This is a genomic window from Oceanotoga teriensis (assembly GCF_003148465.1).
GTDB lineage: Bacteria > Thermotogota > Thermotogae > Petrotogales > Petrotogaceae > Oceanotoga > Oceanotoga teriensis.
Map to the genome: position 1 here is coordinate 1 of NZ_QGGI01000013.1, position 57,671 is coordinate 57,671.

Annotated in this window: 57 protein-coding genes and 1 CRISPR repeat array (1 of these 58 running past the window's edge); of the genes, 28 read left to right on the forward strand and 29 right to left on the reverse strand. The window is 23.5% G+C overall.

Going from position 1 to position 57,671, the window contains the following annotated elements:
* The 11 genes from C7380_RS13555 to C7380_RS09255 all read left to right on the forward strand — a co-directional run.
* The coding region (locus C7380_RS13555; RefSeq protein WP_109605215.1) for an RAMP superfamily CRISPR-associated protein at nucleotides 1-1,065 on the forward strand (1,065 nt) is incomplete at its 5' end.
* A complete protein-coding gene (locus C7380_RS09210; RefSeq protein WP_109605216.1) occupies nucleotides 1,062-2,933 on the forward strand; it encodes a Cas10/Cmr2 second palm domain-containing protein in 1,872 nt (623 codons plus the stop codon). The genes C7380_RS13555 and C7380_RS09210, both read left to right, overlap by 4 nt.
* Complete coding sequence (locus tag C7380_RS09215) at nucleotides 2,923-4,086, forward strand: type III-B CRISPR module-associated Cmr3 family protein (RefSeq protein ID WP_158274861.1); 1,164 nt, start codon at nucleotides 2,923-2,925, stop codon at nucleotides 4,084-4,086. Before C7380_RS09210 ends, C7380_RS09215 begins: the two co-directional genes overlap by 11 nt.
* Complete coding sequence (locus tag C7380_RS09220) at nucleotides 4,083-5,438, forward strand: PDDEXK family nuclease (protein WP_109605218.1); 1,356 nt, start codon at nucleotides 4,083-4,085, stop codon at nucleotides 5,436-5,438. The genes C7380_RS09215 and C7380_RS09220 overlap by 4 nt, the downstream gene beginning before the upstream one ends.
* A gap of 19 nt (nucleotides 5,439-5,457) precedes the next feature.
* The gene (gene cmr4 / locus C7380_RS09225) at nucleotides 5,458-6,408 is read left to right on the forward strand and encodes a type III-B CRISPR module RAMP protein Cmr4 (RefSeq protein WP_109605219.1); all 951 of its coding nucleotides are present in this window, start codon (nucleotides 5,458-5,460) and stop codon (nucleotides 6,406-6,408) included.
* Nucleotides 6,408-6,959 carry a type III-B CRISPR module-associated protein Cmr5 gene (gene cmr5 / locus C7380_RS09230; protein WP_109605220.1) on the forward strand — a complete coding sequence of 184 codons (552 nt, stop codon included), beginning with the start codon at nucleotides 6,408-6,410 and terminating at the stop codon, nucleotides 6,957-6,959. Before cmr4 ends, cmr5 begins: the two co-directional genes overlap by 1 nt.
* Nucleotide 6,960: 1 nt before the next feature.
* Nucleotides 6,961-7,848 (forward strand): type III-B CRISPR module RAMP protein Cmr6, encoded by an 888-nt coding sequence (cmr6, locus tag C7380_RS09235; protein ID WP_158274862.1) that lies wholly within the window; start codon nucleotides 6,961-6,963, stop codon nucleotides 7,846-7,848.
* 216 nt (nucleotides 7,849-8,064) lie between these two features.
* Nucleotides 8,065-8,560: direct repeats of the CRISPR family, unit length 30 nt; unit sequence CTCTAACAATAACAAGAATTGTATTTAAAT.
* Nucleotides 8,561-8,690: 130 nt separating this feature from the next.
* The gene (cas4, locus tag C7380_RS09240; RefSeq protein WP_109605222.1) at nucleotides 8,691-9,182 is read left to right on the forward strand and encodes a CRISPR-associated protein Cas4; all 492 of its coding nucleotides are present in this window, start codon (nucleotides 8,691-8,693) and stop codon (nucleotides 9,180-9,182) included.
* Nucleotides 9,183-9,193: 11 nt separating this feature from the next.
* Nucleotides 9,194-10,189, forward strand: a complete 996-nt coding sequence (gene cas1b, locus C7380_RS09245) for a type I-B CRISPR-associated endonuclease Cas1b (protein ID WP_109605223.1) — start codon at nucleotides 9,194-9,196, stop codon at nucleotides 10,187-10,189.
* Nucleotides 10,189-10,470: a CRISPR-associated endonuclease Cas2 gene (cas2, locus tag C7380_RS09250; protein ID WP_109605224.1), complete on the forward strand. Its 282-nt coding sequence runs from the start codon at nucleotides 10,189-10,191 to the stop codon at nucleotides 10,468-10,470. The genes cas1b and cas2 overlap by 1 nt, the downstream gene beginning before the upstream one ends.
* Nucleotides 10,471-10,490: 20 nt before the next feature.
* On the forward strand, nucleotides 10,491-11,189 hold the full coding sequence (locus C7380_RS09255; RefSeq protein ID WP_109605225.1) for a CRISPR-associated endoribonuclease Cas6: 699 nt from the start codon (nucleotides 10,491-10,493) through the stop codon (nucleotides 11,187-11,189).
* Nucleotides 11,190-11,195: 6 nt separating this feature from the next.
* Here C7380_RS09255 and C7380_RS09260 read toward each other — a convergent pair whose 3' ends face one another.
* A complete protein-coding gene (locus C7380_RS09260; protein ID WP_109605226.1) occupies nucleotides 11,196-11,876 on the reverse strand; it encodes a class I SAM-dependent methyltransferase in 681 nt (226 codons plus the stop codon).
* A 531-nt stretch (nucleotides 11,877-12,407) separates the two neighbouring features.
* Here C7380_RS09260 and C7380_RS09265 point away from each other — a divergent pair.
* Nucleotides 12,408-12,833 (forward strand): GNAT family N-acetyltransferase, encoded by a 426-nt coding sequence (locus C7380_RS09265; RefSeq protein ID WP_109605227.1) that lies wholly within the window; start codon nucleotides 12,408-12,410, stop codon nucleotides 12,831-12,833.
* A 60-nt stretch (nucleotides 12,834-12,893) separates the two neighbouring features.
* On the opposite strand, the gene C7380_RS09270 is transcribed toward C7380_RS09265, so the two are convergent.
* Genes C7380_RS09270 through C7380_RS09280 form a run of 3 tightly spaced genes read right to left on the reverse strand, consistent with a single transcriptional unit; the run spans nucleotide 12,894 to nucleotide 14,251 of the window.
* On the reverse strand, nucleotides 12,894-13,433 hold the full coding sequence (locus tag C7380_RS09270; RefSeq protein WP_109605228.1) for a CDP-alcohol phosphatidyltransferase family protein: 540 nt from the start codon (nucleotides 13,431-13,433) through the stop codon (nucleotides 12,894-12,896).
* A 4-nt stretch (nucleotides 13,434-13,437) separates the two neighbouring features.
* Complete coding sequence (locus C7380_RS09275; protein ID WP_109605229.1) at nucleotides 13,438-13,650, reverse strand: zinc finger domain-containing protein; 213 nt, start codon at nucleotides 13,648-13,650, stop codon at nucleotides 13,438-13,440.
* Nucleotides 13,651-13,666: 16 nt separating this feature from the next.
* Nucleotides 13,667-14,251 carry an Fpg/Nei family DNA glycosylase gene (locus C7380_RS09280; RefSeq protein ID WP_109605230.1) on the reverse strand — a complete coding sequence of 195 codons (585 nt, stop codon included), beginning with the start codon at nucleotides 14,249-14,251 and terminating at the stop codon, nucleotides 13,667-13,669.
* Nucleotides 14,252-14,346: 95 nt separating this feature from the next.
* Between C7380_RS09280 and C7380_RS09285 the strand changes: the two genes are divergently transcribed.
* Nucleotides 14,347-14,976: an HAD-IA family hydrolase gene (locus C7380_RS09285; protein ID WP_109605231.1), complete on the forward strand. Its 630-nt coding sequence runs from the start codon at nucleotides 14,347-14,349 to the stop codon at nucleotides 14,974-14,976.
* Nucleotides 14,977-15,068: 92 nt separating this feature from the next.
* Here the strand turns inward: C7380_RS09285 and C7380_RS09290 are convergent, their stop codons facing one another.
* The 3 genes from C7380_RS09290 to C7380_RS09300 all read right to left on the reverse strand — a co-directional run bounded on the left by C7380_RS09290 (nucleotide 15,069) and on the right by C7380_RS09300 (nucleotide 18,910).
* Complete coding sequence (locus C7380_RS09290; RefSeq protein ID WP_109605232.1) at nucleotides 15,069-15,878, reverse strand: alpha/beta fold hydrolase; 810 nt, start codon at nucleotides 15,876-15,878, stop codon at nucleotides 15,069-15,071.
* 26 nt (nucleotides 15,879-15,904) lie between these two features.
* The gene (locus tag C7380_RS09295) at nucleotides 15,905-16,693 is read right to left on the reverse strand and encodes an alpha/beta fold hydrolase (protein WP_109605233.1); all 789 of its coding nucleotides are present in this window, start codon (nucleotides 16,691-16,693) and stop codon (nucleotides 15,905-15,907) included.
* Between the two features lie 198 nt (nucleotides 16,694-16,891).
* Nucleotides 16,892-18,910 carry a hypothetical protein gene (locus C7380_RS09300; protein ID WP_109605234.1) on the reverse strand — a complete coding sequence of 673 codons (2,019 nt, stop codon included), beginning with the start codon at nucleotides 18,908-18,910 and terminating at the stop codon, nucleotides 16,892-16,894.
* Between the two features lie 118 nt (nucleotides 18,911-19,028).
* Here C7380_RS09300 and C7380_RS09305 point away from each other — a divergent pair, with 118 nt between their 5' ends.
* Nucleotides 19,029-19,853 carry a MurR/RpiR family transcriptional regulator gene (locus tag C7380_RS09305; protein WP_109605235.1) on the forward strand — a complete coding sequence of 275 codons (825 nt, stop codon included), beginning with the start codon at nucleotides 19,029-19,031 and terminating at the stop codon, nucleotides 19,851-19,853.
* 149 nt (nucleotides 19,854-20,002) lie between these two features.
* On the opposite strand, the gene C7380_RS09310 is transcribed toward C7380_RS09305, so the two are convergent.
* The gene (locus C7380_RS09310) at nucleotides 20,003-20,485 is read right to left on the reverse strand and encodes a hypothetical protein (RefSeq protein WP_109605236.1); all 483 of its coding nucleotides are present in this window, start codon (nucleotides 20,483-20,485) and stop codon (nucleotides 20,003-20,005) included.
* Nucleotides 20,478-20,777: a hypothetical protein gene (locus tag C7380_RS09315; RefSeq protein WP_109605237.1), complete on the reverse strand. Its 300-nt coding sequence runs from the start codon at nucleotides 20,775-20,777 to the stop codon at nucleotides 20,478-20,480. Before C7380_RS09315 ends, C7380_RS09310 begins: the two co-directional genes overlap by 8 nt.
* Before the next feature lie 200 nt (nucleotides 20,778-20,977).
* On the opposite strand from C7380_RS09315, the gene glgX reads away from it, so the two are divergent.
* The 4 genes from glgX to C7380_RS09335 are packed head-to-tail and all read left to right on the forward strand — an operon-like array spanning nucleotide 20,978 to nucleotide 26,679.
* Nucleotides 20,978-23,101 carry a glycogen debranching protein GlgX gene (gene glgX, locus C7380_RS09320; protein ID WP_109605238.1) on the forward strand — a complete coding sequence of 708 codons (2,124 nt, stop codon included), beginning with the start codon at nucleotides 20,978-20,980 and terminating at the stop codon, nucleotides 23,099-23,101.
* 25 nt (nucleotides 23,102-23,126) lie between these two features.
* Nucleotides 23,127-24,800 (forward strand): formate--tetrahydrofolate ligase, encoded by a 1,674-nt coding sequence (locus C7380_RS09325; RefSeq protein WP_109605239.1) that lies wholly within the window; start codon nucleotides 23,127-23,129, stop codon nucleotides 24,798-24,800.
* Between the two features lie 12 nt (nucleotides 24,801-24,812).
* Entirely contained in the window at nucleotides 24,813-25,631 is an 819-nt protein-coding gene (locus tag C7380_RS09330) for a bifunctional 5,10-methylenetetrahydrofolate dehydrogenase/5,10-methenyltetrahydrofolate cyclohydrolase (RefSeq protein WP_109605240.1), read from the forward strand.
* A 22-nt stretch (nucleotides 25,632-25,653) separates the two neighbouring features.
* A complete protein-coding gene (locus C7380_RS09335) occupies nucleotides 25,654-26,679 on the forward strand; it encodes a M42 family metallopeptidase (RefSeq protein WP_109605241.1) in 1,026 nt (341 codons plus the stop codon).
* Between the two features lie 22 nt (nucleotides 26,680-26,701).
* Here C7380_RS09335 and nadE read toward each other — a convergent pair whose 3' ends face one another.
* Together nadE and C7380_RS09345 are read right to left on the reverse strand one after the other, a co-directional pair.
* Nucleotides 26,702-27,559 carry an NAD(+) synthase gene (gene nadE, locus C7380_RS09340; protein WP_109605242.1) on the reverse strand — a complete coding sequence of 286 codons (858 nt, stop codon included), beginning with the start codon at nucleotides 27,557-27,559 and terminating at the stop codon, nucleotides 26,702-26,704.
* A 22-nt stretch (nucleotides 27,560-27,581) separates the two neighbouring features.
* Complete coding sequence (locus C7380_RS09345; protein ID WP_109605243.1) at nucleotides 27,582-28,439, reverse strand: tyrosine-type recombinase/integrase; 858 nt, start codon at nucleotides 28,437-28,439, stop codon at nucleotides 27,582-27,584.
* 150 nt (nucleotides 28,440-28,589) lie between these two features.
* Between C7380_RS09345 and C7380_RS09350 the strand changes: the two genes are divergently transcribed.
* The gene (locus tag C7380_RS09350) at nucleotides 28,590-29,516 is read left to right on the forward strand and encodes a DMT family transporter (RefSeq protein WP_109605244.1); all 927 of its coding nucleotides are present in this window, start codon (nucleotides 28,590-28,592) and stop codon (nucleotides 29,514-29,516) included.
* Nucleotides 29,517-29,524: 8 nt separating this feature from the next.
* On the opposite strand, the gene C7380_RS09355 is transcribed toward C7380_RS09350, so the two are convergent.
* From C7380_RS09355 to C7380_RS09365, 3 genes are all read right to left on the reverse strand, one after another.
* Nucleotides 29,525-30,490, reverse strand: a complete 966-nt coding sequence (locus tag C7380_RS09355; protein ID WP_109605245.1) for an aldo/keto reductase — start codon at nucleotides 30,488-30,490, stop codon at nucleotides 29,525-29,527.
* An 84-nt stretch (nucleotides 30,491-30,574) separates the two neighbouring features.
* Nucleotides 30,575-32,296 (reverse strand): phospho-sugar mutase, encoded by a 1,722-nt coding sequence (locus tag C7380_RS09360; RefSeq protein ID WP_109605317.1) that lies wholly within the window; start codon nucleotides 32,294-32,296, stop codon nucleotides 30,575-30,577.
* Complete coding sequence (locus C7380_RS09365; protein ID WP_109605246.1) at nucleotides 32,296-33,480, reverse strand: MalY/PatB family protein; 1,185 nt, start codon at nucleotides 33,478-33,480, stop codon at nucleotides 32,296-32,298. Before C7380_RS09365 ends, C7380_RS09360 begins: the two co-directional genes overlap by 1 nt.
* 276 nt (nucleotides 33,481-33,756) lie before the next feature.
* On the opposite strand from C7380_RS09365, the gene C7380_RS09370 reads away from it, so the two are divergent.
* The 8 genes from C7380_RS09370 to C7380_RS09405 all read left to right on the forward strand — a co-directional run bounded on the left by C7380_RS09370 (nucleotide 33,757) and on the right by C7380_RS09405 (nucleotide 41,769).
* Entirely contained in the window at nucleotides 33,757-34,725 is a 969-nt protein-coding gene (locus C7380_RS09370; RefSeq protein ID WP_109605247.1) for a carbohydrate kinase family protein, read from the forward strand.
* Nucleotides 34,712-35,638 (forward strand): pseudouridine-5'-phosphate glycosidase, encoded by a 927-nt coding sequence (locus C7380_RS09375; RefSeq protein ID WP_109605248.1) that lies wholly within the window; start codon nucleotides 34,712-34,714, stop codon nucleotides 35,636-35,638. The genes C7380_RS09370 and C7380_RS09375 overlap by 14 nt, the downstream gene beginning before the upstream one ends.
* Nucleotides 35,639-35,753: 115 nt before the next feature.
* Nucleotides 35,754-36,443 carry a cobalamin B12-binding domain-containing protein gene (locus C7380_RS09380; protein ID WP_109605249.1) on the forward strand — a complete coding sequence of 230 codons (690 nt, stop codon included), beginning with the start codon at nucleotides 35,754-35,756 and terminating at the stop codon, nucleotides 36,441-36,443.
* A 1-nt stretch (nucleotide 36,444) separates the two neighbouring features.
* Nucleotides 36,445-37,596 carry an ABC transporter permease gene (locus C7380_RS09385; RefSeq protein ID WP_158274863.1) on the forward strand — a complete coding sequence of 384 codons (1,152 nt, stop codon included), beginning with the start codon at nucleotides 36,445-36,447 and terminating at the stop codon, nucleotides 37,594-37,596.
* Nucleotides 37,589-38,278, forward strand: a complete 690-nt coding sequence (locus C7380_RS09390; RefSeq protein ID WP_109605251.1) for an ABC transporter ATP-binding protein — start codon at nucleotides 37,589-37,591, stop codon at nucleotides 38,276-38,278. Before C7380_RS09385 ends, C7380_RS09390 begins: the two co-directional genes overlap by 8 nt.
* Before the next feature lie 437 nt (nucleotides 38,279-38,715).
* Entirely contained in the window at nucleotides 38,716-39,300 is a 585-nt protein-coding gene (locus C7380_RS09395) for a TetR/AcrR family transcriptional regulator (RefSeq protein ID WP_109605252.1), read from the forward strand.
* A gap of 22 nt (nucleotides 39,301-39,322) precedes the next feature.
* The gene (locus tag C7380_RS09400) at nucleotides 39,323-40,432 is read left to right on the forward strand and encodes a THUMP domain-containing class I SAM-dependent RNA methyltransferase (RefSeq protein WP_109605253.1); all 1,110 of its coding nucleotides are present in this window, start codon (nucleotides 39,323-39,325) and stop codon (nucleotides 40,430-40,432) included.
* Between the two features lie 17 nt (nucleotides 40,433-40,449).
* A complete protein-coding gene (locus tag C7380_RS09405; RefSeq protein WP_158274864.1) occupies nucleotides 40,450-41,769 on the forward strand; it encodes a D-alanyl-D-alanine carboxypeptidase in 1,320 nt (439 codons plus the stop codon).
* A gap of 28 nt (nucleotides 41,770-41,797) precedes the next feature.
* Here C7380_RS09405 and C7380_RS09410 read toward each other — a convergent pair whose 3' ends face one another.
* The 9 genes from C7380_RS09410 to C7380_RS09445 form a co-directional block, all read right to left on the reverse strand.
* Nucleotides 41,798-43,003, reverse strand: coding sequence for a 6-phosphofructokinase (locus tag C7380_RS09410; RefSeq protein WP_109605255.1), 1,206 nt, complete (start codon nucleotides 43,001-43,003; stop codon nucleotides 41,798-41,800).
* 21 nt (nucleotides 43,004-43,024) lie between these two features.
* Nucleotides 43,025-43,813 carry a CRISPR-associated endoribonuclease Cas6 gene (gene cas6 / locus C7380_RS09415; protein ID WP_109605256.1) on the reverse strand — a complete coding sequence of 263 codons (789 nt, stop codon included), beginning with the start codon at nucleotides 43,811-43,813 and terminating at the stop codon, nucleotides 43,025-43,027.
* 311 nt (nucleotides 43,814-44,124) lie between these two features.
* The gene (locus C7380_RS09420; RefSeq protein ID WP_109605257.1) at nucleotides 44,125-45,228 is read right to left on the reverse strand and encodes an ABC transporter ATP-binding protein; all 1,104 of its coding nucleotides are present in this window, start codon (nucleotides 45,226-45,228) and stop codon (nucleotides 44,125-44,127) included.
* A gap of 18 nt (nucleotides 45,229-45,246) precedes the next feature.
* Complete coding sequence (locus C7380_RS09425) at nucleotides 45,247-45,501, reverse strand: type II toxin-antitoxin system Phd/YefM family antitoxin (protein WP_109605258.1); 255 nt, start codon at nucleotides 45,499-45,501, stop codon at nucleotides 45,247-45,249.
* A gap of 85 nt (nucleotides 45,502-45,586) precedes the next feature.
* Nucleotides 45,587-47,494 carry an amylo-alpha-1,6-glucosidase gene (locus C7380_RS09430; RefSeq protein ID WP_109605262.1) on the reverse strand — a complete coding sequence of 636 codons (1,908 nt, stop codon included), beginning with the start codon at nucleotides 47,492-47,494 and terminating at the stop codon, nucleotides 45,587-45,589.
* Between the two features lie 10 nt (nucleotides 47,495-47,504).
* The gene (gene fliT, locus C7380_RS13560; protein ID WP_158274865.1) at nucleotides 47,505-47,840 is read right to left on the reverse strand and encodes a flagellar protein FliT; all 336 of its coding nucleotides are present in this window, start codon (nucleotides 47,838-47,840) and stop codon (nucleotides 47,505-47,507) included.
* Nucleotides 47,833-49,173 (reverse strand): B12-binding domain-containing radical SAM protein, encoded by a 1,341-nt coding sequence (locus tag C7380_RS09435; RefSeq protein ID WP_109605264.1) that lies wholly within the window; start codon nucleotides 49,171-49,173, stop codon nucleotides 47,833-47,835. Before C7380_RS09435 ends, fliT begins: the two co-directional genes overlap by 8 nt.
* A 1-nt stretch (nucleotide 49,174) precedes the next feature.
* Nucleotides 49,175-49,942, reverse strand: coding sequence for a type III pantothenate kinase (locus C7380_RS09440; RefSeq protein ID WP_109605265.1), 768 nt, complete (start codon nucleotides 49,940-49,942; stop codon nucleotides 49,175-49,177).
* A gap of 15 nt (nucleotides 49,943-49,957) precedes the next feature.
* A complete protein-coding gene (locus C7380_RS09445) occupies nucleotides 49,958-50,989 on the reverse strand; it encodes an L-threonylcarbamoyladenylate synthase (RefSeq protein WP_109605267.1) in 1,032 nt (343 codons plus the stop codon).
* A 245-nt stretch (nucleotides 50,990-51,234) separates the two neighbouring features.
* Here C7380_RS09445 and C7380_RS09450 point away from each other — a divergent pair, with 245 nt between their 5' ends.
* Nucleotides 51,235-52,602, forward strand: coding sequence for a glutamine synthetase family protein (locus C7380_RS09450; RefSeq protein WP_240597581.1), 1,368 nt, complete (start codon nucleotides 51,235-51,237; stop codon nucleotides 52,600-52,602).
* Between the two features lie 25 nt (nucleotides 52,603-52,627).
* On the opposite strand, the gene fliJ is transcribed toward C7380_RS09450, so the two are convergent.
* The 6 genes in view from fliJ to C7380_RS09480 are tightly spaced (at most 17 nt apart) and all read right to left on the reverse strand, a layout consistent with a single transcriptional unit that may run on beyond the window.
* Entirely contained in the window at nucleotides 52,628-53,074 is a 447-nt protein-coding gene (gene fliJ / locus C7380_RS09455; RefSeq protein WP_109605269.1) for a flagellar export protein FliJ, read from the reverse strand.
* A gap of 16 nt (nucleotides 53,075-53,090) precedes the next feature.
* On the reverse strand, nucleotides 53,091-54,728 hold the full coding sequence (locus C7380_RS09460; protein WP_109605271.1) for a sigma-54 interaction domain-containing protein: 1,638 nt from the start codon (nucleotides 54,726-54,728) through the stop codon (nucleotides 53,091-53,093).
* Nucleotides 54,729-54,739: 11 nt separating this feature from the next.
* Nucleotides 54,740-55,672: a radical SAM protein gene (locus tag C7380_RS09465; RefSeq protein ID WP_109605273.1), complete on the reverse strand. Its 933-nt coding sequence runs from the start codon at nucleotides 55,670-55,672 to the stop codon at nucleotides 54,740-54,742.
* Between the two features lie 17 nt (nucleotides 55,673-55,689).
* Nucleotides 55,690-56,508: a LipS1 family lipoyl synthase gene (gene lipS1 / locus C7380_RS09470; RefSeq protein ID WP_109605275.1), complete on the reverse strand. Its 819-nt coding sequence runs from the start codon at nucleotides 56,506-56,508 to the stop codon at nucleotides 55,690-55,692.
* A gap of 5 nt (nucleotides 56,509-56,513) precedes the next feature.
* Nucleotides 56,514-57,251, reverse strand: a complete 738-nt coding sequence (gene rnc, locus C7380_RS09475) for a ribonuclease III (RefSeq protein WP_109605277.1) — start codon at nucleotides 57,249-57,251, stop codon at nucleotides 56,514-56,516.
* Nucleotides 57,251-57,671: the 3' portion of a transketolase gene (locus C7380_RS09480; protein WP_109605279.1), read on the reverse strand. The gene runs 1,466 nt beyond the window's last position; only the last 421 of its 1,887 coding nucleotides appear in the window; the start codon falls outside the window, past its right edge; its stop codon occupies nucleotides 57,251-57,253. Before C7380_RS09480 ends, rnc begins: the two co-directional genes overlap by 1 nt.

Below are 57,671 nucleotides of genomic sequence, written 5' to 3' on the forward strand. Positions count from 1 at the left end.
TTAAAATCATTAATGAGAAACACATTTAGAGAATTTTATGATTTTAAAAATTTAAAAGAAATGAAGGAAAAAGAAGCAGAACTTTTTGGAGATTTGAATAAAGCTTCTCCAGTAAAGATAATTTTTAAAAAAACAGATATTAAACCTTTTAAAGAATATTTATTGCCTCATAAAATTACTGAAAAAGAAAAATCACTAATGAAATGTATAAAAGATAGAAGAAAATTTAATATAATTTTTGTTTCAAATGATTATGAAAAATTAATTTGTTATTTAATTATTTTAATTCAATCTTCTATATTAGGAGGATTAGGAAAAAGATCAAGAAAAGGAAATGGAACATTTAAAATTACAAAAATTAATGAAAAGAAAATAAATTATAAAAAAGATAATAATAATAATGATAATAATGAAAAGAAAATGGGGGAAGAAAAAACAATTGAAGAAGATATTATATGTTTTGAAATTGATAAATTTTTAAATATTTCATATGAATATTTGAAAAAATTTTTAAAAGAATTGGGACTTAACGAAGTAGAAGAAAAAAAATTAAATTGTTTATTATTAGAAAATTTTATAAATAATAAATTTAATATTAATGATTTAAAGGATTGTGAATGGGCAAAATTATATGAAGAAGATATAAAAAAGAAAGATGATTATAATTATATAAAAAATGTTTATATTATCGAATTAAAAGAAGATACAGAATATGAAAAATTATTAAATAATATTTCAAAACTAACTCATGAAAGAGTAAGTCTTAAACAAGGAGATGATTTTTTAAAAAAATTAATGAAAAATAAAAAAGATATTGATATAAAAAAAATAAATATAAATGTATTAGGTAATTACAAATCCAGAAACAGATTTGCTGCACCTGTATATGTAACTTTTTGGGAAAATAAAGATAAAAAATATATGATTATAAAAGAGTTAAATTATAATTATATTTTTAAAAAATTAGGGATTGTAATTCCTCAACAGAAAGAAATTCATATAAATTATATAAATAATTTTATAAAGTGTTTAAAAAGCATAGTAAGTAAAAGGGGGAGAAAATGAAATATCTTTTTGGAATAACAATAGGACCCGTTCAATCTTTTATTATAGAATCAAGAAAATTAAAAGATTTGTACAATAGTAGTAAGATAATATCATATTTTTCTAAAGCAATAATAATTGATAAATTAAAAAATAATGAAAAAATAAAAAAAGAAGTAATATATCCATGTATTAAAACAGATAATGTAGATTATGTAGATTATTCTAATTATTTAATAATAGAATTAGAACCCGAAAAGGAAATAAATTTAAAAGAATATATAGAAAATATTATAAATGAAGTTTTTGATGATTTAGCAGAGAAATTAAAAGAAAAAGTATCAAAAGAAAACACATTAAAAGCATTAAAGGAAAACTTTCATGTTTTTTGGGCTGTTGTAGAAATAAAAGAAGAAAATTTATATAAAAATTCATACAATGAATTAAATACTCTTATAAAGAGTTTAAAAAACACTTATGAATTTGATAATAAATTTGAGCAAGAAGAAGGAAAATATAAGTGTAGTATATGTGGTAAAAGAAATGGTGAAAATAAGGATAATGAAGAAATATTATGTGATTTATGCTATTTTAAAAGGAAATTTGATTTTGAAAAAACATCAACAGAAACACCAAAAAATTCATTTCCTTCAGTATATGATATTTCAATACATAATTGGGAAAATACAATACACAAAAATGGTTCAAGTTATGAGAAAATTATAAAAAGTGAGCTTTCAAAAAATCATAATATCCATGATAATCATAATGAGTATTTAAAATATATTAATTTTGAAAATAAAAAATATTATAACCCAGATGAGTTTAAAAAAATTATAAATATTATGGAAAATAAAGATTCAAATAATTTAAAAAAATGCGAAGAATATAAAAAAGAGATAAATAAAAGTATTAATAAATTAAACGAAAAATATTTAAATCTAATTTATAAAAGTTTGATTAATATATATAAAGATAATAAAATACCAAAACCTAACTTTGAATATTGTTTTATTCAATTTGATATAGATAGTTTAGGAAAATGGATGAGTAGTGAAAAGGTAATAAAGTCAAAAGACTTACAAAGAGAATTTTCAGAAGAATTGAGTAATTTTTCTGAAAGAATTTCATGTAAAATAAAAGATGAAGATAAAGCTAAAGATGTTAAAGTAATATATTCTGGTGGAGATGATTTTTTGGCAGTAACTTCATTAGAGAGATTAGAATATATTTTTTATATTATTGATGAATCTTATAAAGAATTATTACCAAAGTTAAAAAAATATTTTGGATATGAAAACAAACTTACTTATTCATTAAGTGTTACCATAGCACAGTGTAAAGATCCTATGAGTTATGCATTGGAAAAAACAAGGTTAGAATTAAATAATGTAAAAGAAAGATATGATAGTAAATATCAAAAAGATGGAGTTGCTATAAATTATATTATAAATAACGGTAAAGAAATAACAGCTTATATGAAAAAAAGTGAATTTAAAGAACTTTTAGAATTAAAAAATTATTATAAAAACTTAAGTTTAGATAAAAATAAAATATCATTTTCATATATAGATAAAATATTTGAAGAATTTAAAGTTTTTGACTATAAAAAAATTACTAATGATGAAAAAAATTCATTGTATGAAATAATGTCAGAAGATATTAAAAGAATTATTTTAAGGAGTATCGATAAAAAAGAATATTCTGAATATATACGTGAATTAAATTATTTTATAAGAGAAACTATAAAAAATAATACACAAGAATATAAAAGTAATTATCTTAATATTGATTTTAAAAATATAATAAATGTTTTAAAGATTCATAAAAAAATTTGTGAAACTAATTTTATTAAATTAAAAGATGGGAATGATAAAAATGGAATATAATTTATTAAAAATCAAACCAACTGATAATACTTTTTTTGGAACAGGAAATCAGTTTAATTATGAAATAAATAATATACTTAAAAGTATGAATATAGCATATCCTTCTACTTTTTTTGGAGGTATATTTACTGCAATTTTATCTAAAAATAAAAGTTTTAGACAAGAATTTTTTCAAAAAAAATATTATGATCATGAAAAAATATTAGAAATTAGACAGATTTATTTATACAATGAAATTGAAAACAAGTTTTATATAAAAGCTCCTTTAGATTTGTTTTTTGATAAAGACAATAAAAATGAAATTAAATTAGGTAAATTTAAAAAATGTGATGATTATACATGTTTGAAATATAATTATTATCTATCTTCTGATAAAAGTTTTGAAAAAGTAAAAGATTGTTTTATAGAATTAGAGTTTGATTTAGAATCTTATGTTAAAAATGAAATCTTTTTAATAGAATTAAAAAATGAAAATGAAATATTTTCAAAAAACAATAAAATTGGTATTTCAATAGATAAAAAAACAAAAAATGTTGAGATGGGTAAACTTTATAAGATTCAACAAACTGAATTTATAAAAGATGAGTGGTCTTTTGTTGTTGAGTACAAAATAAATAAAGAATATTTAAAAAACAAATATGAACTTAAAGGCTTAGATTTAGATTCAGATTTAGATTTAAAAATAGGATTCTTGAAGTTGGGTGGAGAAAATAAAGTTTGTAAATATGAAAATATAGAAAGTAAAGAAATAAAAAATTTTCAAAAATTAATAGAAGATGATCAAAAAATTTTAAAAAAAGGATTTTATAAAATTATTCTAACGAGCGACAGTTATTTTACCAAGGATATAAATCAAATATTTGAAAATAAAAATATAGAATTATTATCGATAGTTAATGACAAACCAATTTATATTGGTGGATATGATATGGAAAAAAGAAATAAAAAGTCAAGTAATGAAAAAGGTATTAGAAAAATGTATAAAGGATATTCGGCTGGAAGTATTTTTTTAGTAGAAACTAAAGAAGATAATATAGATTTAAATGAATGTATAAAGAATTATATAGATTTAAATGAATGTACAAAAAATTGTAAAGGTTTTAATAACTATATAGTAGTTGAGTGCAATAATATTGAGGAGGAAACAATATGAGCGATGGAATTGAAGCAATGGTAATATGTTCTACATTGAATCAAATAACAAATTATTTGATGATAAAAAAATATAAACCTAAAAAAATATACAATATTACATATAAAAATGATGATGATAATAAATTTGATAATGAGAAATGGGATGAGTATTTAAAAGAACAATTAAAAAAAGATAAAGACTTTGAGAATTTTGAGAATAAAGACTGGAATAAAGTCTTAAAATATAAGTTAGAAGAAGATAAAAAATATTTTATAGACATAAAGTTATCTTTGAAAGAAACACTTCAAATAGAAAAAATAAAAAAAAGATTTGAAACCTTAAAAGATAAAGAAGAAGAAATTTATTGGCACATTACAGGGGGTCAAAGATTAATAGCTATGGTTATAAAAAATATTATAAAAGATAGAAAAAAAGATAAAATTTTATATGTAGAAGGAAATACAGAAAAATTAATAAGTTATGATTATGAATTTAATCCAACAGAAGAATCATATAATGATAATAGTTTGAATTTTAATCAAGCTTTGAGTTTAGTTGGTTTTAATTTATCAGAAAAAAATATAAAAAAAGAAGAGTCTAAAAATAAAGATATAAGAGAGTTTATAGAAAAAGAAATTATAAGTAATAAGGAAGAATATAAATTTTATTTAAACTTATATGATTTTTTTATTGATAAAGATATGGGAAAAGACTTTAAAATAAACAAAGAGATCTTAAATGATATTAAAACAGAAAAAGATAACATTAATTTTAATGAAGATTATTGTACAAGTTTTAAAAATGCATTAATATTTTCTAATAGAATAAAAGATAAAGTAAAAAGAAAAGAATTTATAAAAGAGATTTTTGAAAAAATAAAAGAAATAAATAAAGAATTAGATTTTGAGTGTTGTGATTCTCGTTTTGGATATATTTTTGAGAAAATTATACTTTATAAAATAATTTCATTAATACAAGAAGAAGATAATAAAATTTCTGATATTATTGCAAGTATGAAAGCATTATCAAATGATAATACTGTTAAAGGTATTGTTGATGAAATAGATATAGCTTTATTAAAAAATACTGGTAAAATAATAAATTTAGAATGTAAATCTGGAAAAATGGATGGAGATAATGCTAAAAGTAATAAATATACTACTTATAGGCTATCTGGAGTTTTTGGTATGCCGTATTTAGTAACTCCGTTACTTGAAGGGGAAGAAAATGTTAATGAAAAAGAAAATCCAGAAAAAGAAAAGTTTATTTTGAAAAAATCTATTGAAGCTTTTAATTCTGCTAAGAGAGCTGAATTAAAAGTAATAAATTTTAATAAATTAACAAAAGAAATAATTAAAATAATAAAATAAAGATTTAGGGGGAAATAAAATGTACGATAATGCAAAAATGATTTATATAAAAACATTAACTCCAACACATGCAGGAGCAGGACAAACACTTCAAAATGTTGATATGCCTATTCAAAGGGAAACAAATACCAATATTCCAAAGATAGAAGGTTCTAGTTTAAAAGGATCTATAAAGCATAGTATATATAGAAAAATTAAAATTAATGAAAAAGATGTTAATGAAGAAGATGTTAATGAAGAAGAAAAAATGTTAAATAAAATATTTGGTAATGATAATGGAGATTCAGCAAGTAGAATAGGTTTTACAGATGCAAAGTTATTATTTTTTCCAATAAAATCAACTACTGAAATATATAAATTAATTACATGCCCTTATGTATTAAAAAGATGGGTAGAAGATTTAGAATATTGCGAAAAAGAAGATCTTAATTATATAAATTTTGATTCTATAAAAAGTATAAGTATAAGTGAAGGAGAATGTATATCTTTAAATAAAGGCTCACAAGTATTAGAAGAATATATATTTGAAAATAATGAAAATAACAAAAATAAAATTAATGAAATTACAGAAATTTTAAAAAAATTTGATATAGAAATTTCTGAAATAGAAAAAAGAATTGTAATATTAAATGATACAGACTTTATTGATTTAGTTAGTATGTACACTGAAATAATAACAAGAAATAGAATAGATCCAAAAAAGGGTGTTGCTGAAAATAAAGGGTTATTTACAGAAGAATATTTGCCAACAGAAACAATAATGTATTTTATGGCCTTATCTTCACCTGATTTTTTTGAGAAAGTAGATGAAACAAGTATAAATCCTTTTGATTATTTAGAGAAAGAGTTAGATTATGTTTTTCATGTTGGAGGGTATTCTACTATTGGTAAAGGGTTAGTAAAGAGAACAAAAATAACAAAAACAGCTAATAAACCAGATAATTCTGAAAATGAAGATGGTGGGAAATAATGAGCTTAAAAAATATGAATTTAGAAGTATCAAAGTATGCACTTGAATGTGTAGAAAGAGTTATAAAAAATGAAAATGACTATAATGACTATAATAAACCAAATCCAAAGTCTGTCGATAAAAAAAGTTATAAGACTTTAGTAAAAAAAATGTCTACATTAATACAAAAAAATGGTTTCATAAATACAATAGTTTTTTTAATGTCAAAAGCAAATGAAAAAAATTATAAAAATGGAGAAAAAATAGTAAGAAATAATGATGAATTGAAAAAAATACATTCTAAACAACATTATAATTTGATATTACAAGATATACTAAATTGGCATAAAGAAAATCCTAAAATCGAATTAGAATTACAAAATCTATCAGAAAATTATGATTTTAACACTAAAAAAGTTCAAGAATATATAAAATTTTTATATGATTTAAATTCACAGGAATACAGATTAATAACAAAAGAAATGATGACATTATTTGGTTGGATAAAAAGATTTGCCGATGCCATGATAGAAAGTGAAGATAAAACCTCTGAAAATAATGGAGGGGATTAATATGGAAATAGAAAAAACTAATAAAGATATTGTTTTTAAATATGATAATAATAAAAAAGAAATGATATATTATACATATAAAAAAATTCATTTGAATTTAAAAAATAGAAATAATTCAATATCTAATTTAAATTTAAAAATTAATAAATTTACTAAAAAAAATAGATTATTAAAAGAGTATGGTTTAAATATTAATTTAAAAAAATTAAAACCAAATTTAAATGAAATAATTAATACATATAAAAAAAGTTATATTTATATTAAACTTGTAGGAAAAATAGAGAATAAATTAATAATTGGATTAGGAGGACATTCTGTAATCGAAACAGATATTACAATGCATCATACATATGGTATACCGTATATTCCAGGATCAGCTTTAAAAGGTGTATTAAGAAATTACATAATAAAAAAATATTATATTAATGATGAAATTAAAAATTTAAAAGAACTAGAAAAAGAAATAAGTGAAGATAAATTATTTAATGATATATTTGGTGGAGAAGAAAATATGGGAGGATTAATATTTTTAGACAGCTTTCCAGAAGAAAAAGTAAAAATAAAAACAGATATAATGACTCCTCATTATCCTAATTATTTTGGAAGTGAAAATCAATGTCCAAGAGATGATGAAAAAGTTAACCCAGTTAAATTTTTAGTTTTAGAAGGAGATAAAAAAGAAGAATACGATTTTGAATTTAATCTATTTATTGATAAATTAAAAGTTAATAAAAAACTAAGCGATTACAAAAAATCTGAAATTTCAAACTCTGAAAATGAAAATAAAACATTAAAAGAATTTATAGAACTAAATTTAAAAGAAGCATTAGAATTAAATGGAATTGGTGGAAAAACATCTGTTGGATACGGATTTTTTTCATTTGACTAAAAAGAAGATTTAAATCTTCTTTTTGGTTTTTTATAATAAAAAATTTCCAGGTGATGGAAGTTGAAAAACTGATAGAAATAGTATATAATAATAATTAGGAAAGAAAAAAGGAAGAAATTTTAATTGAGATGAAATCGCTGGAACTAAAATCAGTAAATGTATTGATAATAAGTGTTTTAGCATATTGATGATTTCTGGAATCCTTTATTCATGACTCTCTAACAATAACAAGAATTGTATTTAAATGCTACCATCTAAGCTTTCCACAATCTTGTGATTATCCTCTAACAATAACAAGAATTGTATTTAAATAGAAAATCCAACGCATTTATACCCCAGTCCCTCATGCTCTAACAATAACAAGAATTGTATTTAAATTTAGCACTTTTTGTGCTAAATCCGTCGGGGTATCTAACTCTAACAATAACAAGAATTGTATTTAAATAGCTTTTGAAAGACTTGATATTTCTTTTTCTGATAGACTCTAACAATAACAAGAATTGTATTTAAATACAATAGCCTCTTTTAAAGATGTGTTTATTTCTAAACTCTAACAATAACAAGAATTGTATTTAAATATTTCCCTCCTCTGACTTGTTCACTTAGTATGCACATCCTCTAACAATAACAAGGATTGTATTTAAATTCTTCTGAATAAGTTTCCTTTCCGTATGGATTTTTGCTCTAACAATAACAAGAATTGTATTTAAACAGTTCTTCTTTCATGTTTCTTTCCTAATCTTATTTAATCTATTAAGCCTATAAAATTCCAATAAAAATTTATTTTTTAATTTTATTAATATTGTGTTATTTGTGTGTTATAATTAAAAAGAGGTGACATAATGGATATAAATGGTACATTAATTAATTATTATTTCCATTGTAAGAGACAATGCTGGTTACATGCAAATAGAATAAATTTAGAAAATGAATTTGAGTTAGTTGATATTGGAAAAGCTATGCATGAAATAAAATTTAACAATAAAAAAAATTCGGAAATAAAAATTGATAATATTTCTATTGATAAGTTAACTAATGATTATGTTATAGAATATAAAAAATCTGATGCAGATATTGAAGCTGCAAAGTGGCAACTTTTATTTTATTTGAAAGTACTTAAAGAAAAAGGTATTGATAGAACAGGAAAATTAATTTTTGCTGAAAAGAATAAACAAAGCAAAAAGACAATAGTTGTTAAATTAGATAAAGAAAATGAAAATGAATTATTGAATATTATGAAAAACATAAATGAATTAATTAAAGGAGATATACCAGAAGTTAAATTAATCAAAGGTTGTAAAAAGTGTGCTTTTTATGAATATTGTTTTTTATAGGAGATGTTTTTATGAAAACAAAATATTTAATGAGCATGGGAACATTATCGAGAAAAGATAATTCTTTAGATTTTAAAAATGAAAAAGGTCATAATTATATTCCAATAACAGAAATTAGAGAAATATATTTAATGAATGAAATTTCTCTGAATACTAAATTATTATCATTTTTATCTCAAAATAATATTATTGTACACTATTTCGATTATTATGGTTTTTATAGAGGAACTTTCTTTCCTAAAGAACATTATATATCAGGAAAATTATTATTAAAACAAATTAATGCTTATGAAAACAAAGGAATACTTATAGCTAAAAAAATAGTTTTAGCTATAAGTATTAATATATATAATACTCTTTACCATTATTATAGACATGGAAATAACGAAATTTATGATTATTTGAATTATTTAAAAGATGATTGTAAAAATAAAATAGAAAAATCTAAAACTATTAATAATTTGTTAGCTGTTGAAGGAGAAATATGGCAATTATTTTATAAAAATATAAAATATATTATAAATCAAAATATTGATTTTAGTAGAAGAGTTAAAAGACCACCAGATAATCCGATGAATGCTATGATATCTTTTGGTAATTCTTTGCTTTATACTAAAACAATAACTCAAATATATCATACTCATTTAAATCAGTCCATAAGCTACTTACATGAATTATCTAAGAGTAGATTTTCATTAAGTTTGGATTTATCAGAAGCTTTTAAACCAATAATTGTTTTTAAAACTATTTTTGATTTGATAAATAATAAAAAAATAAATTTAAAAGAACATTTTAATAAAAAAGTTAATTATTGTGTTTTAAATGAGAAAGGTAAAGAAATTTTTTTAATAAATTTTGAAAAAAGATTAGATAATAAATTTGATCATAAATCTTTAAAAAGAAAAATTTCTTATAATTCTGCTATAAAATATGATGGATATAAATTAATAAAATTTTTATTAGAAGAAAAAGATTTTATGTTTTTTAATGATAAGGAGAAAAAATAATGTCTAAAAATATAAATTATAATTATGCTATACTGATGTATGATATAAATGAAAAAAGAGTCCAAAAAGTATTCAAAATATGTAAGAAATATTTAGAACATTATCAAAAATCTGTTTTTATTGGAAACATTACTCATTCTAATTTGATTAGATTAAAAAATGAAATCAATAATATTATAGATGAATCAGAAGATTTTGTTTCAATAGTTAAATTGTATAATGAATCAAGTTTTGAAATAGAATCATTTGGCAATAAAGAGAATGATGACTTAATTTTATAAAAATATGAGAAGGTGAAAAATTGAAATATTATGAATTAATAACTACAGTTATGCTAAAAAAAGATTTGTTTTTTGATGAAATAAATTGGAGAATAGGACAATTAATCAATCAATCTATTTATTTTTCTAAAGAATTAAGAACAATACATAAAAAAAATGAATTTAAATATTATGTGTTTTCGGGATTAACTCCAATAGAAAAAGAAAAGGTATATAAAAATGGGAATATATATATTTTTAGAATAAAATCAATAGATGAAAATATATTAAAAGAAATAAAAGAAAATTTTGTAAATGTTAAGAATAACTATTTTCATATAATATCAAAAGAGATAAGTATATATGGTGAAAAATATATAAATAATTTATATACTTTAAATGCAGCTATTTGTACAAAAGAAAATATAAAAGATGGATATTGGAAAAAAGGAGATGATTTAGATTATTTAAGAGAAAGAATAACAAAGAATATAGTTAGAAAATATAAAAATTATTATGGGGAATTAATAGAATTAAAATCAGATTTTATTGAATATATAGAAATACTAAATAGAAAACCAATAGTGTATAAGTATAAAGATACAAAAATATTAGGAAATAAGTTTAATCTAAAAGTATCGACAGAAGAAAATGCACAAAAATTAGCTTTTTTGGCGAGTGCAGTGGGAATATTAGAAAAAGGAACATCTTTAGGTGCGGGATATTGTATAGCAAAATAATTTTACTTAATCTACAAATAATTTTTTGTTTTTTAATAACCAAATTCTATTTTTTTGATTATATTTTTTGAACTCGATATCAAATCTATCTTCTATTTCAAAGTAAGGTGAAATCAATTCATCAAATAAGTAGTCAGATATATTATAAAGATATAATCCACTTGTTTCTTTATAAAAATTCTTTTCTAATTCTTTTTCAAAAGTTTCTTTGTTGTTTAAGATATTTTTATCAGATATAAAATCATTTAATTTAATGAATATTTTAGCATCTTTTTTAAGTATTCTATTTAATTCCTTTAATAATAATTTGGCATCTTTTGGAGATATATTATCTAAAATATTTGATAATATAGCACTATCAAAAGAATTATCTTTTGAATTATATAATGTTTCTATACCGCCATTATTAAAAATAAAATTTTTAGCATTATTTAATTTAGCAGATTTTATACTGGCTTCAATTGCTTTTTTACTTATATCTATTCCCAGACCTGAATTTATACCCAAATAAAAACATCTTAATATTAAAATACCGTTGCCACATCCGAATTCTATAACATTTTTCGAGTCTTTTGATAACCATTCTAATGATTTTTCTATTTCTTTATATGGTAAAGGTTTTTTTAATTGTATTTCTTTTTTATTTTCAAAAATATTATCCCAAAAATTAGAAATTTCTTCATACATAATTTATCCTCCTGTCTTGAATATAAAATGATTATAACATAATTTTTATCAAAAAATATATATGAAAATTCGATTGTTTGAAAAATAATTATAATATTGAATTTTATTTAAAAATTTTACTTCAATATTGACAGAATTAAGAAATGGAGCAACAAATGCAAATGAAACAACATTAAAAATGGCTAATATGATAATATATCAGAACAAATAAAAAAATCAGTACAAGCTATAAATCTCCAAACTGAAGGTGCTCAAAATATATCGGCTAATTCTGAAGAATTAAAAGAACAAGTAGAAAATAAAGCGTCTTCAAAAGTCTCACCTTCATAGTCTGCTCTTAAAATTTTTAATTAAATTATTTTTTATATGTTAACATTTTATTTTTTTGTGTGTTATAATTAAGTAGAATTAATATCAATAATGCAAATGAAATATTAATAATTATATGACTTTAGAGGATGGAGAATTTTTGAACTCATGAGAAAATGAATGGTATTTAAAAAATTTATAATAAGAAAGTGAGGATTTAAAGTGATTAGATTGGAGAATATTAGTGAAGATAATTTTTATAAATGTATTAATTCAAAATTTGCTGAATATTGTGCACCAAATATGTATTCATTAGCACAAGCATATTTATATCCTGTAGCAAAACCTTTTTGCCTTTTTAATGATGATGAATATGTGGGTTTTGTTATGTATCTTAGAGATCCAGATGATAATGAGGTTTGGATTTGGAGATTTAATATAGATGAAAAATTTCAAGGAAAAGGTTATGGAAGAAAGGGTATGGAAGAAGTTTTAAAGAGAATTATTGATGAATATGATGACTTAGATAAGATATATTTGAGTACTGAATCGGAAAATGAAAAGGCTATAAAACTTTATGAAAGTCTTGGCTTTATAAATACAGGAAAAGTTGAAGAAGGAGAAGTTGTTTTTATTAAAAAGATTTAATTTTAAGAATTTCGTTTAATAATAAAAAAGTATTGTAATTATTTTAGTTACAATACTTTTTTATTTATTATCAAAGAATAATCCTTTATAATCAGCATCAGAGATATTTTTTATTGTTAATATTATACTTTCTTCAATAGTAGCAATTAAAGATAAAGATATTAAAGTTAATATAATAATATTATTTGTTTTGAATAGTATTATTAATGGAAAAAATATTCCATAAAGTATTCCTATTGATTTATTTAGATAAGTATGATATATTAAAAATTTTTTATATTTTATATACGCTATTATTATATTTAATAATCTTATAAAAACAATTATTAATATATACAATAAAAAATCAATTATTAAATATGGGTTAAAATAATATATAAAATATAATGTAGATATGTACAGTATTAAATCACCAAATGAATCTAATTTTTGACCTAATTTTGTAATTTTATTAAATTTTCTTGCTATATAACCATCTAATATATCGGTAACGCATGCAATTATATAGAATATCAGAAATAAAAAAATATTTTTTTTGAATAAAAACATTAGTATAACAAATAAAATTCTCATTATTGACAAAGTATTTGGAATGTTCATTTTTTTAAATCTTTTGACATTTTGTACAAAAATATGAAGTTGAACCTAATATGCTTTTGGCTTGTATTAAATTGCCACATTTTATACAAGGTTGATTTTTTGCTCTTTTCCCAGGATAATGAATATATTCGCCTTTATTTCCAAATAGATCGGTTTCATCGATACTACCATTTAATTTTATTGATTTTTGTATTATTTCTTTTGTAAAATAATACATTGATTCATAGTCATTATTATTTAAATTTTCTTTTTGGATTTATCCCACTATGATAAAGTATTTCTGTCCAATAACCATTACCAATTCCAGCTATTTTATATTTAACACCATATAAGTTCATTTGTTTTACTATTTTTCTTTTATCTTCTTTAAAGCAATTTATAATATAATCTACTGTAAATTTTTCATCTAAAGGAGATATACCTGTAGATTTGATTTCTTTTTTTAGGTTTTTTTTATCAAAAGCATATGCAAGACCATATAACGTTGGATTATATGATATTTTTGTATTATCTTCTAATATTATTATGGCTTTTGAATTTTTAGGGTATTGTTCATTTTCTTTATGAAAGAGTATTTTTCCAATCATTTCTCCGAATTTTAATGCAAAGTTATCTAATTCGAGGAATATATGATCACCATTATGAATGATATTGTTTATTTTTTGATTTTTTATATCTATTTTATGTAAATTTAAAAAGCCCCATTGTATAGTTTTTGTTTTGATATCTGGTATTATTACATCTATAATTTTTTTTCTTAATAAGTTTTTTTTCATTTGATTAGCTATGATCATAGCTTCTGTGAATTCTATAGCCATAATTTCCCCCCTTTTTCTTTTTAAAAAAATTAAACCAAAAAATAGAATATTTTAGATGATATAATGAATATATATGATAAAAGGATGGTGTCAAAATGAAGTTTGAAAATTTTATATGGGATTTTGATGGAACTCTTTTTAATACATATCCAGCAACTCTTGATGCTTTTGAAATCACTTTGAAGGACTTTGGAGTTTTTGAATATTCAAGAGATGAAATTTATGATGATACAAGAAAGACTATAACTTTTGCTTTAGAGAATCTTATAAAAAAGTACGATTTAAATAGAATTTTTGTTGATAAATTTTGGGAAAATGCAAATAAAGTTCATCCGAAATATAATGTGCCTTTTGAGAACGCTATTATCTGTTGTAAAAAAATAAAGGATAATAATTTAAATAATTTCATAATAACTCATAGAGACAAAAGATCTACGCATGAAATATTGAGGTATTATGGGGTATTTGATTTATTTAAAGAAATAATCACTGAAGAAAATGGTTTTGAAAATAAACCTAATCCAGAGAGCTTTCTATATGTTATAGATAAATATGATTTAATTTTGTCTAAGACTTTGTGTATAGGAGATAGAGAACTTGATATAAAAGCTGGTAAGAATAGTAATATAAAAACTTGTTTTATGAATTTTGATAATTCTGATAATTTATTGGAAGCTGATTTTGTTTTTAATAGTTTTAATGAATTTATTAATAAGTTTATTTAGTATTCCTATGTATAAGAATATTATACTACAAAAAAATAATGAATCAAAATAATGATAAAAATACCTCCAAAATAATTTGGAGGTATTTTTTTTCAAGTATTTTTAATTATGAATCCAAGAAGAATTGAATTTAATTCTTTATATTTTTCAAATATTGCTACATGTCCACAATCAGGAATTGTAATATATTCTGAATTTGATATATTATCAGAAATTATTTTAGAGAATTTTTTAGGTTTTAATATATCTTCTTCTCCACATATTATAAGTGATGGACATTTTATTTTTGATAGTTCTTTTGTCATTTCAACATCATTTAAGAATGTATTATATAGTTCTATCTGACCTTCGAAATAATCTTTTGATATTTTTTCTAATGCTTCTGCTCTTTTATCAAGAATTTTTAAATTATTTTTTATAAAAGTATTGCTATAAATAGAAGGCATCATACCATAAAAGAAATCTTTTCCATTTTTATTAGCTGCTAATTTTTTCCAACCTTCTAAAAAATATTTTAAAGTTTCATCTAATTCACTTACTGAATCTATTATAGATATACTTTTGACATATTGGGGATAGTCTATTGCAAATCTTAAAGCTACTTCTCCACCATAAGAAGTTCCTATTATGTGAACTTTTTTTATGTCTAATTCGTCCATTAATAGTTTTGATTCATAAGCATGTTCTTTGAATGAATAAGGTCCTTTAGGTTTTTCAGATTTTAATTGACCTTTAAAATCATGTAATAAAATTTTGTAATTCATTTTTTCAAAAATAGGTATTTGATAGTTCCAACTATTTGTTGAAGCCATTACTCCATTAAAAAAAACTATTGTTTCTTTACTTTCAAGATTTCCTTTTAATTCATAATATAAATCAATTCCATTGATATTTTTTATCATAGAATCCCCCTTATATTAAATTGTAATTATTTCATAAATTTATTTATTAAGTCGCAGAACTCTGACATTGTTTCAAAAAATAAAGCATGACCAGTATCTTTTAGTTCTATATATTCAGAATTTTTCATTTTAGAATGCATATCTTTTATATTTTCTGGTGGAGTTATTATATCTTTTTCTCCTGCTATTAATAATATTTTATGATCTATTAAATGAATTTTATTTTTAATATTAAAAGTTTCATTAGAAGAAGCAAGGCGAGTAAAAGATTCAAACCAACTTTTAGTTAAAGAATCTTTAAACATTTTTCTTCTGTTCATTAACCATTCCATATTTTCATTATAGAATTTGGGTGAATATATATAAGGTAAAGATATATCAAAAAATTTTTCTCCATCATTTAAAGAAGCTGCAACTTTCCAAGCATTTCCAATAGAAGATAAATAATTATCTACATGATCTGTTGAATTTGGAAGGATCATTTTTTCTATTCTATTAGGATATTTTAATGCAAATAATTGAGCTACTTGTGAACCATAAGAAACACCAAGTATATTTACTTTTTGTATTTGCAGATGGTCGAGTAATATCTTTAAGTCTTCTACATGAATATCGATATCATAAGTATTGTTTAATTTTGATGATTTACCTTGATCTCTCATATCATATCTAATTATTTTTAAATCTTTATCAAATTTTGGAATTAATTCATTCCAACTTGCAGTACTCATCATTATTCCATTTAAAAATATTAAAGGAGTTCCATCTTTGTTTCCATCAATTTCATAGTATATCCCTGGATTTTCTAAAAACATATGAATCACCTCTCATTTAGTCTTTTATATTTTATCACTTTTAAGATATATTGTTAAATATCAATTTTAATAGTTTTAAGTATTTATAAATAAATATTTATGTTTAAAAGATTAAACCTCGAGCTTATTTAATAACTATATTATATAATACTTGAACGAAAGAGTTATTTTCATATAGAGAAAATAACTCTTGGTGAGCTATAAATACCAAGAGTTAGTCTTGAGTTGTATTTTGTTTTCATTTTTTGATATATTTAGAGTTTCAATTTTATAATTTATTTTTTCTATATTGTTTTTTAAGTTATCTATATCTGAGTTGAATAAATCTATATTTTGATCGAGTCCTATTTTTAAGTTTACGTTTTTTTCTACAATGAATAGGTTTATATCTACTACTCCGAAAGTTTTTGTGGGTAATATTAATCTTAATTTACCATAATCTTTGTTTTGACTATAATTTGTGTCATTCTTTACTTTATTATATGAAAAGTATACAGGATAATTCATTATGTTAAATAAAAAATAATTGTTTTCATTATTAGTTTTTATATTTTCTAAGTTTTTATATGCTGATATTGCTTTTTCTAAATTTTTTGATATTAAAGTGCTTTCTGATTTATTATTTAATAATTCATTGGAGTTTTGTTTTATGACTTTTTCTGAATTTTGTTGAATTTCATCAGATTTATGAAATATTAATTTTAAATTATTTTTTAATATATTTTGTTGATCATTTTTTAATGGAATGTTTTGTTCTTTATTTGTTAAAATAAATTTTATAGTGTTTTTTATAGTTTGATTTGCATTTTGATTTTTTATTAATTGTTTTTGATTAGTTTCGGTATTTTGATTTATATTTTTAAAGTTATTTGTATTTTGGTTTTTTATTTGATTTGGTTTTAAAGTTTTTTGAGGATTTGATAGCAATATTTGTTGGTTTTTATTTATATTTGTATTTGTAGATAAATTTTCTTTTAGAGTTTGTTTAGGGATTTTTATATTTAAATTTTCTTTTGATAATGGAAGTAATAATTTTTTTAATGTTTTATTTTTTATGTTTTCAAAATTGTTTTCGTTTGTCGAAATGTTTTTTTCTGAATTTGTTATTATTGTATTTTTCAATAATGATATTAAATCTTTTTTTGAAATATTTTGTAAGATATTTTTAAATTGGTTTATTGAAATGGATTTTGTTTGATTATTTTTATTTACTTCAACATTTATATTTTTTAATATATTATTCGTTTTTTGCTCTGTTATATTTTGAGTATTTAACTTATTTTTATTTATGTTTGTATTTGTTTGATTATTTTTATTTTGAATATTTTGATTTGTTTTATTTGTATTATTACTGATGAATTTATTTTGATTTTTTATATCATTTTTTTGTAGAGTATTAGAATTGCTATTTTGTATTTTTGATTCATTTGTTTTTTTATTTAAATTGTTTTGTTTTGATAATAATTCTTTTTTTTCTGGATTTAATATTGTTTTTTGTTTTTGATTATTTAAATTGTTTTGATCAGATTGGATATTTTTTTGTGCTTCATTATTTTTATTTTGAAGATTAATATTGCTATTAGTATTATTTTTGTTTTGAGTATTGTTGTTATTTTTAGTGTCATTTTCTTTCATATTGTTTTCTTTTTGTATATAATTTGATATCATTTTTCCCAAATTTTTTGCAAAAGTTATAGGATCTGGATAGGTTATTTTGTTTTGTTTAAATACTTTTGAAAAATCATCCATGATTTTTATGAGGAAATTTTTTATATTATTTTTTGTATTATCAGACATATTTTCTTTTATGTTTTCTGGTATTTCATTGTTTAAAGTTTTTATGAAATCTGAAATCCAATGAAGTATTTTATTTTGGTCTGAAAATTTTATTTGTGATAAATCAAATTCAATAGGTATTTTTTGTCCAAGTTCAAGATTCATTAGCAATTTACCATTAAATAATTCTCCCAATTCTTTTGTTAAGATTGCATCTATATTGTTGGAGCTATTTTTATCGAGTACAAGGTTTATGAACTGGCCTTCTTTTAAGCTAATGTTATTTAAATTGTTTAGTAATATTAATTTTCCTTTTAAATCTACTATTGCTGTATCTTTATTGGCAAATATAACTTTCCCAATATTTTTTTCTTGGTTATTCGTATTTAAATATTTTTTTAGCATATTATCTATATTTTTAAGATTTATACTTATATTCATGTTTTAACTCCTTATTTTATAGTCATTATATTATCGTCTTTTATATTTTGATTTGTAATTATATATTATTTTATTATATAATACTTATAAGAAAAAAATTTTTTTAGGAGAGAATTTTATGATAAAAACTTATATTAAGGGTATATTTAATACTTTGTCTGAAAAAGAGAAAGAAATTGCAAATTTTATATTGAATAACTCTGAAGAGATATTAAATTGTACTATTTCAGAGTTTGCCAAGAAAGCTAAAACCAGTGATTCAACTGTTTATAGGTTTATTAGAAAAATAGGTTTTTTGGGTTATCATGATTTTAAATTATCTTTAGTAAAAGAGTTATCTTCCGAAGTCCCTGACTCAGTTTCAAATGATTTGCCAGAGGAACTTGTTAGTGTTATTAATAAAAATATTCATCTTATAGATGAGACTTTATCTATTATAGATTATAAAAAATTAATGGAAACTGTAGATAAAATTTCCATTGCTGATAGGTTGTTCTTTGTTGGGGTTGGTAGTTCAGCTTTTATTTGTGACTATGCATCAAAAAAATTTAATGTTCTTGGTAAAACAGCAATTTATTATTCTGACTTACATACTTTTAATTCATTAATTCCAATAATTAATGAAGATGATCTTGTTATATTTATAAGTCATACTGGAGTTACTAAAGATGTTGTATCACTTGCAAAAGCTGTTCATGATTATAATGTTACTACTATTTCTATAAGTTCAGGAATTGAATCTGATTTGGCAAAAAATACAGATATACTTTTGAGTACTTCTTTTGCTAAGGATGATTCTAAAATTGAATTCTTGAGTTCAAGAATAAGTGAATTTATGGTAATTGAAATATTAATTAATTCTTATTATAATAAAATAGAGAGAAATTCTCCAAAAGAACTTGAAAAAATTCTTTCTAAAATAAATGCAAAAAGGTTTTTATGAATTAATATAAAAAACTTAATCGTTTTTAAAAAATAACATGTTATTAAAATAAAATTAAAGTAACGATTGTATAATTAATTCAAAGCATGCAAATTCCCCTAACCCCCAATATAGTATAAATTATACTTCCCGGCTAAAGCCGGGATTTTTTATTCTTCATCATCAAAAAGTCCAAGTTTTAAAGATTTTTCAATAGATTTATATCTTTTTATTTTTGAAGTGATTATTTTATCTTCATTTACAATCTTTTCTTTTAGCATCATATACCTTACTTTTTCAGGTTCTGTAAAATACCAATTGTTTTTTGCTGAAAATTCTGGAACATTTACTTTGAATTTTGTTCCTATAACAGCTCTTGATTCTATTTTTTCAATAGCTTTTATTTTTTTAAAATATGATATGGCATTATGAGTTCTACCAACTGAAATATTTAAATTTTTTGCTATTTCTCTAACAGATGTATGAAATACTGTATAATTTTTGCCTATTCCATAACTTAAATTGTATAAGTATAAATATACTTTAGCAAATGATGAAGGAGTTAAATTTAATATATACATCATTACTTTTTCAGGGATTTGAATAAAAGGTCTTACAGGTCTGTAATCTGGTTCTAAATTATCTTTATTCATTTTTCCACTCTTCTTTAGTTATCACTGTTCCATTAATTAATTCAAATGATGTTTCTTTTAGGTTTTCTTTAAATGTAGCTTTTAATTGTATTTTGTTATTACAATTACTTCCTATATATTCTTTTTCTATTTTGAATCCTCCGTTTTCATAGTCTCTTAATAAATCATATGAAAGTCTTAGATGACTTATAAATTTTTCATCACATTTATTACATTTGAAATATAAAATTAAAGCATCTTTTTCTCTATAAAAATTTTTTTTAGTTTTGTTTTTTTTGAAGAAATTAAACATTTTATTTCTCTCCCTTTATTTTTAAATTATTATTTATTCTATTGTATATTTTATCATAAAAAATACAATAGCTTAGATTTGATATTATTTTTGAATTATTTAATAATACTTGAACGATATTTATTTTTTCATATTAAAAAAATAATTTTGAGAATATGAAAGAACATTCGTATATAGTATAATAATATTGAGGTGATAATATGATAGATTTTATTGTAAAAAGAGGGTACCCAACACCTGGGGCTACTGTTGATTCTGAAGGCGTTAATTTTTCTATTTTTACAAGAAATGGGACTAAGGTTACATTAGAATTGTATGAGAATTTTTATGATGAAGAGCCAATTTTTAAATATGATTTACAAAAAATTAAAAATAAAACTGGTGATGTATGGCATATTTATGTTAAAGGTGCAAAACATAATATGTTTTATGGTTGGAGAATAGATGGTGTTTATGATCCTGAAAGTGGACATAGATTTAATTATAATAAGTTACTTATAGATCCTTATGCAAGAGCTATTTCATCTACTTTAGATTTTAGTGATGATTATATTTATGGATATTCTAAAGATTCAAAATATAAAGATTTATCTTTTTCTAAAAAGAATTCTGCTATTTCTAATTGTAAAAGTATTATCATCGATGAATCTATTTATGATTGGGGAGAAGATAGAAAACCAGATATAAAAATGAGAGATACTATAATTTATGAAATGCATGTAAGATTGTTTACTATTAATGCAAATTCTGAGGTTGATAATAGGGGAACTTTTGATGGTATTATTCAAAAACTCAAACATCTCAAAGAACTTGGGATTACATCTATAGAACTTATGCCTGTTTTTGAATTTAGTCCTAATTCTAATACAAATATTAATCCACTTAATGGGGAAGCACTTAAAGATATTTGGGGCTATAATCCTTTAAGTTTTTTTGCGGTTTCTGGTAATTATTCTTATGGTGTTAAACTTGGAGAACAAGTTTTTCAATTTAAAGATTTTGTTAAAATATTGCATAAAAATAATTTTGAGATTATTTTAGATGTTGTTTATAATCATACAGGTGAGGGAAGCGAACTCGGACCTACTTTATCTTTTAGAGGTGTAGACAATTCTATTTATTATATATTAGATAATAATAGAAGATTTTATGCAAATTATTCTGGTACTGGAAATACTTTGAATTGCTCACATTCTGTTGTTAAACAAATGATATTAGATTCTTTAAGATATTGGGTTACAGAAATGCATGTTGATGGTTTTAGATTTGATCTTGCAGCTATACTTGGAAGAGATTCTAAAGGTAATTGGATTGGAGATTTATCTTTGTTAAAAGATATAGCAGATGATCCTATTTTATCTGGAACTAAGCTTATAGCTGAGGGATGGGATGCTGCTGGAGGATATTATGTTGGAGAATTTCCAACTGGTTGGGCAGAATGGAATGGAAAGTTTAGAGATACTGTTAGACGTTTTGTTAGAGGAGATAATGGTCAGGTTGGAGATTTGGCAACAAGAATAGCTGGTAGTCCAGACTTATTTCAAAAATCTGGTAGACATCCATGGAGTTCTGTAAATTTTATAACTGCTCATGATGGGTTTACTTTATGGGATCTTGTTTCTTATAATAGAAAACATAATCATATGAATGGTGAAAATAATATGGATGGTGCTAATGATAATTATTCTTATAATCATGGTGTTGAAGGTTATACAGATGATTTAAATATTATTTCTTTGAGAAAACAACAGATTAAAAATTTTATAGTTATTCTTATGCTTTCTCAAGGAGTTCCTATGATTTTAATGGGAGATGAATTTTGTAGAACTCAATATGGTAATAATAATACATATTGTCAAGATAATAATATAAGTTGGGTAGATTGGTCTTTTAAAGATAAAAATTATGATATTTTTGATTTTTATAGAAAAATGATAAAATTTAGAAAAAATTATAGTTCTTTAAGAAGAAAACATTTTTTTACGGGAAAAGATTTGAAAGGTGATGGTTTTGCAGATATTACTTGGCATGGAATTGAACCTTATAAACCAGATTTTGGTTTTTATTCACATTCTTTAGCTTTTATGATAAATGGTGAAGAATATATTTCAAAAGATGGTAATATTAATGATGATATATATGTTGCTCTTAATTCTTATAATGAGCCTTTAAAATTTACTTTGCCAAGATTAAATAATAAAAATTGGTATTTGATTGTAGATACTTCAAGATCTCATCCGAATGATTTTTTAGTTTCTCCGGAATACATTGAGAATGATTACACATTACAACCCAATAGTTCTGTTATAATGATAGGTAAGTAAATATTTTATTAAAGGGGGATAATAAATGTTAAGTGATATTGAAATTGCAAAAAATGCTAAATTAAAAAATATCTATGAAATATCTGAAAGGTTAGAGATACCTGATGATTATATTAATCCTTATGGAAAGAATATAGCAAAGATCTCACATCAGTATTATGATAAGATAAAAGATAAAAAAGATGGCAAATTAATATTAGTTACAGCAATTACCCCTACTCCAGCTGGAGAAGGTAAAACTACCACAAGTATAGGCTTAACAATGGGATTAAATAAAATAAACAAAAAGTCTATAGTTACTCTAAGGGAACCTTCTCTTGGGCCAGTAATGGGTATAAAAGGTGGAGCTGCTGGAGGAGGATTTGCACAAGTCTTACCTATGGAAGATATAAACTTACATTTTACGGGAGATATACATGCTATTACAACTGCTCATAATTTGATATCAGCAGTACTAGATGCACATATAAAATTTGATAATGAACTTGGAATAGATCCAACAGAAGTATTTTGGAAAAGAGCAATGGATATGAATGATAGATCTTTAAGAGAGATAATAATAGGTACGGGTGGAAAAGCCAATGGAGTTCCAAGAGAAGATGGTTTTATAATAACTGCAGCATCGGAAATAATGGCTGTACTATGTTTATCGAGAAATATAGAAGAATTAAAAGAAAAATTATCTAAAATAGTAATAGCAAGAGGATATGATAAAAAGCCAATAACAGTTGGAGATTTAAAAATAGAAGGTGCTCTCGCATTAATTTTAAAAGATGCGATAAATCCTAATTTAGTACAAACAATAGAAAATACACCTGCCATAATACATGGAGGTCCGTTTGCAAATATTGCACATGGTACAAATTCCATAATAGCAACCAAGATGGGTCTTAAAATGTCAGATTATGTAGTTACAGAAGGTGGATTTGGAGCTGATTTAGGGGCTGAGAAATATCTTGATTTTGTAGCACAAAATTATAATTTGAAACCTTCTACTATAGTTATAGTAGCTACGATAAGAGCTTTAAAATATCATGGTGGAATGAAATTAAATGAATTGAAAAATGAGTCATTAGAAAATCTAAAAAAAGGTATAGAAAATCTTGGAGTTCATATAGAAAATATGAAAAAATTTAATATACCAGTAGTTGTAGCAATTAATAAATTTTATAGTGATACAGATAGTGAAATTGAATTTGTAAAAAATTATGCTGAAGATAAAGATGTTTTTGTTTCTGTAAATGAATCATTTGAAAAGGGATCAGAAGGAGCTGTGGATCTTGCACAGAAAGTTGTAAATTCCTGTAATAAAAACAATGAAGAAAAGATGACGTTTGTATACCAAAATACTGATGAATTGGAAGTTAAAATAGAAAAAATAGCTAGAGAAATTTATAGAGCTGGAAATGTAGAGTTTTCTATTAATGCAAGAAAAAAGATAAAATTTTTAAAAAAATATGGATATGATAAACTTCCTGTAATCATTGCAAAAACACAATCTTCTATTTCTGATGATAAGAGCAAGTTAGGAGCACCGAAAGGATATGAATTTACTGTAAGAGATTTTGAACTTTCTGCTGGTGCTGGATTTGTTGTTGCTTTAGCTGGGGATATAATGCGTATGCCAGGACTCTCAAAAGTTCCAAATGCTGTTAATCTCAATATAGATAATTCTGGTAATATAGAAGGGTTATCTTAAGGAGGAATTGATTTGATAATTAAAATAGATAAAGTTTTAGAAAAATTAGAAGATGAAATAGATATTATTAAATCTAAACTCATTAAAACACCAAAAATGATATCTATATCTGATAATTTAACTTCAGCTACAAGATCTTATTTGAAAAGCCAAAAAAAGATAGCAAATAAGTATGGAATAGATTTTTCTGTTATAGAAACAGATGATATAGTCAAAGATTTGAATAAATATAATAATGATAAAAATATAGATGGAATATTTGTATCAAGACCTTTAAAAAATAAGAATTATCAAGAGATAGATATAGCAAGATTATTGAATCCTAACAAAGATATAGAAGGATTGAGTGTTTATAATATGGGAGAAATGGTTTATGAAAACGAATATTTTGTTCCTTGTACAGCAGAATCTGCTATAAAGATATTAGAGAATTGTATGGATTTAGAAGGTAAAAATATAGTAGTTATTGGAAGATCTATTAATGTAGGAAAAGCAGCAGCTATAATGCTTGAAAGAAAGAATAGAAGTGCTACTGTGACAATAACAAATTCAAGGACTAAGAATTTAAAAGAATTGACAATGAAAGCTGATGCGGTTATTGTTGCTATAGGAAAAGCAGAATATTTAACTAAAGATTTTATAAAAGAAGGTACATATATAATAGATGTTGGAATAAATTTTAAAAATGGAAAGCTTTTTGGAGATGTTTCAAAAGATCTGTATGATAAAAATTATTATATAACACCTGTACCTGGAGGAGTTGGAACTATAACTTCAACTATATTAATGAGAAATGTCTTTAGAGCTGCTATAAAGAATATTAAACAATAATTAATTTTAAGGGGGAAATATCATGGAAAAATACATAGATTATTCTATTGATAAGATTATAGAGCTTTGTAAAACTCCAAGTCCTACTGGATTTACAAAAAAAGCTATAAAAAAATTGGAAAAAATATTTAAAGAAATAGGATATGAATATAATATTACAAATAAAGGGTCTTTAATAGTAGATCTTGGTGGGGAAGGAAATGCAGTAGCTTTTGCAGCACATATTGATACATTAGGTGCAATGGTGAGAAGTATTAAAGATAATGGGAGAATAAGGCTTACACGTTTAGGAGGATTCCCTTTAAATTTTGTTGAAACTGAAAATTGTATAATTCATACAAGAGATTTAAAAGAATACAGCGGAACTATTCAAGTTATTCATCCAGCTGTTCATGTTTATTCAGATGCAGGATCTATGAAAAGAGAAGAACAAAACATGGAATTAATTATAGATGAAAAAGTATTTAATAAAGAAGATGTGCAAAAGTTAGGAATTCAAACCGGAGACTTTGTATCATTTGATTCAAGAAGTGTTTATACAGAATCTGGTTTTATAAAAAGTCGTCACTTGGATGATAAAGCATCTGCTGGTATTCTTATAGGAATTGCAAAATATATAAAAGAAAATAATATAAAATTGAATAGAAAAGTTTATATTATTTTTACAACATATGAAGAAGTTGGGCATGGTGGTTCATTTGTTCCGGCTGATATTAAAGAAATGATATCAGTTGATATGGGGGCTGTGGGAGAAGATCTTGAAACTAATGAATTTAAAGTATCTATATGTTCTAAAGATTCTGGCGGACCTTATGATTATGAAGTTACTACAGATTTGATAAATATAGCAAAAAAACTTGATTTAAATTATGCAATAGATGTATATCCATATTATGGTTCTGATGTTGAAGCTACTTTGAGAGCAGGATATGATATAAAACATGCATTAATAGGACCTGGAGTATTTGCTTCTCATGGTTATGAAAGAACTCATAAAGAAGGAATAGAAAATACTTTTAAATTGATTTTAGATTATATAAGCAAATAATGAGAAAATAAAAGGACTGACCTTATTGATCAGTCCTTTTTAAACTAATATTTTTTATTTTTCTTTTAATATTACTTTGTAATATTTTATCTACTCTTTGAACTTTTTTAGGATCTTCATCATTTAAAGAAATGTTTTTTTCTTTTTTTATGAGTATTCTGTCTAAATCTTTATAACTTATACCCATTGCAAATTCATCTGTTATACCAGGTATAAGATCTGGTGATGGAGATTTATTTATTATTTTATCTGGTATATTCAAAAAATTAGCCATTTCTATTACTTCTGTTTTGTATAAATGAATTAATGGCTCTATATCACTGGAATCGTCACCATATTTGACATAAAAACCACTTTTTTCTTCAGTTTTATTTGTAGTGCCTGCAACACAATATCCTTTTTTTTCTGCTTCAAAGTAGAGAAGATTAAGTCTTACTCTATGTTTTACTCTATAATATGCTAATCCTTCTAAAAAAGATTTATTTCCTTCATCTTTTAAGTCTGATATAAAAGTATCTGGAGATTCATTTGCCCATCTTTTTTTTACATATTTTTCTTGAATTTTTCTCGGTATAAAAAACGAAGGAGGTTGTAATTTATAGACTTTCATTGATTTCAATATAGGTTTTAAATTTATTATTTTATATTTTATATTTAGATGATCACATACTAATTTAGAATCAGATATAGTTTGTTTATCAGAATCTCTTTCGGGAAGTAAAAGACCAAAGACAGACTCTTTTCCAACTGAATCAACACATAATTTTGCACATACAGCAGAATCAATTCCGCCACTTATACCTATAATTATTCCATTATATGAATATTTACTATAAAACGAATATATAAATTCTTTAATTTTTTGTACTTCTTTTTCCATAACTAGTCCCCCCATATTTTATCTATATATTATCTAATAATGATGTGTGATTTTCAGATCTTATATATATACCTGTTGTAGATATATTTGTATGTCCAAGTATATATCTAACTTCTTCGAGATTTTTTCCAGAATTTAATAGTTTTTTAGCACAGGTATGTCTAAGAGCATGAGGTGTTGCATTTATATAATTTATATTTTTACCAGATTGTTTTAAAATATCTATTTTTTGATTTGCCATTAGAACATATTTTTTAAATCTTCTTTGCATAGTTCTTTGTGTTGGCAATGAGTCAGATATTTCAAATACATAATCTTTTCCAGAAGTTTTTATGAGATTTTCTGCATATTCTAAAGTTATTTTTAAGATTCTTTCCTTTGCACCTTTACCTGTTATTATCAATTCAGCATGATCATTATAAAAAATTATATTTTCTTTCTTTAGATTTAAAGCTTCTGAAATTCTTAATCCTACTTTCAATAATAGATTAAAAAATATATAGTCAAATTTGTTTTCTTTTTGTATTATATCAAATAGTATTGTTTCTTGAACATTATTTATGCCTTTAGGAGATTGTTCAGGTATTTTAGCATTAGCGTCTTTCCAATAGTTTAAACCATTAATATAATTATTTTCATATAAATAATTTAGAAAAGATCTCAGAACAACAATACGAAGTTTTATAGTTCTTGGCGAGAGTTGTGAAGAGTCTTCTAAATATTTTAAAAAGGCTATTTTATTTAATCCATATTTTTTCATATACTTATTATAATTATTTAGTATTTTTTTATACTCTTTAATTGTAGAGTCTGCTCTTCTTTTTATAAATTTCAAATGAGACAAAAATTCTTCTATATAATTATCTGTTAATTCATTCATTTTATATACATCTTCCTTATTATAAGTTATAAGATTTAAAATTAAAGATCTTTTATAAATTATATCAAATTTTTTTAAATATAATATTCTTATTTTTATGGTAATATAGTTAAGAATGCTAATTAATATAAATTGTTGGAGGATAAAACTATGAATAATAATAAAATTCTTACAAATAAGTATATGGTTATTTTTCTTGCTTTCATTTGTTGTATTTTATGGGGAAGTGCTTTTCCAGTATTGAAAATATCATATTCTGAGATGAATCTAAACTCTAATGATATTTGGGAAAAAGTAGTTTTTGCAGGTATAAGATTTTTAGGATCAAGTATAATTCTTTTTACATATTTAATTTTTAATAAAAAAGGAATAAATAATCTAAAAATTAAAGATAGAAATATTTTATTTGAACTTTTTTTGTTAGGACTTTTACAAACAACTATTCAATATTTTTTCTTTTATAATGGATTGGCAAATACTTCTGGAATGAAAGGGGCTATTTTACAATCTTCAAGTACTTTTATAACTGTTATATTAGCTCATTTTATATATAATAATGATAAAATAAATTTTAATAAAATTATAGGACTTTTAACAGGCATTTTAGGAATTATATTTTCAAATTGGGGCAAAGACTTTAGTTTTGATTTTAATTTTTTTGGAGAAGGGTTTTTAATTTTTGCTGGTATTATATCTTCTTTTGGTACTTTTCTTGCTAAAAGATTATCTAAAAATATACATCCTTTTTTAGTTTCTGCTTGGCAAATGTTTATGGGATCTATTCTTATGATAATTATTGGTGTTTTTCATATGAAAAAACCACTTGAATTTACTACTTTATCATTAACTCTTTTAATCTATTCTTCTTTTTTATCTGCAATAGCTTTTGGGTTATGGTATTCCTTACTTAAATATAATAAAGCAGGAGAAGTTAGTATTTATAGATTTATGATTCCAGTTTCAGGAAGTATACTTTCTGTTTTGTTTATTCCAGATGAAAAATTTAGTATTCAAATTTTATTTGCACTATTTATGGTTGCAATAGGTATCTTTGCAGTTAATTATAAAAAGAAATAAACCTCCGCTTAAGGCAGAGGTTTATTTCTTGATAATGTATATAGTTTATACCATTCTTTTCTTGTTAATTCTATAGTTTCACAATCTTTAACTAATTTTATCCTTTCTGGATTGCTTGTTCCTATTACAGGATTTATATTTGAGGGATGTTTTAGTATAAAAGATAATACTATGGAATCTGGTGTTGTGTTTTTTTCTTGAGCTAATTTATATATATATTTTTTTGTTTTTGAAATACTTTCTATTGATTCTTTTTCATCGAGAATTTCAAAATTTTTTCCAGTGTATAGACCTCCAGCCATAGGGCTCCAAGCTTGTATTTCTATATTGTTTGTCATCATATATTCCAAAAGACCTGGAGTAAAAGAACTTTTGAATCCTTCATCATTGTTTATACCTATTGTAGAATCTAACCAATCAAGTTTTTTTAAACTTATTTCAAGTTGATTTATTGAAATTTCAGTATTAGTTGATTTTTTTATATATTCTATTTGATATTGATTCATGTTTGAAACTCCAATTTTTTTTACTATTTTATGATCTAAAAGATATTGAAAAGCATTTTTTAAATCTTTTATATTCATTAAGGGATCAGGTCTATGTAATAATAATGTATCTATATAATCTGTATTTAATCTTTTTAATGAATCTTTTACAGAATCTATAATATGTTTTTCAGAAAAATCATATCTTGCTACACCATCGATATTTTTTAAAATAATTCCAACTTTAGTTTGAATTATAATTTCTTTTCTGATATTTGAATTGTTTTTTAAAAAGGCTCCGAATACTTCTTCTGATTTCCCATTTTGATATATATCTGCTAAGTCAAATTTTGTTATTCCTATAGAAAGAGCTGTTTGAAGAGCTTTTTCAGCTTGTTCTATACTTTTTTTTGTTATTTTTGGTTCATCCCATCCTCCACCAAGACCCATAGTGCCATAGTAAATTCTTTTTAATTTAGTTTTTGACATTTGAGTACATCTCCTTTTATAAAAATCGTCTCCAAAATATTTGAATAAATGGAGACGATTTATTTTATTTTAATGGTATAGGATTTATATGTTATTTAATTCTTTTAATATAGATTCTTTAAACAATTTAAGTTTGTTTTCTGATTCTTTTAAAGTTTTTCCTTTTGAATATATATAAACTTTTATTTTAGGTTCTGTTCCAGAAGGTCTTACTGCATACCAAGAGCCGTCTTCAAACCAGAATCTTAAAACATTTGATTTTGGTATATCAACTTCTGAATTTTTATTATTTATTATATCATATTCTTTTTCTTCTTGATAATCAACATATTTTATTAGTTTTATATCATTTACGTTTTTTGGAAAATTTTTTCTATAATTTATCATCATATTAGAAATTTTTTCTTTTCCTTCAAGACCTTCAAGAACTATTGAAAAATTATTTTCTCTATAATATCCATATTTTATATATATCTCTTCTAATACATCTAAAAGAGTTTTGCCTTTTGTTTTATAATAAGCAGCTGCTTCAGAAAGGAACATTGAAGATATTACTCCATCTTTATCTCTTACAAATGTACCTGTTACATATCCAATGCTTTCTTCATATCCAAAATGAAATGTCTTGTTTTGTTTTAAAAGTTCATTTTCTTTTCCACATATATTCTTAAATCCTGTTAATGTTTCATATGTTTTTACACCATAACTTTCTGCAATAACTTTTCCGAGATCTCCAGTGACAATAGATTTAACAATAAAACCATCATTGTTTATCAAATTTTTTTCATTTTTACTTTCAAGAATATAATTTATTAGAATAGCTCCAGTTTGATTACCATTTAATGGAATATATTCTCCATTTCCATCTTTAACTTCAACTGCTAGTCTGTCACAATCTGGATCTGTAGCTATAAGTATTTCAGCATTTTCTTTTTTTCCTAAACTTTCAGAATATTTAAAAGCTTTTGTATCTTCTGGATTTGGATATCCTACAGTTGTAAAGTTTGGATCTGGATTTTCTTGTTCTGGTACAACTATAACATTTTTAAATCCTCTTTCTTTTAATACTCTTCTAACGGGAATATTTCCTGTACCATTTAATGGAGTATATATTATTTTTATATCTTTATCTAATTCTTCATCTCTTATTGCTAATGATTTTACTAATCTTGTATATTCGTCATCTACTTCTTTTCCTATTATTGTTAATAAATTTTCTTCTTTAGCTTTCTCTAAATCTAAATATTTTATTTCTTCAAATGATTTTATATTTTTTATATTGTTGGTTATTCCATCTGCAACTTCTGATAATATTTGAGAACCTTCTTCCCAATAAACTTTATATCCATTGTATTCTTTTGGATTATGACTCGCAGTTATAACTATTCCAGAAGTAGCTTTAAAATATCTTATAGCAAATGAAAGTTCAGGAGTTGGTCTTATATCTTCAAATAAATATACTTTTATTCCATTTGCAGTTAAAACGGATGAAGCTATTTCAGAAAATTCTTTAGAAAAATGCCTAACATCATAAGCTATAGCAACACCCTTCTTAGCATATTCTTTTCCTCTAAAATTTATATAATCGGCTAATCCTTGTGTAGCCTTTGCAACTGTATATATATTCATTCTATTGCTTCCAGCACCCAATATACCTCTTAAACCAGCAGTGCCAAATTCAAGATCAAATATAAATCTGTTTTTAATTTCTTCTTCATCGTCTTTTATAGACAACAATTCTTGTTTTGTTTGCTCATCAATTACAGGACTGTTTAACCATTCCAAATATTTTTCTTTGTAGTTCATCATATTAAACCTCCATTTTTAAAAGATGTTTTTATTTTTTTTAATGATTTTAAAAGGATTTCTTTAGGAGTTGCAATATTCATTCTAAAAAAACCTTTTCCATCTTCTCCAAATATACTACCTTCTTCTAATCCTATATTAGCTTTGTTTATTAAAATATCCTTAATTTCTTCTTCAGAAGCAATATTTTTTAAGTTTATCCATAATAAATAAGTACCTTCTGGAGTTATTATTTTTGAATTAGGTATTTCTTTATTAAAAAAATCGATAGTAATGTTAATGTTTTCTTTTAGATATTTTATTAAGTATTCTAACCATAATTCACCGTGTTTGTATGCTGCAATAAATGCTTCTTGACTTAATGCATTGATCATTGAATTTCCTATTTTTTCTATAGTTTCATCGAATTGTTTTTTTAAATATTCATTTGGAATTATAGCATTGGAAGCTTGTAATCCAGCAATATTAAATGTTTTACTTGGCGAATAAAAAGTTATAGAATTTTCTTTTATATTATTGTTTAAATTTGCTATTGGTTCATGTTTATTATTTTCATATATTAAATCTGAATGTATTTCGTCGGATATCAATAATACATCATTATCAATACATATATTTGAAATTTTTATTAAGTCATCTTTAGACCAGACTTTTCCAATTGGATTGTGAGGGTTACATAATATCATCATTTTTACATCATATTGTTTTATTTTATTTTCAAGATCTTTAAAATCAATACTATAAATATTGTCTGAATATATTAATGGATTTGTGACTATATTTCTGTTTAAATTTTTTATAACATTAAAAAAAGGATAATAGACAGGAGTTTGAATTAATATATTATCTTTTTCTTTGGTATAAGTATATATTGCAAGTTTTAATCCTGGAACAACTCCTGGTACATAACTTATCCAATTTTTATCTATTTTCCATTTGTGTTTTTTATAGATCCAATTTATAAAAACATCATAATATTCATCAGAGGTTTTTGTATATCCAAATATTCCATGCTCTGTGCGTTTTGATAATGCTTTTATTATATCATTACTTGATTTAAAGTCCATATCAGCAACCCACATAGGAGTAATATTTTCTTTTCCAAATATTTGCTCGAGATTGTCCCATTTTATACAATTGGTATTTTTTCTTTCTATTATTTTATCGAAATTTATATTTTCCATTTATTTTTCCCCCTTTATATAAAGTATATCAAAAAAATTTGTATTATTGAATTTTAAGAAAAATAGAGATATTTAAAGATAAAATGATTTTAAATAAACTCTTTCAATCTAAACAATTTATTTAGAATTTAACTTATCTTTATAAAAATGGTAAAATATAAGTGTCTCAGGGTAGATTTCTCTCTTTAAAACATTCATAAAATATAAACAGTGGGATCTGTTAAGTGCTTCTTAAAAAGAAGCACTTTTTTTATAATTATTAATGGAGGTATTTATATGTCTTATGTTTCTGTTATAGGGGGTATTAACATTGATTTAAATGCTAAAACTGATTATAATTATAAATTTAATTCTAATCCTGGAAATATATTTTATTCTGCTGGCGGTGTTGGAAGAAATATTGCGGAAAATATTTCAAAGTTAGGAATTAAAACATATTTATTTGGGGTTGTTGGATTGGATATATTTGGGGAGTATGTTATTGATACTACTAAAAATATTAATTTGGATTTAAGTAGAATTTTGAAAACGAAAAAATATAGTACAGGAATTTATCTTTCTATTTTAAATAATGATAATGATATGAGTTATGCTATTTCTGATATGAAAATAAATTCTTTAATAGATAGGAATTATATAAAAAATAATTTAGAAATTTTATTAAATTCAAAATTATGCATTATAGATACTAATTTAGATTATGAAACTATATTATATATTGTACATTTTTTAAATTGCAATAAAATAAAATATATAATTGAACCTGTATCTATACAAAAAATTAACAAACTTTATAATATAAAAGAAAATATACAATGTATAACACCAAATATAGTAGAATTAAGAAATTTTATTGATGAAGATTTTGTTTTTAATAATGAGAAAGAGGATAATGATAATGATATAAAAAAAATTTTTGATTTGATAAAATATAAAATTAATTTTATTGATGATATTATAGTAACACTTGGTAAAGATGGTGTATTATTTTTTGATATAATTAATGATGAATATTTTTATGAAAAATCTTTTAGTATAGAGGTTATTAATGCAAATGGGGCAGGTGATGCATTTTTAGCTGGATATTCTTATGGGATTTATAATGAATTTGATAAAATAAAAAGTGTTAGATTGGGTATTTGTAATTCTTTAATAAATTTACAATCTGATGATACTGTTAGTAAGTTATTATCTGAAGATCTTCTTAAAAAAACTTATTGGAGGTTTTATAATGAATTTATTTGAAAAGTATATTGATGTTTTACCAGAAATTAAAGATGCACTTGATAATAATAAACCTGTTGTTTCACTGGAATCTACAATCATATCTCACGGGATGCCTTATCCAAAAAATGTTGAGACTGCTACTGAAGTTGAAAATATAGTTAGAAAAAATGGGGCTATTCCTGCAACTATAGCGATAATTGATGGTAGAATTAAGATAGGACTCGATAAAAAACAACTCGAATTTATGGGGAATTCTGAAAATATTTTAAAAGCGAGTAGAAGAGATATACCTTATATTATAGCGAATAAACTTAGTGCTGCTACAACAGTTTCGGCAACTATGATATGTTCCAATTTATCCGGCATTAGAACTTTTGCAACTGGTGGTATTGGAGGTGTCCATAGAAATGCTTCTGAAACTTTTGATATATCAGCAGATTTACAAGAGTTATCAAGTACAAATGTTTGTGTTATTTGTGCAGGAGCTAAGGCTATTTTAGATCTAAAATTAACTTTAGAATATCTTGAAACTTTAGGAGTTCCTGTATTGGGTTATAAAACGGAAGAATTGCCGGCATTTTATTCGAGAGAGAGTGGTTTAAAGGTTAATTATAAAGTTGAAAGTCCTGAAGAAATAGCTTGTATAATGAAATCTAAATGGGATTTGAATATTAATGGAGGAGTTTTGGTAACTAATCCTATTCCCAAAAAAATGTCTATGAATACAAATTTTATAAATAAAGCTATAGATGCTTCGATTGAAGAGGCAGATAGCTTAGGAATAGAAGGTAAAGAATTGACTCCTTTTTTATTGGCAAAGATAAAAGATTTAACAGGTGGAAGTTCTTTGGAATCGAATATTGCATTAGTTTATAATAATGCTGAATTGACTGCTAAAATAGCTTTAGAGTATTCCAATTTATTAAAATGAAAACAAAAATAATTTTTAAATGAGATTTTATATCTCATTTTTTTATTTTTATTATATAATTGTATTGTCAACTATTATTTATGAAAAATTAACTCTTTAAAGGGGGGATCTTTTAATGGAAGATAGTTTTAGTATTGAAAATTTTGTAGGTATTTTAAAAAATAAAAAAAAGGATGAAGCTATACTTTATTGTATAGAATATTTAAAGTCTTTTCCTAACATTAATCCTTTAAATGTTTATGAGAAATTTATACTTCCTTTTTTAAGTAATTATCAATGTTTTTATGAAGAAGAGTTTTGTGTTTGGGAAGAGCATTTTATTAGTTCTACTTTTAATTCTATCATAGGGTCTGTTTATCCTTATCTAATAAGTTATAGAAAAGTTTTATTAGATAAAAATGAAGTGACTTTGAAAAATAAAACGATTTTATTTGCTTGTCCAAGTGAAGAATATCATGAGTTAGGGATTAAAATTGTTAGTGATTATTTTTATATGGAAGGATTTAATGTTTATTATTTGGGTGCGAATACTCCACAAGAAGAAATTTTTAGAGGGGCTAAAATTTTAAATGTAGATTTTATAGCTCTTAGTGTTAGTAATCCGTATAATATTTTAACTTTGAAAAGAACTATAAAATATTTAAAAAGAAATATTAATGAAATGAATTTGAATATGAAAATAATAGTTGGTGGAGGAGCTTTTAAGAATAATAAAACTCTTGTTGATGAAGTTGATGCAGATTTTTTTGTAGATGATATATCAAATATTAATGAATTTTCTGATAGAATGTTTAAGGAGGGGTGATATGAGACTTTCTTTTGATATTGCATGGAGATTTTTGAAAAAAAGTGGAGGACAAACTTTTTTAATAGTAGCTGGAATTTCTATTGGTGTTGCTATACAAATATTTATTGGACTGCTAATACAAAGTTTACAGATTAATTTGATAGAAGATCTTATAGGAAATTCACCTCATATTATTTTAAAGGCAAAAGATAATTATATTAAAGATTATAAAAATATTATTGAAGAATTTAGAATTTATGATGATATTACTTTTATTAATGAGAGTAATGTAGAACCTTTAACATTGGTTGTAAATGATGAAAATTTTAATATGATAATGAAAGGAATAAATTTTGAAGAAGGTTATGAAATTTATGATTTAAAGGAAAAAATAGATACTGATTTGAATGAAGAAGGTATATATTTGGGAGCAAATTTTAAAGATGATTATGGTTTAAAAGTTGGAGATGATGTAGAGTTTTTTGTAGTTAAATTTAGAAAATTATTTAAAGCTAAAATTGTTGGTTTTTTTGATTTTGATAATTCTAATTTAAATAGTTCTTGGATGATCGCATCAAATAAATATATGAGTAGTTTATTTGATTATGATAATAATTTTTCTATAATAGAAATGCAAATTGATAAGCCTCTTGATGTTGAATTGATCTATAATTCATTGATTAATGATAATAATATAAATTATTCTGATTTAGAATTAACTAATTGGAAATTAGAAAATGAAAGTTTTGTTGGAGGTCTTAATGGCCAAAGCGCTTCAAGTTTGATTATACAAATTTTTGTAATTGTTTCTGTAGCTTTAGCTATTTCAAGTGTTTTGACTATAAGCGTGTTGCAAAAATCTAAAGAAATAGGTATTTTAAAGGCAATGGGTATAAACAATAACAGTGCAAGTTTTATTTTTATTTATCAAGGATTTCTTTTAGGGGTTATAGGAGCTATAGTAGGATTAATTTTTGCTTTCTTACTTTTATGGATGTTTTCAACTTTTGCTATTAATTCTGATGGAAGTCCCGTAGTTAAAATAACTATTAATTATTTTTATATTTCTTTATCTGTTTTAATTGCAATTTTTTCATCTACAATTGCCTCAGTAATTGCAGCAAGAAAATCTTCAAAATTAAGTCCAATTGAGGTGATAAAGAATGGATAATGTAATAATTTTAAGTAAAATAAATAAAGAATATGGATCAAAAATTAAAACTAAGGTATTATATGATATAGATCTTGAAATAGAAGAAAAAAGTTTTAATTCTATTGTTGGACAATCGGGGTCTGGAAAATCAACATTATTGAATATAATGGGAACGCTTGATAACCCTACATCAGGGGATGTTATTATAAATGGAAATAATGTCAAAGACTTTGGTAAAAAAGATTTGTCTATATTGAGAAATAGAAATATTGGTTTTATATTTCAATTTCATTATCTTATAAATGAATTTACAGTGCTTGAAAATATTTTGATCCCTTATAGGATGTATAATAGAAAAATAGATGATATAATAATAAACAAGGCTTATGAGTTGATGGATTATGTTGGCATTTATAAGTATAAAAATAATTATGCAAATCAAATTTCAGGTGGTCAACAACAAAGAACAGCAATAGCGAGATCTTTAATTAATTCTCCTGAAATTGTTCTTGCAGATGAACCAACGGGAAATTTAGATTCTGTTACTACTGAAGAAGTTTATAAACTTTTTAGAACTATATATAATGATTTTGGAACTTCTTTTGTTATAATAACTCATGATAAAAAAGTTGCAGAGAGAACAGATAGAATTATAGAAATTACAGATGGGAAAATTTCTTCTGATATCAAAATTATATAATGTATATTTTTTATACAAAGTATATCTTTTTATATAAAGATATACTTTGTTTTTAATGTATAAATAGAAAAAATAATATATATCATATATATATTGTAAATTAAATAAAAAATAAAATTTTGATTATATAAAATAATTTATCATAAGCGAACCATCTATTCAAACTAATTTCTTAAGATTCCAGTCGGAAAACCTAAGTTTTCCGACAAAGATTTATAGATTTTATGAAATTTTTTTAATTTTATAAAAATAACCTCCCTTTATATTGCTTTTAGAAAGCTTTTTTTGGTAAAATATGTATAATCTATTTAAAAAGAGGGTGTTTTTGATTTAAAAGCATTTTAAGGCGTTGTTTTGGTTTTTAAAGATTTTATTATATTGATCAATATTTATGTATTGTATAGTTTTTTGTACAATACATAATTGGAGGTTTTTTGATGAAAAAACATTATTCAAAAAAAAGTACTGAAAAAAAAATAGAAAAATTGTATAATTTTTCTAGATCAGAATTAATTGAAAATGGAATTCAAAAATATAATTTTGAAAAGGTCATAAAATATGCCGGACTAAGTAAAGCAACTGTTTATAAAAAATTTAAAAATAGAAAAAATTTTATAATAGAAACTATAAAATTTTTGATTGATGATTACATAGAACCTTTTAAAAAATTATTAGACGATGTTGAGTCTTTTGATGAAGTTTTTGATTTTCTTTATGGTTTAAATATAGATTTTAAAGAAATTTTAGATATTTATCCTATTGAAGATCTTTTTTCTGATTTTGAAATTTTAGATTTTATAAACAATTATTATTATGAAAAATTTGGTATTATTATTAAAAATAAAATTGAAGAATTTAAAATTAAAGGTGAAATTCGTAATGATATAAAAACAGATTTTATTTTTGAATATATTACTTCTGTTACAAAAAGTATTGGAAATCTTTTGTCTAAATATGAGTATAAAGAAGTTATTGAAAGTTTTTCTATTTTAATAAATTCTTCTTTAAAAAATGATTTTTAATTTATAAGGATGTGATTTTTGAATGAAATTAGTGGCCTTGTTTAATGCGGGTTTAGAAAAATTAGTTAAAAATGAATTGAAGAGTAATGGTATCAATTCTATGGAAAATTCAAGAGGTATGATTTTTTTTGACGGTGATTTAGATTTAATTTATAAACTAAATTTGAATTCAAGATTAATAGAAAAAATTTTAATATGTGTTGGAGAGTTTAAAGCAGAGACTTATGATGAACTTTTTGATAATATATATTCTTTAAATTGGTATGATTTTATAAAAAAAGATGATGGTGTTATTATTAACAAAATTTCATCTAAAAGATCTAAATTATTCTCTGAAAAAACTATTCAATCTATAGTTCAAAAGGCTATTTATAAAAAACTTATGGATAAATACTCTTTAAATTATATACAAGAAAATAGTAAAATAAATATTAGAATTTATTCTTTTAAAGATAACTTTATGATTTTACTTGATACAACAGGTATACCTTTAAGTAAAAGAGGTTATAGAAAGTTAATTTCTCAAGCTCCATTGAAAGAAACTTTAGCTGCTTCTTTATTATTTTTTTCTCATTGGAAAAGGAAATATCCATTATATGATCCGTTTTGTGGCAGTGGAACTATACCAATTGAAGCTGCTTCTTATGCTTTTAATATTCCTCCAGGAATAAATAGAAATTTTGATTTTTCTTTATTAAAAAATTTTGATGTAGATCTTTTTAATATCATAAAAAAAGATCTTAAAGGTAAAATAAATACTTCTTATGAAATAAATATTTTTGGAAGTGATAAAGAACAGCATATGATTGAAACTTCTTTTAAAAATTCTGAATATTATGAAATAAATGATAAAATTAATTTCTATAAATGTTCAATGGAAGAAATCAGAAATAAAGGATTTGATTTTGGTTATGTTATTTCTAATCCTCCTTATGGTGAAAGATATAGAGATTCTAATTATGCAATAAAGATATATGAACAAATGAGATTTTTTCATAAGGAATTTAAAAATTGGAATTATTGTTTTATAACTTCTAGAGATGATTTTGAAAAACACTTTAATTTGAAAGCTACTTTTAAAAAAGGAATTTCAAATGGTAAAATGAATAACATTATTTATTATTTTAAATAATGATGGGAGTGATTTTTGTGAAATATTTTAAAAAAATATTTTTAATTACAATCTTATTATTGATTTCTTTACAAGCTTTTTCTGCCTATATTGAAAAATATAAAAGATATGATGAATATAATGATATTTTAACAGATTCCTTAAAAAAAAATAACTATGAAGAAAATAAAAAAGAGGTTGAAAAAAAATTGGAAGATTTTGATAATAATTTGAAGGTTATTAATAATGATGATATTATAATTGATGAGATTCTTTTAAATAAGTTAAAAAATTTTGAAGGTTTTTCTTCTTTAGAAATCAGAAATATGGATAATGATATTATTTTTGGATATAATAATTATAAATATTTTATACCGGCTTCTTTAACTAAATTATTTACTTCTTACGTAACCCTTGAAAAACATTCTAAAGATTTTTATTTTAAAACTTTTTTATATTCTGATTATAATATAAGTAGTAATTTTACGGGAAATCTTTATATTAAAGGAATGGGTGATCCAGTTTTAAAACTTGAAGATGTTGAAAATATGATAAAAAGTATAAAATCAGCAGGTATTAAAAAAATTTATGGTGATTTTATAATAGATTTTAGTTTATTTAATGATGAAGGTTTTGGAAGAGGTTGGATGTGGGATGATCCTCAACCACAAATTGCTTCTTTTAATATACATTTAAGTTCTCACGAAGTATTTAAATATAAAACTAATATGGAAATTAAAGATTATATTTTATTTGTTATTTCTAATTTATTTGATAAATATGATATTAAATTTTATGGGGAATTTAAATTTGAAAATTTTGATGAAAAAAATTTAAATATTTTATATGAAAATAATTCGGATAATCTTTTAAATATAATAAAAGAAATGCTTGAAAAAAGTGATAATCAAATAGCTGAAATGCTTTTTAGATATAATGGAATTAATAATGGTATTTCTAATATAGAATCATCCATAAAAAATAATTCGAAGATTTTATCAAAAGTTATTGATGATGATTTTATTATTTATGATGGTTGTGGACTTTCTATGTATAATTTAGTAACTCCTAATATGGTTAATGAAATTAATGTTTTACTTCATAAAAATTTTAAAGATGATTATTTAAAGATTCTTGCTTCTCCTTATGAGAATAGTACTATTGAAAATAGGTTTAATTATTCTATATGGGCAAAAACAGGAACTTTATATTCAGATTCTGGAATTAGTGGAATTATAAAAACAAAAAAGAATAATTATTTTTATTTTACAATGATTGAAAATAACTATGTTTTTGATAAGTATGAAGTTAAAAAATTCGAAAATGATATTTTAAATTATATTTATAATAATTATTAAAAAAGAAGAGACTAAAGTCTCTTCTTTTTTAGAGTTTGTAATATAAAGGAATACCATTTTTATATTCCGGATAACTTTCACCTTTTATTAAAGGTTTTGCATATTCTATAAATTTTTCATTTACATCCATACCATCTTCTGTTATATATTCATCAGGTATAAATTTAGTTTGATTTGCTATCATATTTAGATCTATGTAATCGAAAGTTATTTCATATGGTTTATTTGAAATTCTTTTAAAGGTTACCATTTTTCCATTAATGCCTTTTAAAGCATATTCTACCGCGTATTCTCCAGCTTTTATAGCTTCTTTTACATCGCATAAACTTGATATATGTCTTCCAGATCTTTGAAGATAATCAGGTATTGCAACATGAGATTTTTCACCTAATTCTTTCATTAGTATTGTAGATAATGTCTTTCCTACAAAGCCTAATTGAGTATTTCCAAAATTATCATTATAACCTAAATCAGATAAAAAATTGTTTTGTTCATCTTTAATTCCTTCTGAAACAGCTATACTACAATAACCATATTCAGATAATGTTTTTTTTACTTTCATTAAAAATCTTTCTTTGTTAAAGGCTCTTTCAGGTATAAGGATTATATGAGGACCAAAATCGGAATTTAATCTTGCTAAAGCTGTGGAAGCTGTTAACCATCCCGCATGTCTACCCATTGTTTCTAAAATGAAAATTCTTGTTGAATCATAACACATACTTTTTACATCGATACTGCCTTCTAATGCAGATATTGCTAAGTATTTTGCAGTGGACCCATAACCTGGTGTGTGATCAGTAAAACACAGGTCATTATCTATGGTTTTAGGTATTCCAATAACTTTTAAATCGAATTTTATTTTTTTTGAATATTCATATATTAAATTAGCTGTATCCATTGAATCATTTCCGCCATTATAGAAAAAATATCTTATGTTATTTTTTTTGAAAGTATCAAAAATTTTTTTTAAATATCCTTCATCATTTAAAGATAATTTTTTTCTACAAGAACCAAAAGCACTTGATGGAGTAAACTCTAAAAGATTTATTTTATCAATATCTTGAGAGTTTAATATTATTAGATTATTTTCAGCTATACCATTAATACCATTAATACCTATGAATAAATTTTCAATAGTATCTTTATTATCAATTATCTTTCTATAAACGCCTAAAGCAGAAGCATTTATTACACTGGTTACACCACCAGACTGAGCATAAACTGCATTTACCATAGATTTTTCTACCTCCAATTTTTATAAGTAAGCTATATTTTCATCATTTAATTCTATATTATTTGTATTTTTTTCGTCTGCGGGAATTACCATTCCAAATCCTTGAGCATTTTTAGCACCTAAACCTGAATTTATTGCTAACTCAATCAGTTTTTTGTTTCCTACTAATTTAAAATAGCCTGTCCAACCTTTTATAATAATTCCTTTATAAAATAATAATTTCTCGTTTTTTTCTGTTATTCCATAAGGTTCTATACTAAATTTTTCTTCATCAAGTTCAAGATTCATTGCATTAGCTTTTCTTTTTAAATTATCTTCTACAAGTTTTTTAAAATCTGTTGAATATGGAGAAAAATAATGAGTATATCTATTTCCGTTTGGTAGTATAATAGTAGAGTAAGTTGTTATAGGCGATAAGGTTTTAACTAATAAGGAATCTTCAAATTCGTTTACTAATATTTCTGATTTTTCTAAAATAAAGTAATTTTTTTCAATTCTAAAGGTCTCTTCTTTTTCAATTGACTCGTAAATAGCATTTAAGATCTCTCTCATTGGAGATGCAAAATAAACTACAAAAGGACCATAAAACTTCATTCTTTTATTTACTACTTTAAAAGAATCTAAAGGATAAATTCTAGAAAATGTGAATAGTTTTAATTTCTTGTTTTCTATCACAGTACCATCATCGTGATAATCTGGCATTATTTTCCCCATTAAATTGTAAAATAGACCTTGTAATGGTCGGTTATAATGCACAGGTAAATTTACTTCTTCGTTGTTTATAGGCTGAAATACTAACTTCAAAATCATAAAATACCCCCCTTACTGGATTGGTGAAACTTGTTAGCTTTGTTAATTAAAATATACTATTTATTATTCCTATGAAAATTATAACAAATAAAAGATCAAATAAAAATATTTTTTTCTATATTTAATCTATTTGTTATATAAAACAGCATTTCTTAATAAATCCCCAATTAAAAATAAAATTAATAAATTATATTAAAGTGCTTATATTATTTATTATAACATAAAGTTACTTATATGCAATGCAATATTAAAAGAACTGTTTATAAACAAAAAGGAGCCTTTAAAAGGGCCCCTTTTTATTTAAATTTATTTTAAAATAATGCTTTTTCTGTCTCTTTATCAAATGCGTGTATTGCATTTAAATCAAATACTAAATCAAATTCTTGTTCTGCAACAGCTTCTGTTTTAGGATTTACTTTGGCTGTTATTGATTGACCATCTATATTTACATGAAGTAATGTTTCACTTCCTAATGGTTCTACTACTTCTACTTTTGACTTAATTTCTGATGATGCATTTGATGTTGGATCAACAAAGTTTTTATCATAAATATCTTCAGGTCTTATTCCAAATACTATTTCTTTTCCATCATAATTTTCAAAATATTTTTCAAATTTTTCTGGAACTTTTATATTTACAGAATCACTATTTAGAAAAAATCCATTATCTTTTTTAACTTTTAAATTTAAGAAATTCATAGCAGGCGTTCCTATAAAACCAGCAACAAAAATATTTTCTGGCCTATGGTAAACATCGTGAGGATTTCCTATTTGTTGTATATAGCCATCTTTCATTATAACAATTTTATCAGCCATTGTCATAGCTTCAACTTGGTCATGAGTAACATAAGCTATTGTTGCATTTAATCTTAGATGAAGTTTTTTTAATTCTGCTCTCATCTGTACTCTTAATTTTGCATCAAGATTTGATAATGGTTCATCGAATAAGAAGACTTTTGGATCTCTAACTATAGCTCTACCAACTGCAACTCTCTGTCTTTGCCCACCTGAAAGTTGTTTAGGTCTTCTATCTAATAGATGTTCTATATCTAAAATTTTAGCAGCATTTTTTACTCTTTGATCAATTTCATCTTTCGGAAGTTTTCTTAATTTTAACCCAAATGCCATATTATCATATATTGTCATATGTGGGTATAAAGCATAGTTCTGGAAAACCATAGCAATATCCCTATCTTTAGGTTCTACATCGTTTACAACTTTATCATCAATTTTTATAGTTCCTCTTGATATATCTTCAAGTCCTGCTATCATTCTCAATGTGGTTGTTTTTCCACATCCAGAAGGTCCTAATAGTACTACGAATTCTTTGTCTAAAATTGTAAAATTTGCGTCTTTTACAGCATGGAATCCATTAGGATAAATTTTATTAATATTATCTAATATAACATCAGCCATTTGTTACACCTCCGGATTTTAATCTTCAAAGTTATTAAAAAATTCTTTTATTTGTTTATAGTTTGTCACTTCACTCGCATCTAAAAGAGAGAGATCTTTTATTTCTTCTAAGAAATTCATCATATTTTTAAATTTTTCATAATTCATTATTATAGATTCTGGTTTTCCATTTTTGGTTATTATTATTTCTCCTTTTTTACTCGATTCTATTACTTTTGAAAAATTTGCTTTTGCCTGAGCAACACTTTGAAATTCATAATTGGATAAATTCATAAATATTCCTCCTGACTACAATTATAGTCATTTTATGTTTTTTAGTCAAGTATATTGAATAACAGAAATAACATAATATTTGTTTTTAATCATTAATAATTGAGTATATTCTTATTATTTCAGATACAGACCATGCTTGAGAAAAACATCCTTTTTTATTGTGTGGCCAATTACCTTCTAATATTTCTGGAATTGTTGAACACCACTCATTTTGAATCATATTTTCTAAAGGTTTTAGTAATTCTTTGATTAATTTTTTTATTTCAAATGAATAATTATTAGTTTTTAATAAGGCTTCATAAAAAGGACCTAAAAGCCAAGGCCATACATTTCCTTGATGATAAGAACCATCTCTTGTTGTTCTATTTCCTGTATAAATTCCTATATAAGATGGATCTTTTTGAGATAGAGTTTTTAAGCCAAATGGTGTAAAAAGTTCATCAAATACTTTTTTTACTATTTGTTTAGATTTTTCATCGTTTAATAAATTGAAAGGTAAGGAGACTGAAAATATTTGATTAGGTCTTATGCTTTTATTTTTTTCATTTTCATTTATATAATCATATAAACAATTTTCTTTTTCATTCCAAAATATTTTATTAAAAGAATCTAATATTTTATTAGAAATTTTATTTTTAAATTCTAAATGGAATTTTTCTGAGAAAAATTCCATTATTTTTATACTGTTGAACCATAAGGCGTTTATTTCAACGGCTTTTCCATATCTGGGTGTCACAACCCAATCATCTACTTTTACATCCATCCAAGTTAATTGTGTTTCTTTATTTCCAGTATAAAGCAAATAGTCTTTATCCATATATATATTATATTTTGTACCTTTTATATGTTTTTCAATTATATTTTCCATTTTTTTATAATATTTTTTTATAAAAGATTCATCATTTGTTTTTATATAGTATTTATACATTGCTATAAATAACCATAGTGTACCATCAGCAGTATTATATCCTCCAGGTTTTCCTGTATAATCATCAAAAACATTAGGTATTAATCCTTCTGATTCATTTTCTAGAAACGTTTCCATTATTTCTTTAAATAAAGATATTTTATTTTGAGATAGAGTAAGACCTTCTAAAGCGATCATTGTATCTCTTCCCCAATCAGTAAACCAAGGAAATCCAGCCATTATCGTGTGTTTTTTTGTGCTTTTTCTGTAAGATATAAAATTTTTTGAATTTATTTTTAAAATATCATCAATTTTTTCTGATTTTTGTTTATCTTCGCTTTCTTTTATAAATTTATCTATAAAGTCAAAATTATCTATTTCATATATACTTTCTAATGATGAAAATGTTATATATAGTTTTTCATTAGGCATTAACACTTTTTCTATTTTATTTTTAGATATTATTTCTTCATACGCAAATAATCCTCTTTCATTTTCTTGATCATAAAATATATTATTAATTTTATGATCATTTTCTAATATTAATCCATTTGTATTTATGCAGATCTTATTATTAAAATTGGTATTTATTAAATTAAAATTTTTTTTAGATTCTGTTATTTTTAAATTTAATTGATTTGGTAGAGTATTTTTATGAATATCTCTATCATTTAAATAAGGAATTATTGTTAATTTAGTCGGTTCATTTGAAAAATTTTCATATATTAAAGCAACTAAATTTTTCTTTTCTAACATTATTATTTTTTTATTTATAAATATATTATTTATTTTTATCAACCATTCTGGATAAGATATATGTTTGAAAGAGATTATTTTATCAAAACCTTTTTCTTTATAACCATTTGCATCTTTTAAGGTTGAAATATAGTGTTTTTCATTTTTATTTTCAACTATTTCACTAACTCTTGATACTAATATTCTTCTATCTACAGGAGGATTTAAAGATACAGATAATATAGAATGATATCTACTTGTATTATTTGAAATTCCTGTTGATGATGATGTCCCACCAAGATTGTTTGTTAAAAGGTATTCCATTTGAGAATAATTTGTTAAAGTGTTCATTTTTTCCTCCTTATCCACTTCTATCTATTTTTTTTCTTATTAAGCCTTCTTGTACGCCATAATATCCTTTTTGTATTGCTTTTTTGCCTATTTGTATATTTTTTTGATTGTTTTTTAGAGTATTTATTTTTTCATTTATTTTTTCATTTCTATTTTTATCATTTTCTATTATTTTTTTTATGATTATTTTTACTTTTTCATCAGAAAATTTTTCTATTTTTTTAATTTCTTGAAGACGTTCATCAAGAAGATTGTTGAATTCTTCAAATTTTTCTTCTTGAATAAGGATATTTAAATTTGTTTCTATTGTTTCTAAATTATTTATTAGTTCATTTAAATCATTCATTTTTTACCTCCATCCTTTTCTTTTTTAAATATAATTTTATTTTGGAAATTTCTTCTTCAGTCATTCCCTTATCCCACCAATAAGGTATGAATGTATTATTTAATAATAATGGGTCTAAATTATCTTGGATTTGTTTGTTTTCAACCATTTTTTTATAGTCTTCTGTACCCGGTATTGGTGTAAATTCATTTACATTTGCCTGTATTCCCAAATCAAAACAAAAATCTATGGCATTATATATATCGTCTATTTTTTGTCCAGGTAAATTTGATATTATATATGCTCCAATATCTTTTAAATCTAAATCAGATTTTTTAAAACAATTTACAGCGTTTATTAAATCTGCATTAGTTACTTTTGCTCCAGTATTTTTTTGCAAATTGGGATCTGAAGTTTCATATCCCAATTTTATAGTTTTGAAATTTGCATTTTTTAGTAAATCTGATATTTCTTGATTAACTCTATGGGCATGTATTCCATTTGGCAAATGATAATTAACTTTTATGTTGGCAAGGTCTTTTAACAATTCTTTTAAATCTCTTCTTAATAAAAATGCATCATCAAAAAAAACTATATTTTTTAAATTTGGCCATTTTTCTTTTATATTATATATATTTTCAATTAAATTTTTTTTAGATCTATAATTGTATTTCCACATATTATGAGTTACGCAGTATGAACAGTTATAAGGACATCCTATTGAAGCTGTAATAACTGCATATGGCATTTTTCCATTATATACAGAATAGTCTGGGTCTAATTCTTCAAACCAATTATATTCCTTTAAATCATAATTTAATTCTTTTAACATATTTTTTATTGGTATTAATCCTGTTCCATTTAAAACTTTTACGTTTAAGTCTTTAAATGTTTTTTTTGCATGTTCTGTATATATATTTGTATATATACCGCCAAGATATATCTTTGTGTCATTATGTATTTTTCTTATGAAATCTATCGTCTTTTTTGCTCCATAATACCAATATGTCATTGTGACTCCAACCAATATTGCATCTACTTTTCCAATTTCTTTTAACTTTTGTTCGAATAGTTCCTCGGGTAATCCATATTTTTTAAATTTTCTTGGTATAAATTGTATAATTTCAGGTTTTTTTACTTCTTTAGATATAAATTTTCCTGTTCCATAATATCTGTCTTTTATATTTTTGTATTTTTCTAGTTCTTCATCATGTCTATACATTAAATCAATGAAATGAACTTCATGACCTTCTTTTTTTAATATAGAAGAAATATAGAGTAATCCTAAAGGTTTTAACCAAAAATCATATGCTGCAGAGTCATATATCCAGGGATTGATTATCAAAAATTTCAAATTATTCACCTCTTAAATATTTCATATAATATGATATCCCTTTTAAAGTAAGATTTTCATCAAAATTTTTAAATATGTATGAATTTGTTTTTAAGTTTTTTGCCATTCCTCCTGTAGTTATTATTTTGTAATTTATACTATCTTGTTCTTTTATTTTTTCTATTAATGTTTCAAGACCATACAAAATAGTTTTTATTATTCCTATTTGTACATTATCATCAGTATTTGTTCCATAATTATAATCAGGAATATTTAATTCTATTTGTGGTACTTGAGCTGTATTGGAAAATAAAGCCATCATAGAAGTTTTAAAACCAGGGGTTATAGATCCTCCAACAAAATTACCATTTTTTAATACATCTAAAGTTATTGCAGTACCAAAATCTAAAGTTATACAATTTTGACCATATTCTAATTTACTTGCAATTACATTAGATATTCGATCTGCACCTATTTGTGCTGGATAATCAGCCATATATTTTATGTTATATACATTTTGAAATGGAGATACAAATATAGAATCTAAAGAAAAATATTTTTTGGAAAATTTTTCTAAAATATAAGCTTTAGAAGGTACAACATTTGAAATACCGATATCTTTAATAGTATCTATTTTAATATTTTTATTATCAAATAATATTTTTATTATAGAGAATAATTCATCTTCCGTTTCAAAGCTTTTTGTTCCTATACGCCATGTTGTAAAATTATTATTATTTTTAACTCCTAATACGGTATGAGAATTTCCTATATCGAATAATAATTCCATAAAAACCTCCTATTTTTATCTTATTATTGTGGATGCTTTTCTTATCCTATTCATTATACCAATACCAATACCTTTATCTTTTATGCCAGATATTATTATATTCTCAGAAATTTTATCATATTTTCTCAGTAAATAAAATAATTTTACAGATATTTTATAGTATTCGAATCTTTTTGAGATTATTTCATAATTAAGGTTATTTTTTTTATAAAATTCTTCTAATTCTTCATAACCTAGAACTATTGAATTGGATCTTTTTTTATATTCATCTAATATTATTTTTTTTTCATCTTCGATATTATTTTTTTCTTCTATTAATATTACGGGAATATCTGGAGAATAATGTTTGTATTTCATGCCAGGTGCCAAAGCTATATCAGCTTTTACTTTGCCAAAAACAAAATCAGGTATTTTTATACTTCCAAATATTTCTTCAAGTTTTTCAGGTGGAATTGGCCCTGGTCTTAATATTGTTGGTACATCATTTGATAAATCTAATACAGTTGATTCTATTCCGTATTTTAATTCTTCAGCAGTTATAATCATGTCAACTCTATTATTCATATCTTCAATAACATGTTCAGGTCTTGTTGGACTTGGTTTTCCAGATAAATTAGCACTTGGAGCAGCAATTGGTAAATCAGTCATTTTTAATAGTTTATTAGCTATTGGATGTACGGGTATTCTTATTGCAACAGTCTTTCTACCACCAGTTGCAGCATTAGGAACTATATCTTTTTTATTTAATACAAAAGTTATAGGACCAGGTGTTAAAATTTTTATTTTTTTTAATAATGAATAATCTATATAACAAATTTCTGACATTTTTTCTAATTTATTTATATGAAGTATTAAAGGATTATCTGAAGGTCTTCCTTTTGCATTATATATTTTTTTTATTGCTATTTCATTTAACCCGTTTGCTCCAAGTCCATAAACAGTTTCTGTTGGAAATACTACAGTTCCATTATTTTTTAGTATTTTTGAAGCTTCTTTTAATTCATTTTCTTCGAAATCAAAAGAGTTCATTTTGATTATTTTTGTCATTTTTATAAGTCCCCTTTTTAATTTAATCTATTTATAATTTTATCAAATAAATTTTTCTTTTAATTGAAGTAAAAATAGTTATTTTAATAATTAATCTTTTTTTCATTTTTTATAAATATTGAAATATTTTTCAATATTTATAAAATTTCACCTATATTCAAATCTAATTATTCATATATAAGATTTGAAAACTTTTTCAATGATGATAAAATTTTCATAGTAATTAAATAAAGGGGGAGATTATTTTGGAGTTAAAAAAAATTGATTTTGAAAATTTTGATATAGAGGAATTAGATTTTTTAGATTTAATGATGATAGATATTGAAGGTAATATAAGACATGTTAGTATAGCTAAAGGTTTTATAAATGAAAAATTATTCGAAGAAGGAATAGGTTTTGATGCTTCTAATTTAGGATTTGCTAAAGTAACAAAATCTGATATGGTTGCAATACCAGATAAAAATATGTCTTTTTTGGAATACAAAGATGAGTTTTCTATTTTACATATGTTTTGTGATGTTGTAGATCCTTTTGATAATTCTAATGTTTTTGCTCAATATCCTCGTAATATTATTAAACTTACTCATAAGTATTTATTAGAAAACAATATTGCTGAAAATGTTAAAATGCTTGTGGAACTTGAGTTTCATGTTTTTGATGATGTTTCTTATTCAAGTAATTTTTCACATTCTTATTATCAAGTTATGAGTAGTGAAGGTATTGGTGAATATTATGATAATCAACCAAGAATGCGTAATAATAGGGGTTATCATAATATTTATCCAACAGAAAAATATTTTACTTTTAGAAATCAAGTAGTTAATGTTATGGAAAGTATTGGAATTCCTGTTAAGTATCATCATCATGAAGTTGGAACTGCACAGCTTGAAATTGAATTAAATTTTATTGGCATAGATAAAGTTGCTGATTATGTAACTCTTTCTAGATGGATTATAAAAAATATTGCAGAGGAAAATAATTTGTTTGTTACTTTTATGCCTAAACCAATATATAATATGCCTGGAAATGGAATGCATGTTCATCAGTTTTTAGAAAAAGATAATAAAACACTTTTTGTTGGTGATAAAGAGCATGGACTTAGTGAATTAGCATTAAATTATTTAAGTGGAATATTAGATCATAGTTTAACTGGATCTTTATTAGCTTTTACCAATCCAAGCACCAATTCTTTTAAAAGACTTGTACCTGGATTTGAAGCACCAATAAGTGCTACTTTTGCAAAAGGAAGTAGATCTGCTGCTATAAGAATACCAGGTTATTTAAAAGAAGATAATGTGAGAATTGAATTTAGAACTGGAGATGCTACTGCCAATCTTTATTATTCTTTATCTGCAATGGTCTTGGCAGGTATAGATGGAATTTTGAATAAATCGAATCCTATTGAAAAAGGATATAGTTCTATTGATCATTTAGAAGATAAACAATTTCCTCTTTCTTTAGATAAAGTATTATTAGGCCTTAAAAATGATAATGAATATTTACTTAGAGTTTTTCCGAAAGATTTAATAGAATTATGGATTAATAATAAGTCAAAAGAAGCTTCTTATGTATATAATGCACCAACTCCTCAAGAGTATGAGCTTTATTTTTAAATTTGAAAAGGACTGATAATATTTATCAGTCCTTTTCTCTATTTATATACATTTTTTGAGCTATTTCATCCATTTCTTTTGCTTCTATTATTTTTTCTTGTGATAAATATTCTTCATATTTTCTAAATTTTAATTTTTCTATTATATCTTTTTCTTTTTTTGCTTCTAAAAATTTTTTTCTGGCTTTTTCTTCTTCTCTTAATTTTTTTTGATATTGTTTTATTAATTCTATTCTTTTTTGTTTTAAAAAATGTCTATATTTGATCAATTCTTGGACTTTTGTAGAGGATAATGAATTTTTTAGTTCATTATCAAAATAAAGTCCATAATCATTTATTTTTTTATCTAAATTTGATATAGAATTTTCTACCTGCATTCTTTCATTTATCTTTTTGGACAGGTTTTCTTTTTCAATATTTTCAAATTTTTCTTTTAAATCTAATATGCGTTGTAAATTAAAATTAAATTTCATTTATTTTATCTCTACTTTATTTTATTTCATATCTATCTAATTTATAATATAAATTTCTAACTGTTAATCCTAATCTTTTTGAAGCTTCTGTTTTGTTTCCATGACAAACTTCAAGCATTTCTAATATTATTTTTTTCTCATAATCTTCAACCATTTCTTTTAAAGTTCCTGTAGATTTTTCAGAACTTTCTAATATTTCTGGAATATGTGATGAAGTTATTATACTATCTTGATTTTCCATATTTAGAATAGCTCTATCTATAACATTTTCTAATTCTCTTATATTTCCAATCCAAGAATAATTTTTTAATTTTGTTAAGGCATCTTCAGTAAAATCATAAATTACTCTACCATATTTTTGATTTAAAGAATGTAATATTTGTCTTGAGAGTGAAGGAATATCTTCTTTTCTTTCTCTTAAAGCTGGTATATGTATAGTCACAACAGATATTTTATAGAATATTTCTCTTGAAAACTTTCCTATACTTACAAGAGTTTTTAAATCTTCTGTGGTTGAAAGAATTAATCTAACATCTGGTTTGTAATTATAATAATCACTTTCGAATTCGCCTTCTTTTAGATATTTTAAAAGTTTTTCCTGTACTTCATCATTTGCAGAGTGTATATTTTCTATAAATAATGTTCCATTATGAGTCTTATGAAAATAACTCTTTTGACCAAAAAGAATATCTTCTTGTTTATCTTTCGGTACTAAAGAAAGATTAATTCTTAAATATGTATTATCTTTTCTATCACTTGAATTATGTATCGCTTGAGCTAAAACTTCTTTTCCTACCCCATATTCTCCAGTTATTAATATGTTTACTTTTGTTGCAGAAGCTTTTTGAGCTTGTTTTATTACTTTTGTCATTTCTATTGAATCTGCAACTATGTCATCAAAATTATATTTTGCTCTTTGTTTTTTTAGCATTCTTTTGGTAGCTTCTAATTCATTTAAAAGTCTTTCTATTTCTGATACATCATGTATTACAGCAACACTTCCTTTGAAATCATTTTTTACAAAATATGGTGTTACCGAAGCAATTACATCTTTCTTACTTGAAGATATTTTTTTCTTTACATTGAATATAGGCTTTTTTTCTCTAGCACATTTAATATGAAGGCTTTCACCTTCTGCTAAATCAACTGAAGCTGGTTTTCCTATTACTTCTCTTGGTGTTAATCCGGTTATTTTTGTATAAGCCCTGTTTACCATTACAACTCTACCTTCTTGATCAGCTACTGATATTGCATCTGAAGTAGAGTCTATTATTGATGTTAACATTGCTTCCATTTCTCTAAGATTTGTTACTTCTTCTGCCAATTTTTGAACAGTTGTTATGTCTCTAAATACTGCAGCTGTTGCAATTGTTTCATTATTTTTATTTTTTATTGGAAATCTTGAAGTTATTATAACTTTATTTCCAAGATTTTGAAGCCTGTCTAATTCTGATTCACCTGTTCTAAGAAGAATATGTAGTCTTGTATTTGGAACAGTTTCTACTACATTTTTATTTAAAATATCTTCTTTTTTAAGGTTTAATATTTGACATGCTGAATCATTTATAAAAAATATATTTTCTCTTTCATCAACAGCTATAACCCCTTCTAATAATTGATCTAATATGGATCTTATTAGTTCATCCTGAGTCATTTTTGTTCACCTCAATCCTCTAAAAGTTTATGATGTTGTGTCCATCCATTTTTAAGGTCTAAATCTATCATTGTTTGAACAACTTCTTCATATTCATTTTTTTTCAAAAATCTACCAAGTTTTTCTGAATTTTTTGCTTTATATACAGGTACATATTGATCCATTAAACTTATTCTAATATTTTCAGATATTTCATATTTTAAAAATTTAAGAGCTTCTTTTGCTTGGTTTATATAATTTGGCAATACTAATATTCTTACTATTATCCCTCTTTTTAGAATTCCTTTTTCTTCTATATAATCATTTCCAATTTGTTTATAAATTTCTCTTAATGTAGATTGCATACTATCTTGGTAATTTTTAACATTCGATAATCTTTTTGCAATTATATTACTTGTATATCTTATATCGGGCAAATAAATATCTACTATATCTCTTAATAGTTCTATTATTTCAACATTTTCATATGATGAAGTATTCCAAACAATTGGTAACCTAAACCCTTCTTCAATAGCTAATATTAAAGCATCAATTATAAAAGGAAGATAGGCTGTAGCTGTTATTAAATCTAAATTTACAGCTTTTTTATTATTTTGTATATCAAGATATATATTTTTTAAGTCTTCAACTGTTATATTTTTTCCAAGGCCTTCTTGGCTGAACTTAAAATTTTGACAATATATGCAATTCATACTACAATTTGAGAAGAAAATTCCTCCAGCGCCCGTATTTCCCGTTAATGGAGGTTCTTCGCCTGGGTATAAAACAAATTCGGAAATTTTTATTTTATCATTTGCTCCACATAACCCATTATTTTTATATCTATTTATATTGCATTTTCTTGGACATAAATCACATTTTTCTAATTTTTTATATAGGACTTCTTTTATTTCTTTTAATTTGCCATTTTCATATAATTTCATATATGATGGTTCAAAATTCATTAAAAAATAACCTCCAATTATAAAGCGCAACATTCATATTTATAGTTTATTTTGTAATTCATATTTTTAATTAATATTTCTGTTTCTTTTAATGGTTGTACTAAACCATCTAAATATGGAATTAAATTTTTTTGAAGCTCTTTTCGATATGTACCTTTTGGATGCATACAACCTAAAATTATTTTTTTATCGTTGTACATTTTTTTTGCAATTTTTATGATATTTAATACTTCATCTATTTTTGGTATTAAATTATTTTCATATTTGCTTCCTTTTGTAGGAATAAGAACAAGAAAAATTATCCTATCAAAATATTCTATGTATTTTTCTAATTTTTCTAAAGCTTCTATTTCATGGTAGATTTGTCCTTTATAAAGTCCTATTGTAATATGAGGTTTTATAGGTATTTCATATTTGATAATATTTTCAATAGTTTTAAAAGACTCTTCATAATTTTTTATATGATAAACTTCTTCTAAAGTTTTCTTATTTCCAATTATATCAATTGAAGCTGTGTCAATTATATCTTTTATATCAATAATATTTTCTTCATTCATAAAACCAAAATGAGCATTGTATTTTAAATCGTATTTTTCTTTTAATTTTCTCAATTCATTTTTATGAATGTTGATAGGAATTTCAAGTTTGTTATTCATTCCGCCACTTAAAAGAAATGATTTATAACCTTGTTTGACAAGAGCTTCTATATCTTTTATGGTTTTCATATTTTTTAAATAATGTTTATTGCAATGAGAGCAATTTAAATAGCAATAATCTCCAGTTAAACTTATAGATTTTGTTTTATTTAATTTTATTAGATCTATTGTTTTTTTCATTTTGATTATTCCTTTCTTATTTTTTTACAAGCCTCTCTTGCAGCAATTTGTTCAGCTATTTTTTTTGAATGGCCTTCTCCAATGCCATATATTTTTCCATCAACTTTAACACCAATTTTATAATATCTTATATGGGAAGGTCCTTTTGCTTTTATTATTTCATAATCAGGTAGAACTTTAAATACATCTTGAGTTATTTCTTGTAATTTAGTTTTATAATCTAAAAATAATTCACCAGCTACAGCTTTTTCTATATGTTCATTTAGATTTTTTATTATAAAATTTTGAGTAAATTCGTATCCTAAAGATAAGTAAATAGAAGCTAATAATGATTCAAAAGCATCTGCTAATATTGAATGTTTTTTTCTTCCACCATGTTTATCTTCACCAGTTCCTAAAAATAAAAAATTATTTAATCCTATACTTAAAGCTACTTCTGATAATATTAATTCACTTGCAACTGTGGCTCTTATTTTTGACATATCTCCTTCAGTTAATGAATAATTTGAATAAAGGAACTCGGAGATTACGAGTTCCAAAACTGAATCTCCGAGAAATTCTAATCTTTCATTAGAGTTTAATTTTCTTCCTTTATTTTCTTTTTCAAATACATATGAAGTATGGCATAAAGCATTGAATAATATTTTTTTATCCATGATTTCTGGTAGATTTAAATATTTTATTGCATTTTTAACTTGATTTTTCTCATTTTTGTTTAAATTAAATGATTCTTCACTTTTCATTATCCTAAAAACTCCTTGATTTTATTTGCAAAAGCTTCTGTATCAAAGCCATAAATTTTTCTTATTAATTCAGAAGATCCAGAAGGAGCATATTCATTAAATCCAAAATTTTCCATACCATTTATATTTATATTATTTTTTACTATAGTTTTACTTATTTCATTTGCAATTCCATTTTCTACATTATGATCTTCTAATGTTATTATTTTGTTGTTCATAAGGTATGGTATTAATTTTTCATCATTATAGTGTAAAGGTGAAGCTATACCTATTACATTTATTTTGATACCTTCTTTTTTTAATATATCTGCAGCATCTACAGCTATATGTGCAAATGTTCCATAGGTAATTATAGTTAATTTTTCGCCTTTTCTAAATTCATCTATACTACCATATTCATATTTATAATTTTTGTCAAAG

Excerpts from the sequence above, each read along its gene's own strand:
- C7380_RS09310 (WP_109605236.1), bottom strand. The coding sequence starts at position 20,485 with ATGAATAAAGATAATTTAGAACCAGATTACAGACCTGTAAGACCTTTT.
- C7380_RS09410 (WP_109605255.1), bottom strand. The coding sequence starts at position 43,003 with ATGGTAAATGCAGTTTATGCTCAGTCTGGTGGTGTAACCAGTGTAATA.
- C7380_RS09290 (WP_109605232.1), bottom strand. The coding sequence starts at position 15,878 with ATGATAAAAAATATCAATGGAATTGATTTATATTATGAATTAAAAGGA.
- fliJ (WP_109605269.1), bottom strand. The coding sequence starts at position 53,074 with ATGAAATTTAATTTTAATTTACAACGCATATTAGATTTAAAAGAAAAA.
- cmr5 (WP_109605220.1), top strand. The coding sequence starts at position 6,408 with ATGAGCTTAAAAAATATGAATTTAGAAGTATCAAAGTATGCACTTGAA.
- C7380_RS09390 (WP_109605251.1), top strand. The coding sequence starts at position 37,589 with ATGGATAATGTAATAATTTTAAGTAAAATAAATAAAGAATATGGATCA.
- C7380_RS09215 (WP_158274861.1), top strand. The coding sequence starts at position 2,923 with ATGGAATATAATTTATTAAAAATCAAACCAACTGATAATACTTTTTTT.
- C7380_RS09430 (WP_109605262.1), bottom strand. The coding sequence starts at position 47,494 with ATGAACACTTTAACAAATTATTCTCAAATGGAATACCTTTTAACAAAC.
- fliT (WP_158274865.1), bottom strand. The coding sequence starts at position 47,840 with ATGAATGATTTAAATGAACTAATAAATAATTTAGAAACAATAGAAACA.
- C7380_RS09295 (WP_109605233.1), bottom strand. The coding sequence starts at position 16,693 with ATGTTTTTAGAAAATCCAGGGATATACTATGAAATTGATGGAAACAAA.
- C7380_RS09380 (WP_109605249.1), top strand. The coding sequence starts at position 35,754 with ATGGAAGATAGTTTTAGTATTGAAAATTTTGTAGGTATTTTAAAAAAT.
- C7380_RS09280 (WP_109605230.1), bottom strand. The coding sequence starts at position 14,251 with ATGGCTATAGAATTCACAGAAGCTATGATCATAGCTAATCAAATGAAA.
- C7380_RS09425 (WP_109605258.1), bottom strand. The coding sequence starts at position 45,501 with ATGAATTTATCCAATTATGAATTTCAAAGTGTTGCTCAGGCAAAAGCA.
- nadE (WP_109605242.1), bottom strand. The coding sequence starts at position 27,559 with ATGGAAAAAGAAGTACAAAAAATTAAAGAATTTATATATTCGTTTTAT.
- glgX (WP_109605238.1), top strand. The coding sequence starts at position 20,978 with ATGATAGATTTTATTGTAAAAAGAGGGTACCCAACACCTGGGGCTACT.
- cas6 (WP_109605256.1), bottom strand. The coding sequence starts at position 43,813 with ATGATTTTGAAGTTAGTATTTCAGCCTATAAACAACGAAGAAGTAAAT.
- C7380_RS09460 (WP_109605271.1), bottom strand. The coding sequence starts at position 54,728 with ATGACTCAGGATGAACTAATAAGATCCATATTAGATCAATTATTAGAA.
- C7380_RS09440 (WP_109605265.1), bottom strand. The coding sequence starts at position 49,942 with ATGGAATTATTATTCGATATAGGAAATTCTCATACCGTATTAGGAGTT.
- C7380_RS09360 (WP_109605317.1), bottom strand. The coding sequence starts at position 32,296 with ATGAACTACAAAGAAAAATATTTGGAATGGTTAAACAGTCCTGTAATT.
- C7380_RS09275 (WP_109605229.1), bottom strand. The coding sequence starts at position 13,650 with ATGTATTATTTTACAAAAGAAATAATACAAAAATCAATAAAATTAAAT.
- C7380_RS09350 (WP_109605244.1), top strand. The coding sequence starts at position 28,590 with ATGAATAATAATAAAATTCTTACAAATAAGTATATGGTTATTTTTCTT.
- C7380_RS09315 (WP_109605237.1), bottom strand. The coding sequence starts at position 20,777 with ATGTTTAATTTCTTCAAAAAAAACAAAACTAAAAAAAATTTTTATAGA.
- C7380_RS09305 (WP_109605235.1), top strand. The coding sequence starts at position 19,029 with ATGATAAAAACTTATATTAAGGGTATATTTAATACTTTGTCTGAAAAA.
- C7380_RS09375 (WP_109605248.1), top strand. The coding sequence starts at position 34,712 with ATGAATTTATTTGAAAAGTATATTGATGTTTTACCAGAAATTAAAGAT.
- C7380_RS09385 (WP_158274863.1), top strand. The coding sequence starts at position 36,445 with ATGAGACTTTCTTTTGATATTGCATGGAGATTTTTGAAAAAAAGTGGA.
- C7380_RS09285 (WP_109605231.1), top strand. The coding sequence starts at position 14,347 with ATGAAGTTTGAAAATTTTATATGGGATTTTGATGGAACTCTTTTTAAT.
- C7380_RS09445 (WP_109605267.1), bottom strand. The coding sequence starts at position 50,989 with ATGACAAAAATAATCAAAATGAACTCTTTTGATTTCGAAGAAAATGAA.
- cmr4 (WP_109605219.1), top strand. The coding sequence starts at position 5,458 with ATGTACGATAATGCAAAAATGATTTATATAAAAACATTAACTCCAACA.
- C7380_RS09400 (WP_109605253.1), top strand. The coding sequence starts at position 39,323 with ATGAAATTAGTGGCCTTGTTTAATGCGGGTTTAGAAAAATTAGTTAAA.
- cmr6 (WP_158274862.1), top strand. The coding sequence starts at position 6,961 with ATGGAAATAGAAAAAACTAATAAAGATATTGTTTTTAAATATGATAAT.
- cas1b (WP_109605223.1), top strand. The coding sequence starts at position 9,194 with ATGAAAACAAAATATTTAATGAGCATGGGAACATTATCGAGAAAAGAT.
- C7380_RS09370 (WP_109605247.1), top strand. The coding sequence starts at position 33,757 with ATGTCTTATGTTTCTGTTATAGGGGGTATTAACATTGATTTAAATGCT.
- cas2 (WP_109605224.1), top strand. The coding sequence starts at position 10,189 with ATGTCTAAAAATATAAATTATAATTATGCTATACTGATGTATGATATA.
- lipS1 (WP_109605275.1), bottom strand. The coding sequence starts at position 56,508 with ATGAAAAAAACAATAGATCTAATAAAATTAAATAAAACAAAATCTATA.
- C7380_RS09210 (WP_109605216.1), top strand. The coding sequence starts at position 1,062 with ATGAAATATCTTTTTGGAATAACAATAGGACCCGTTCAATCTTTTATT.
- C7380_RS09260 (WP_109605226.1), bottom strand. The coding sequence starts at position 11,876 with ATGTATGAAGAAATTTCTAATTTTTGGGATAATATTTTTGAAAATAAA.
- C7380_RS09395 (WP_109605252.1), top strand. The coding sequence starts at position 38,716 with ATGAAAAAACATTATTCAAAAAAAAGTACTGAAAAAAAAATAGAAAAA.
- C7380_RS09365 (WP_109605246.1), bottom strand. The coding sequence starts at position 33,480 with ATGGAAAATATAAATTTCGATAAAATAATAGAAAGAAAAAATACCAAT.
- C7380_RS09345 (WP_109605243.1), bottom strand. The coding sequence starts at position 28,439 with ATGAATGAATTAACAGATAATTATATAGAAGAATTTTTGTCTCATTTG.
- cas4 (WP_109605222.1), top strand. The coding sequence starts at position 8,691 with ATGGATATAAATGGTACATTAATTAATTATTATTTCCATTGTAAGAGA.
- rnc (WP_109605277.1), bottom strand. The coding sequence starts at position 57,251 with ATGAAAAGTGAAGAATCATTTAATTTAAACAAAAATGAGAAAAATCAA.
- C7380_RS09300 (WP_109605234.1), bottom strand. The coding sequence starts at position 18,910 with ATGAATATAAGTATAAATCTTAAAAATATAGATAATATGCTAAAAAAA.
- C7380_RS09335 (WP_109605241.1), top strand. The coding sequence starts at position 25,654 with ATGGAAAAATACATAGATTATTCTATTGATAAGATTATAGAGCTTTGT.
- C7380_RS09325 (WP_109605239.1), top strand. The coding sequence starts at position 23,127 with ATGTTAAGTGATATTGAAATTGCAAAAAATGCTAAATTAAAAAATATC.
- C7380_RS09270 (WP_109605228.1), bottom strand. The coding sequence starts at position 13,433 with ATGAACATTCCAAATACTTTGTCAATAATGAGAATTTTATTTGTTATA.
- C7380_RS09220 (WP_109605218.1), top strand. The coding sequence starts at position 4,083 with ATGAGCGATGGAATTGAAGCAATGGTAATATGTTCTACATTGAATCAA.
- C7380_RS09465 (WP_109605273.1), bottom strand. The coding sequence starts at position 55,672 with ATGAATTTTGAACCATCATATATGAAATTATATGAAAATGGCAAATTA.
- C7380_RS09420 (WP_109605257.1), bottom strand. The coding sequence starts at position 45,228 with ATGGCTGATGTTATATTAGATAATATTAATAAAATTTATCCTAATGGA.
- C7380_RS09355 (WP_109605245.1), bottom strand. The coding sequence starts at position 30,490 with ATGTCAAAAACTAAATTAAAAAGAATTTACTATGGCACTATGGGTCTT.